This window comes from Bradyrhizobium sp. i1.15.2, assembly GCF_040548425.1.
Classification (GTDB): domain Bacteria; phylum Pseudomonadota; class Alphaproteobacteria; order Rhizobiales; family Xanthobacteraceae; genus Bradyrhizobium; species Bradyrhizobium canariense.
On record NZ_JBEPRQ010000043.1, the window covers coordinates 1 to 40,645 of the forward strand.

Here is a 40,645-nt window from a genome sequence, read left to right on the forward strand (position 1 = left end):
TTCGCGCAGCGTAGCGTGGGTATATGGGAACGACGAGCCACACATGCCGGTGTCGGGGGGGGGGGGGGGGGGGGCCCCCCCCCCCCCCCCCCCCCCGCGCGCGGGGGGGGGGGGGGGGGCCCCCCCCCCCCCCCCCGCGGCACACTTTCCGGACAAGACCCATGAATGCGCCGGTGACACGGCGGGATGCCATCCTCGGCATCGCCGCCGCGGCCACATCATTCGCCGTCCCTTCGATCCTGCGCGCGCAATCGGCGGGCCGCGTCGTCGTGGTCGGCGGCGGCTTTGGCGGCGCAGCGTGCGCCCGCGCGCTGAAGCGCGCGCAGGCAAACTTGCAAGTCATCCTGATCGAACCCAATGCGGTCTTCACCTCCTGCCCCTTCAGCAACGAGGTGATTGCCGGCCTTCGCGACATCGAATCTCAGCAATTTGGCTATGACAAGGTCGCCGCCGAGGGCGTCACGATGATCGGCCAAGCCGTAACCACAATCGAGCCGCAACTGCGCAGCGTCGTGACGGCCGATGGCGTTGCGCTGCCCTATGATCGTCTCGTCCTCTCCCCCGGCGTCGACTTCCATTTCGAAGCCCTGCCCGGCTACGACGACGCGGCATCAGAAAAAATGCCGCACGCCTGGAAGGCCGGTGCGCAGATGCTGCTGCTGCGTCGGCAGCTGGAGGCCATGCCGGACGGCGGCACTCTCGCCATTGCGATCCCCGCCAATCCCTCGCGCTGTCCGCCGGCGCCCTATGAGCGCGCCAGCCTGATTGCGCATTACCTGAAAGCGAAGAAGCCGCGCTCAAAAGTCTTGATCCTCGATGCCAAGGACAACTTCTCCCAGCAGCGACTGTTCGAGAGCGCGTGGAAGGAACTTTACGGCGACATGATCGAACGCATCGGGCTGTCGCAAGGCGGCCGCGTGACTTCGGTCGATCCCGCGACAAGGACCATCGTCACCGAATTCGGCAATTACACGCCTGAGGTCGCCAACGTGATCCCGCCGCAGCGAGCGGGACGCATCGCCGAGATCGCGGGCGCTGCGGATGCCACCGGCTGGTGCCCGATCGATCCCGTGACCTTCGAATCGAAACTTGTCCAGAACATCCACGTCATCGGCGATGCCTGCCTCGGCGGGGGCATTCCCAAGTCGGCATCCGCGGCAAGCGCACAGGGCAAGGCCTGCGCTGCCGCGATCGTGAACCTCCTTGCCGGCCGCGCACCAGACACGCCGCGACTGATAGGCGTCTGCTACAACATCGTCGCACCCGGCTACGGCTTTTCACTCGCGGGCAAGTACCAGCCCAGGGGCGACATCTTCGCCGAGGTCGAGGGCGGAGCGACCAGCCCCGTCGATGCGCCGCGCGAATTGCGCGCCCGCGAGGCGGCTGAAGCCGAGCGCTGGTTTCAGACCATTACGGCGGACACCTTTGGCTAGAGCATTGGTCCATATCGCAGCGCTGATCGCCGCAAGTGTTGCCGGCGCTGCTAACGCGGACGAGCTTGTGCCCTACAACGTCGTCGGCGACGGCATCGCGGAATCGCTCACCGGCGCGCCCGGCGATGCCGCGCGCGGGCGCGCGCTCGTGCTCGCGCGCACGACGACCTGCATCCTGTGCCATTCCGGTCCCTTCCCCGAAACCCGGTTCCAGGGCGATCTCGCGCCAGACCTCTCGGGTGCGGGGAACCGCTGGACGGTGAGCCAGTTGCGGCTTCGACTGGTCGATGCGGCGCGCTTCAACCCGGAGACCATCATGCCGTCCTATTATCGCACCGACCACCTCGTGCGGGTCGGACGAAATTTCGCCGGCAAACCGATCTTGTCCGCCGCCGAGATCGAGGACATCGTGGCTTTTCTTGCAACGCTTCGGGACTAGGACTGTTCATGCCGACCACGCGACGACAATTCCTGACTCTTGCCGGAAGCGTGACGTTCGCCGGGACGATCCCGATCCTCACGCTGCGGCCGCTCGAGGCGACACCGGCGATGCTCACCGCCGCGATCCGCAACGTCGTCGGCGAAGCACCTGTCCGCACCGGCAAGGTGAAGCTCGACATTCCGCCGCTGGTCGAGAACGGCAACACGGTGCCGCTGACCGTGAGCGTCGCGAGCCCAATGACGGCGGACGACTACGTCAAGAGCATTCACGTCTTCAACGAGAAGAACCCGCAGCCGAACATCGGCAACTTCCATCTCGGCCCCTCCTCCGGCCGCGCCCAAATCTCGACCCGGATTCGGCTCGCCGACACCCAGAAGGTGGTGGCGATCGCGCGCCTTTCCGACGACACGTTCTGGCAGGTCACGACCGAAATCGTCGTGACGCTGGCCGCCTGCACCGAGGAGATGAATTGATGGCTGCGCTCATCAACGTTCCCACGAAAGCCAGACGCGGCGAAATCATCGAGATCCGCACGTTGACCTCGCACATCATGGAGACCGGCTTCCGCCACACCGCGGATGGGGCGCTGGTACCGCGCGACATCATCACGAGCTTTACGTGCCGCTATAACGGCACCGAGATTTTTCGCGCCGATCTCTTTCCGGCGATTGCGGCCAATCCCTATCTGTCGTTCTTCACGGTCGCGAAGGAGAGCGGCAAGTTCGAGTTCGAGTGGATCGGCGATAACGGTTATTCGTCCAGCGCATCGGCGTCGATCACGGTCGAATGAGTTTTTGGCGCACGATATCGGCCGCGGCGCTCCTCGCCACCGGCCCTGCCCTGCTCGCCGGCGAGATTCCGCCGGACGCGCGCCGCTCCGGCTATTCGTTCATGGGGCCCGACACCCGCGCGATGCAGGATGACGACACCTCAAATCCCGGGATGCTGTTCGTGCTCGATGGTGAGGCGTTGTGGACGAAGAGGACCGGCAGCGCCGACAAAGCCTGCGCGGATTGCCATGGCGATGCACGTGGCAGCATGAAAGGCGTCGCGGCGCGCTATCCGGCCTTCGACAAGGCGCTGGCGCGCCCCGTCACGCTCGACCAGCGCATCAATCTCTGCCGCAGCAATCATCAGCAGGCACCGGCGCTGCCCTACGAGAGCCGCGACCTGCTGGCGCTGTCCGCCTTCGTCGCGCATCAATCGCGCGGGGTCGCGATCACGGCCGGCGACGATCCGCAACTGAAGCCATTCGTCGACCAGGGCCGCGACCTCTTCATGCAGCGCGAGGGCCAGCTCAACCTTGCCTGCACCAATTGCCACGACGACAATTTCGACAAGCGACTTGCCGGCGCGCCGATCACGCAGGGACAGCCGACCGGCTATCCGCTTTATCGCCTGGAATGGCAGACGCTGGGATCGCTGGAGCGCCGGCTACGCAGCTGCATGACAGGTGTCCGCGCCCAGGCCTATGATTTCGGCGCGCCCGAGCTGGTCGCGCTCGAACTCTATCTGATGTCGCGAGCGCATGGCTTGCCGATGGAAACGCCGGCCGTGCGGCCCTGAATTCCACAGATTAGGGCTAGGCAGACGCGGAACGGCCGCTAGTATCCGCCCAAATTGAGTCTCAGGGAGGGACCTAAAGTGGTCAACCACAAAATCTCGCGTCGTACGCTCTTGACCGGCACGGCCGCAGCTGGAGCGCTCGGCCTGACGGGAATGCCGGCGCGCGCCGAGGTGAACTGGAAGAAATACGCAGGGACCAAGCTTGAGGTGATCCTCGCCAAGGGGCCCCGCGGCGACAACCTGCAAAAATACGTCAAGGAGTTCACCGAGCTCACCGGCATCCAGGTCGAAGCGGAGCAGATTCCCGAGCAGCAGCAGCGCCAGAAGGTGGTGATCGAGTTCACCTCGGGCCGTCCGAGCTTCGACGTCGTCCATCTCAGCTACCACGTGCAGAAGCGGCAGTTCGAGAAGGCCGGCTGGCTCGCCGACTTGACCCCCTTCATGAAGGACCCGGCGCTGACCGCCCCCGATCTCGTCGAGAGCGACTTCTCGGCCGCGGGCCTGCAATACGCCAGGAACGACAAGGGCCAGATGCTGTCGCTGCCGTGGTCGGTCGATTATTTCATCCTCTATTACAACAAGGAGCTGTTCGAGAAGAAGGGCGTCGCCGTTCCCAAGACCCTCGATGAGATGGCTGCGGCGGCCGAGAAGCTCACCGATACCAAGGAAGGCATCTACGGCTTTGTCGGGCGCGGCTTGCGCAACGCCAACATGGCGATGTGGAGCAACTTCTTCCTCAACTATGGCGGAGAATTCCTCGACGCCAAGGGCAACATCCTGACCGACGGTCCGGAAGCCATTGCCGCGACCAAGCTGTATCAGACGCTCCTGACCAAATCGGCACCTCCAGGCGTCGCCGGCTTTAACTGGATGGAGTCGATGGCCTCGTTCACGCAAGGCCGATCCGCGATGTGGATCGACGGCGTCGGCTGGGCGCCGCCGCTGGAAGATCCGGCTGCCTCGCGCGTTGTCGGCAAAGTCGGCTACACCGTCGTGCCCGCCGGCCCCAAGGGACAATATTCCTCGACCTATGGCGACGGCATCGGCGTTGCCGCTGCGAGCAAGAACAAGGAAGCCGCCTATCTGCTCTGCCAATGGGTGGTCTCGAAAACGCAAGGAGCGCGGCTGCTGCAGGCCGGCGGCGGCGTCCCGTTCCGCAACTCGATCCTTGGCGATGCCGAGGTCCAGAAGGGCGTCAAGACCAAGGAGTGGCTGCAATCGGTGATCGATTCCGGCAAGATCAGCAAGCTGGGCCTGCCCGTCGTGATCCCGGTCGCCGAATTCCGCGACATCGTCGGCGCGGCCGTCACTGCGACCTTGTCCGGCGCCGATCCTGCCGCCGAGCTGAAGAAGGCCAACGATCAGTACCGGCCGATCCTGGAGCGTAGCGAGAAGGCGTGAGTGCGTCGACACAATCGACTCCGGGCGCGGCACAGTCTGATGTCGCGCCGGAGAAAGAGTTGCGGCCGCCGTCGTACTGGCCGTTCGTGGTGCCGGCGCTGGTCGTCGTGATCGCGATCATCATCTTCCCGTGGGTCTTCACGATCTGGATGAGCCTGAACGAGTGGAAGGTCGGCTCCTCGACCACCTTCGTCGGGTTGTCCAATTATCTGCGGCTGACGAGCGATCCCCGCTTCATCGAGGCCGTCGGACATACACTGGTCTACACCATATTGTCCGTGCTGCTGCCGCTCGTGCTCGGCACGTTTGCGGCCGTGGTGTTTCACCAGAAATTTCCCGGCCGCGGCTTTCTGCGCGGCGTCTTCATCATGCCGATGATGGCGACGCCGGTGGCGATCGCGCTGGTCTGGACCATGATGTTCCACCCGCAACTCGGCGTGCTGAACTATCTGCTGTCACTGGTCGGAATCCCTGCGCAGCTCTGGGTATTCCATCCCGCGACCGTCATTCCTTCGCTGGTACTGGTCGAGACCTGGCAATGGACGCCGCTGGTCATGCTGATCGTGCTCGGCGGCCTCGCCGCGATCCCGACCGAGCCTTATGAAAGCGCACAGATCGACGGCGCCAGCATCTGGCAGGTGTTCCGCTTCATCACCCTGCCGCTGATCATGCCGTTCCTGTTCATCGCCGGCATGATCCGCATGATCGACGCCGTGAAGAGCTTCGACATCATTTTCGCAATCACCCAGGGCGGACCGGGATCGGCGTCGGAGACGATCAACATCTATCTCTACAGCGTCGCCTTCTCCTACTACGACCTCGGCTACGGCTCGGCGATTGCTGTCGTGTTCTTCCTGCTGATCGTCCTGCTTGCGGCGGTGATGCTCTACGCGCGCCAGCGCATGCTGTGGACCGAGATCGCGAGCGGCACATGACTCCAAGGCAAATCGTCGGCAAGATCGGCCTGTGGTTCTCGGTGTTCGTCATCGTGTCGCCGGCGATCCTGTTCTTTCTCTGGATGCTGTCGCTGTCGCTCAAATTCGAGATCGACAACGCCGCCTACCCGCCGGTGTTCTTCCCCGAGCATGTCGCCTGGAAGAACTATGCCGACGTGCTCGCCTCCAACCGCTTCCTGACCTATTTCATCAACAGCCTGATCGTGACCGGCAGCGCGACGTTGCTTGCGCTGCTCGTCGGCGTTCCCGCCGGCTACGGCATCGCGCGGATGGCCGCGCACAAATCTGCGATCGTGATCCTGATCGCCCGTATCACGCCGGGATTGTCCTATCTGATCCCGCTGTTTCTCATGTTTCAATGGCTGGGATTGCTGGGCACGCTGGTGCCGCAGATCATCATCCACCTCGTGGTCACGGTGCCGATCGTGATCTGGATTATGATCGGCTATTTCGAGACGACGCCGATGGAGCTGGAAGAAGCAGCCCTCATCGACGGCGCCACGCGCTGGCAGGTCTTTCGGCACGTTGCCCTGCCAATCGCCAAGCCCGGCATCGCCGTTGCCTTCATCCTGGCTGTGATCTTCTCCTGGAACAACTTTGTGTTCGGCATCGTGCTGGCCGGACGCGAGACCCGCACCCTGCCGGTCGCCGTCTACAACATGATTTCGTTCGACCAGTTGAGCTGGGGGCCGCTCGCGGCCGCCGCGCTGATCGTCACCCTCCCGGTGCTGCTGCTGACGGTGTTCGCCCAGCGACAGATCGTCGCCGGGCTCACCGCTGGTGCCGTCAAGGGCGGGTAGCTACTCCGCCGGTGCCGCGTGCATGTCCGCGTGCGGCATGTAAGGCTCGCTCGCGCCGAGCCTGCTGGCCGCGAACAGACCGGCGGCCATCACTGCATAGGCGAACGCGACCGCGGGCGTGACGCCAAATCCGCCGCCGATGCCGACGGCTTCGCCGTGCATGAAGCCGAAGTAAGTCAGGACCGCACCAACCAGCGCGAATGCCGAGGCTTTCTCGAAGTCGCGCTCGATGATGAAGACGCCGATCGCACCCAGGATCAGGCCGCCGAGGATGGAGCCGCCGCCCATCACTTCGAGTCCGTGATAGAACACGCCCTGCTGCGGCAGCGCTGCAATCGCGGCCGCCTTGACCGCGTCGGCCTTGTCGGCGGCCATTCCGCCGACGGTCGCAGCCGCGTTCATGGTCGAGCCCAGCATGGTGTCGATCTGGAGCTTGGCCCAGGCGGCCAAATGCGGCGTCAGCGCCAGCACGATCGCGGGCGCGTGCTTGATCGGCGTGGTCTGGAACGCCTGCGCGCCAATGAGCATGCCGATATAGAGCAGGATCGGCGAGATCGCGACGACCGGGACCAGCGCCAGCAGCACCGAGATGATGCCGAACCAGGCCAGCACCACCACCATGATGCCGGTCGCGGCCGAATAGCCGATGCGGCCGCCCATCGCCTTCCAGCCGGGATGGCCGATATAGACGGCGTTGATAAAGGGGTTGCCCATCAGGCAGCCGATCAGGCTGACGATTCCGTCGGCGGTGAGCACGCGCGTGGTCGGATATTCGTCGCCGGCGGCTTCCGCGCTCTCGACATTGTCCATGGCCTCGACGAGATCATAGATGCCGAACGGAATGGCAGTGACCAGGATGACGCCAAGGAATTCGAATCCGGAGAAGACGTAGCCCACCGCCGGGATCGGCACCGAGAAGCCGAAATTCGCGAAGGCATCACTGACGCCCTTGACGCTGAGCCCGCCGAGACCAAGGCCGAACAGGTTCGAGCCCCAGGCGATAACCATGCCCACCGCGATCGCAACGAGACCGGCGGGAATGCCGCGCCAATATTTCACGCCGCCGAACCAGCTCACCAGGATGATGGCGAAGCAGACCAGGCCGATCTGTGGCGTCATGTACATTTCGAGCGCCGGTCGCATCGAGATGAAGGTGACGGAGACGCCGGCGAGCGTACCGAGCAGCGCCGCGCGCGGCGTGATCTTTCGAATGAACGGCGCGATGAAGCCGCCGATCATCAGGATGAAGCTCTGGAAGAACACCCAGACCAGGCCAGCCGACCAGCCTTTGAGCGGATCGCCGGTCTTGATCGTGATCGGCAGCATGATCACGAAGGTGACGATGAACATGTGCGGCACGCTGACGCCTGATGGTAGGGCACAGACGTCGTTGCGGCCGGTCTTCTGCGCCAGGCGATAAGCGAGGAACGCGTAGTAGAAGGTGGAAAGGCACATCATCAACCCGAGTGCGGGAAGGATGCGGCCGAACACGAGTGAGTCGGGCATCTTCAACACGAAGCGCAACAGGCCCGTGAGCACCAGCATGTTGACGAGGATGTTGGTGCCGAAGCCAAAAAACGCGTTCCAGTCGCCCGGTGTCCATAGTGCCGGCTTGAACTCGGAGGTGCCGGCCGTCCCTGTCGTGCCTGTGCTCATCGTGATGCCCCTACGCTGATGTGGAAATCTTCATCGCCTCCAGAACCGCGGCTGAGCTTGCGACCCAGCCGAAGATGCCGCCCTGGGCCTTGATCATCTTCAGGCCCATCTCGTGAAATTCGGGGAAGTAGGACGCGCAGCCGTCCGAGATGACGACGCAGCGATAGCCGCGGTCGTTGGCCTCGCGCACGGTGGTGTTGACACACACTTCGGTGGTGACGCCGCACACCAGCAGATTTTCGATGCCGTATTTCTCCAGCACGTCGGTGAGCTCGGTGGCGTAGAATGCGCCCTTGCCGGGCTTGTCGATCACGATCTCGCTGTCGAGCGGATAGAGCTCCGGGATGATGTCGTGGCCGGCCTCGCCGCGAATGAGAATGCGTCCCATGGGACCGGGGTCGCCGATGCGAAGGGATGGCGCGCCGCGCTCGACTTTCGCCGGCGGCGCGTCGGAGAGATCGGGCAGATGGCCCTCGCGCGTGTGGATCACCAGCATGCCGGTATCCCGCGCGGCCTTCAGCACGGCACCGATCGGCTTCACCGCACGCGCGAGCTGGCTGACGTCGTTGCCCAGCGTCTCGCCGAAACCGCCGGGCTCCATGAAGTCGCGCTGCATGTCGATGATGAGAAGCGCGGTGGCCGGCCAGTCGAGCTTGACCGGCTCCGGTTCGGCGCTGATGACACCCAGTGTCGGCTTGGTTGAGTTCAACATGACTCAAGGCCCCCGCGAGAACTCTCTCTGCAGGAGTTCTGCAAGCGCCATGCCATTGTGTACAATTGCGATTAAGCCGACGGCGCAGGAAAATTTACTGCGCTGTCAGAATGTTATTAGGAAAGCCGGGGTCTGCTTATTCGCTGTGCGGCGGCTTTGCGGCGTGCATTTGCCCAAAGGATGAGCGCTCTCCGTCGTTATTCCGGGGCGATGCGTAAGCGTCGAACCCGGAATCCATCGGGCGGCTAAACACGCGCTGAAATCGATCCGGGCTCGCGCGACGCGCGCCCCGGAACGACGAAGGTGGCGCTAGCGACCCGCTCCATACAGCCCCCGATGCTCCTCCCCATGGTGCGCGCAAGAGGCCTTCAGCGTCGTCATGTAGAGCGACCTTCAGGTCTTGAGGATCATGGGGTCGCCAGCGGCATGAGTTCGCGAAGACGTCGAGGGCTGTCGGCGCAGCAACGATATCGGCCGTACCGCGCAATACCTCTGCTTGGAGCATCTGGCGCGGGTGGCGCCATGGCCCGATCGGAGCCTCAGCTGTCTCCGTGATCTCAGTGTCGAGCGCGCTTGCAGTCACGATGTCCTCCGCAAGCAAGCCATGACCAGCAGGAGCGCCACGGATGCGGCCAGCGATATTGACTTCGCCTGTGCATGCCTTTGACTGTCACAATTCGCGTCGCGCAGCCGCTCCTCCCTCCCGCAGCGCAAACCCCAAGTCGAAGAAAAGCCAAACAAGAGACGAGGACTTCCGAATGACGCTGATGCAGGTCGAGCTGGACGACAAATACCGGCTCGAATCGAAGCGGATCTTCCTGTCTGGCACGCAGGCGCTGGTCCGCCTGCCCATGTTGCAGCGCGAACGCGACCGGCTTCAGGGCCTCAACACCGGCGGCTTCATCTCGGGCTATCGCGGTTCCCCGCTCGGCATGTACGACCACGCATTGTGGCGCGCGAAGTCACACCTCCAGCAGCACGACATCGCCTTCGTTCCCGGCTTGAACGAGGACCTCGCGGCGACCGCCGTCTGGGGCAGCCAGCAGGTCGGCCTGTTTCCCGGCGCGAAGGTCGATGGCGTGTTCGGCATCTGGTACGGCAAGGGGCCGGGCGTTGATCGCTCGGTCGACGCGCTCAAGCATGCGAATGCCGCCGGCACCTCGCTCAACGGCGGCGTGCTCGCGCTCGCCGGCGACGACCACGGCTGCCAGTCCTCGACACTGGCGCACCAGAGCGAGCAGGTCTTCGCAGCGGCGCTGATCCCTGTGATCAACCCAGCGACACTGCAGGACTATCTTGACCTCGGCCTCTACGGCTTTGCGCTGTCGCGCTTCTCCGGCTGCTGGGTCGGCTTCAAGGCGATCAGCGAGACCGTGGAGAGTTCGGCCTCGATTGACAGCGATCCCGAACGCATCCAGATCAAGCTCCCCAACGATTTCGAGATGCCGCCCGGCGGCCTCAACATCCGCTGGCCCGATCCGCCGCTGGACGCCGAGAGGCGCCTGTTCGGCCCGAAGATGGCGGCGGTGCAGGCCTTTGCGCGTGCCAACCAGCTCGATCGCATCGTGCTCGACTCCAGGCCGGCACGGCTCGGCATCGTCGCGACCGGCAAGGCTTATCTCGATCTGCGGCAGGCGCTGGCCGATCTGGGCATCACCGACAAGGATGCGCAGGATTTGGGCCTGCGCATCTACAAGGTCGCACTGACCTGGCCGCTCGAGGAAACCGGCGCCAAGCGCTTCGCCGAAGGGCTTCAGGACGTGCTGGTCGTCGAGGAGAAGCGCGGTTTCATCGAAGACCAGCTGATGCGCATCCTCTACAACATCGATGCGTCCCGGCGCCCGACCGTGACGGGAAAACGCGACGAGCGAGGCGCGCCGCTATTGCCGAGCGAGGGCGAACTGACGCCGACCGTCGTTGCAGCCGCACTGGTGGCGCGGCTGCGCAAGCTCGGCCACCACAGCCCGGTGCTTGAGCAGCGCCTCGCCCGGCTCGAGGCCTTCGACACTCCTGTTCCGGCCTCCCAGCAAATCAAACTGGCGCGCACGCCATTCTTCTGCTCGGGCTGCCCGCACAACACCTCGACGCGCGTGCCCGAGGGAAGCCGCGCCATGGCCGGCATCGGCTGCCACGGCATGGCCCTGAGCATGCCGACCCGCCGCACCGATCTGATCTCGCATATGGGCGCCGAGGGCGTGAACTGGATCGGACAAGCGCCCTTCACCACCGAGCAGCACATCTTCCAGAACCTCGGCGACGGCACCTACACCCATTCCGGACTGCTTGCCCTTCGCGCGGCATCGGCCGCCGGCATCAGCATCACCTACAAGATCCTCTACAACGACGCCGTCGCGATGACCGGCGGCCAGCCGGCCGAGGGCGGCTTCAACGTTGCCCAGATCGCTCAACAGGTCTGGGCCGAGGGCGTCAAGCGCCTCGCGATCGTCTCCGACGATCCCACCAAGTACCCTGACGGCAATTACTTCCCGCAAGGCGCGACCATCCATCATCGCCGCGAGCTTGACGCCGTTCAGCGCGAGCTGCGCGACATCAAGGGCCTTACGGTCATCGTCTACGACCAGACCTGCGCCGCGGAAAAGCGCCGCCGCCGCAAGCGCGGGCTGTATCCGGATCCCGCCAAGCGCGCCTTCATCAACGAGCTGGTCTGCGAAGGCTGCGGCGACTGCTCGCAAGCCTCGAACTGTGTCTCGGTGCAGCCGCTGGAGACCGAGTTCGGCCGCAAGCGCCAGATCGACCAGTCGAACTGCAACAAGGACTTTTCCTGCGTCGAGGGCTTTTGTCCGAGTTTTGTCACCGTGCATGGCGGCACGCTCAAGCGGATCAAGACATCGACAGTCGACTCAGGCCAGCTGTTTGTCGACCTGCCGCTGCCACCCGCGCGTGAGCTGGACGCCCCCTACAATATCCTTGTCACCGGCATCGGCGGCACCGGTGTCATCACCATCGGCGCGCTGCTCGGCATGGCCGCCCATGTTGACGGCCGCGGCTGCTCGGCGCTGGATTTCACCGGTCTGTCGCAGAAGAACGGCGCGGTGATGAGCCATGTGCGCATCGCCGCGAAGCCGGAAGACATCTCCGCGGTCCGGATCACCACCGGCGGCGCGGACGTCATCCTCGGCTGCGACATGATCGTCTCGGCAGGTCCCTCGGCGCTCAGCCGCGCCGAACGCGGAACCACGAAAGCGTATATCAATGCCGATCTCCAGCCGACCGCGAGCTTCGTGCAAAACCCCGATCTCGATTTCGAGATGGGCACGATGCAGACCGTGCTGCGCGACGCCGTCGGCGACAACAACCTCGACATCATCGACGCCACAGGTATTGCCTCCGCGCTGATGGGCGATTCGATCGCGACAAATCCCTTCATGCTCGGCTTCGCCTTCCAGAAAGGCGCGATCCCGCTGTCGCTGGAAGCGCTGCTCCGCGCCATCGAGATCAACGGCGCCGCGATCGAGATGAACAAGCTCGCCTTCGCCTGGGGACGTCTCGCCGCCCACGACATGTCGCGGGTGCGCAGCGTTCTGCAGTTCAGGAGCCGGGCCTCCACGCCGGCGAAGTCGCTCGACGACATCATCGCGACGCGCGCCGAGTTTTTGACCGGCTATCAGGGCAAGGCCTACGCGGACCGCTACCGCACCGCCGTTGCCAAGGTGCGCAAGGCGGAAGCTGCTGCCTCCCCAGCGTCCACCGAGCTGACCGACGCTGTCGCGAAAAGCCTGTTCAAGCTGATGTCCTACAAGGACGAGTACGAGGTCGCGCGGCTCTACACCGACGGCAGCTTCTCCAAGAAAGTCTCGGAGAAATTCGACGGGGACTTCAAGCTGAAGTTCTATCTGGCCCCGCCGATCTTCGCACAGCGCGACAAGACCACCGGACATCTCCAGAAGAAGGAATTCGGCGGCTGGATGATCCACGCCTTCCGCGTGCTGGCCAAACTGAAATTCCTCCGCGGCGGCGCGTTCGATCCATTCGGCCGCACCGAGGAGCGCCGGACCGAGCGGAAGCTGGTCGCGGATTATCTCGACATGATCGATCAGCGGATCGCCGGGCTGAAAGCGGAGCAGATCCCGCTATTGGCGAGGCTCGCGCGGCTGCCGGAGACGATCCGCGGCTTCGGGCATGTCAAGGAAGCCAACATCAAGCTGGCGGCGGCGGAGAAGTCGCGGCTGGAAGCGGAACTGGAGAACAGCCGCTTTGCGGCGGCTGCGGAGTAGTAGATGCGCGCTCCGCATTCTCTGCCGTCATCGCCCGCGAAGGCGGGCGATCCAGTACTCCGAGCCGGTTGTGATTAGTCGATGGGCTGCGGCGTACTGGATGCCCCGCCTTCGCGGGGCATGACAGCGGTGGTAAAGGCTAGACCAACGCTGTGGCCGCACTCGCCCCGGCCACACTCCCCTCCGCCAGATGCCTTCCCGCGATGTAGCCGAATGTCAGCGCCGGCCCGAGCGTGATGCCCGGCCCGGGGCAATTGCCGTTCATGATCGAGCCCATGTCGTTGCCGCAGGCGTAGAGGCCCGTAACCGGCGTGCCATCCTCGCGCAACACGCGCGCCTGGGCATCGACCTTCATGCCGATCGCCGTGCCGAGATCGGCTGGATAGATGCGCATCGCAAAGAACGGCGCGCAGAGGATGGGCGCGACGCAGGGGTTCGGCTTATGGCTGATATCGCCGAGGTATCGCTGATAGATGGTGCTGCCGCGACCGAATTCCGGATCTCGGCCGTCCTTCGCATCGGAATTGTAGTTTGCGATCGTCGCCGCGAGTGTCGACGGCTTGATGCCGATCCTCGCTGCGAGCTGCGCGATATCAGCGGCCTCGATTAACTCGCCGCCCGCCGCATAGCGCCTGATATTGCGCGTGAACGGCCTGATACGGCCTAGGCCGTAGCTCCACAGGAACGGACGGTCGCAGATCAGATAGAACGGCCGGTCCGGGTCGCCATTGCCATCGCGCAGCATGGCGAGCACGAACTCGTGGTACGACAGCGCCTCGTTGACGAAGCGCCGGCCGGCTGCATTGACCGCGATCACGCCGGGCTTGGCGCGGTCGGTCACAATGTGCGGGAAAACGCCTCGGCTCCCATCGGCGCGCCGGAACAGCGAGGCCGGCACCCAATAGGCCGGGCTCGTCGCATCCGTATTGAGCGCGGCGCCGGTTGCAGTCGCAAGGCGGAGCCCGTCGCCAGTAGCGGACGTGTGGGTCGCCGAGATGAATCCGGCCGCGGGTGGGAAGAAGTGTTTTCGCAAGGTCGCGTCGTGCGAAAAGCCGCCGGTCGCGAGCACCACACCGCGCCGCGCGGCGATCAGGCGATCGCGCGAGCCATGACGGATAATTACACCGCCGACGCGCTCGCCCTGCATAGACAGGCCTTCGACGTCCGCGCTAAAGAGGATCTCAACCTGCCGCGCCAGCAGCGAGGCATACAGCCGTGCGGCGAGCGCATTGCCGAGATGCAGCGTCGTGCCGCGCGAGCTCCGCAGCCGCTGCCACGCATACTCCGAAACCAGCCGCATCGCGCGAACAGTCGAGCGCAGCGATCTTCCGGCCCGGCGCAGATGCGGGATGTCGAGGCGGTTGACCATCATCCCGCCGAATCGCGTGAACTCCGGCAGCGGTGCGCGCAGCCGCGCGAAATGCGCGCCCAGCCGCGTGCCGTCGAAGACGACCGGCTCGAGCACGCGCCCGCCCGCGGTCGCGCCCAGCCGCTCCAGATAATAGTCCGGACAGGCTTTCACCGGCTGGAGGCGCACTTGCGTGTTGGCTTCGAGATAGGCGACCGCCTCCGGTCCGCGCGCGAGGAAGGCGGCGCGCAGGCCCGCATGGGCGAGCTCGGGCACTGTGCTCGACAAATATTGCACGGCGTCCGTGACGCTGTCGGCGAGCCCCGCCTCTTTCATCTTGGCATTGGCGGGAATCCAGACCATGCCATCGGACCACGCGGTGGTGCCGCCGACGAAGGCGGTCTTCTCGATCACCAACACGCGCAGGCCTTCGGCGGCGGCGACGGCCGCGGCCGTTATGCCACCGGCGCCGGCGCCGACGACAATGACATCGTAGGTCTCATGCGCCGGCATCATGCGGCGGGGTTCCCGAGAGCGAGCCATGACACCGTCATACCCCGCTTGGGCGCCCGCACGCTAGCGCGCCGGCTTGCGCTCGACCGGGTCGATCTCGATCGCCCGCAGGCGGCCGAGCCGCAGCACGTCCATAGCCAGCCGCCGGCCGATCCGGTCGCGGTCGAGCACACGGATCAGATCGTCCACGCCGTTGATCTCGACGCCGTCGAGGCCGATCACGACATCGCCGGACAACAGGCCCGCCTTCGCCGCCGGCCCGTCCGGCTCGATCTGCGCCAGCAGCGCGCCCATTTTGTTCTCGACGCCGGCCAGCACCGCGTGCCGCCGCGGGATCGGCGCGGTCTGGCCGGCCACGCCGATATAGGCGCGACGGACATAGCCGTGGCGGATGATCTCCGACAGCACGAACTGCGCGGTGTTGCTGGCGACCGCAAAGCAGATCCCTTGCGCGCCATTGATGATCGCGGTGTTGATGCCGATCACCTCGGCATTCGACGACACCAGCGGCCCGCCCGAATTTCCGGGATTGAGCGCAGCATCGGTCTGGATCACGTCCTCGATGGTGCGGCCACTGACCGAGCGGATCGAGCGCCCGAGCGCCGAGACCACGCCGGCAGTGACGGTCGATTCAAAGCCGAGCGGATTGCCGATCGCGATGACGAGCTGGCCGCGCCGCAAGGTCTTGGAGTTGCCGAGCGCCGCATAGGGCAAGTCCCGCACACCGTTGGCGCGAAGCAACGCAAGATCAGTGTCGGGATCGACGCCGAGCACCCGGGCGTCGCCGACATGGCCCTCAACGTCGCGTAGCCGGATCTCCTTCGACGAGCCGACCACGTGGCTATTGGTGAGAACGAGCCCGTCCGGCGAGATCACGATGCCCGAGCCGAGCCCGCCGCGCTCGCGGCCGTTCGGCACTTTTGGTCCCGTCTCGACGCGCACGACGGCTGGACCGACGCGCTCGGTCACGTCGATTACGGCATTGGAATAGGCGTCCAGCAGGGCCCGGTCATCGACCGGAGCGGCCGCTTCCGTTCGCGATGACGCGGCGCCATCGACGATATCTGAGGTGAAATCCAGCATGATAGGAGTCCTTGAGGCTCACACAGATGGTGGCCTGCTCCGTCAGGCGCAAGGGACCCGTCCGGGGCGCAAGGCTGGACTGCCCAGGTGGCTAGGGCACTCGCCGCAGCGTGCCTGCCCTTGCCTTGACCGGATCGAGCAGCGACCAGTCGCCGTCCGGGAGCACGTAGCCCTTGGGAAAAGGTGCGCGCAGTTCGAGACCGAGCGAGCGCAGCACCCGATCGTCGCGGTAGTAGCATTGCAGCACCACGCGGACGAGCGTGGCCGCAGCCGCACCGCCGGAACTGCGAAACTCCTGCGCCACCGCATCGCGCTTCGCCGCATCGAGCTCAGTCAACGGCTGGCCCGCGAGCCGCGCCAGATAGTCCAGCGCCGCCACCACCAATTTGGCGTCACGTCCGAGCGTCGCCAGCATGTCGGCCTGGATCGCGGGGTCGTCGGCGCCCGGCACCTTGTACTCATCGCTCGCGGGAACGATCATCGCGGCGATGGTGCGGAGGTCGTCGCGCTGGGCGCGTGTCAGTTGATTGTCTGCGGACATGACGGCCTCAGTCAAAGAGGTTGGCGAGGCGCTGCTTCATCTGGTCGGCGATGTAGAGCGCGAGGGCCTGAATGGTGGACGTTGGATTCACGCCGCCCGAGGTGACGAAGATGCTGCCGTCGACGATGAAGAGGTTCTTCACGTCGTGCGTGCGGCCCCATTCGTTGACGACGGAGCGTTCGGGATCGGTGCCCATGCGTGCCGTGCCGAGCAGGTGCCAGCCGCCCCAGGGGATCGGCGAGTTGACGCAGATGTCGGTCGCTCCCGCCGTTTCGAGAATCTCGCGGCCGCGCGCCAGCGCATGCTCCATCATCTTGCGGCTGTTCTCGCTGATCGTGTAATTGATCTTCGGCGCGGGAATGCCGTGGCCATCCTTCAAGACCGGATCGAGCGTGACTTGGTTGTGCTCCTCCGGCAGGTCCTCGCAAATCGCGGAAAAGCCGAGCCGGTGGCCGTTGAGCTTGCGGAAGATGCGGTGATGATCGGCGCCCCACGGCAAAATGCCCTTCTGCTCGCTGACGACAGCCTCGAACACCGGCCCGGCGCCGCGCACGAACTGGACGCCGTAGCCGCGCACGAAGCCGCGCGAGAGGTCCGTGTCATACCATTCCTTGCTCCACAGGCAGGTCGGCGGCGCGCGGTTGCTATCGGTCGGCTCCTTCACATAGCCGTAGATCTGCGCATAGGGATGGAACATCAGGTTCTTGCCGACGAGGCCCGACGAATTGGCAAGCCCGTTCGGAAAGCGGTTCGACGCCGAGTTCAGCAGCAGTCGCGGCGTGCCGACGCCGTTGCAGGCGATGATGACGACATGCGCCGGCTGGAACTGCTCGACGCCGTCCTTGTCGTAGTAGACCACGCCGGTGGCCATGCCGTTCTCGTCCGTGGTGATCTCGCGCACCCGGCAGTGCGTACGCAGCTCGACGCCAGCGCGGACCGCGTGCGGCCAATAGGTGATGTCCGTCGAGGATTTAGCGCCTTGCGCGCAGGCCGGCGTGCAATGGCCGAGATTGATGCAGCGCGCGCGGCCCTCGTAGTCCATGGTCGCGACCGTCGTGTCCGAGGGCCACCAGTGCCAGCCGAGCTTGTTCATGGCCTTGCCGATGATCGCACCGGACAATCCGAGCGGCTGTTGCGGCATCGGCGGATGCGTCAGCGGCGAGAGCGGGTCGCCCGACAGGCCGGACGTGCCCATCATCCGGTCGTTCTCTTCAAAGAACGGGGTCAGCGCGTCGTAGTCGATCGGCCAGTCGTCGGCGACGCCGTCGAGCGTCCTCACCTTGAAATCGGAGGGATGCAACCGCGGCCAGTGCGCGGTGTACATCACCGTCGAGCCACCGACCGCATTGTAGTTGACGACCTTGATCGGCGAATTGTCGTCGTTGATCGGATAGTCCTCGGGCCGACCGCGGACGTTGGGGCTGGACGACCACTCGCCGTAGAACTTGGCCTCCCAGTCCCGGCCCGTGCTGGGATATTCCGCCGGGTTCATCCAGCCGCCCTGCTCCAGGCAGAGAATGTGCATCTTGGTCTCGGCCAGTGACCACGCCACCGCCGCGCCTGAAGCGCCGGCGCCGATGATCAGGACGTCCACGGGGTCTTTCATCGCGAAATTTTCCTCCCTTCGCCGCTTCCCGGGCGATTCGGCCTCCGCTCTGCAAGGCCGGCGAACGATAGGATCAGAGCTACGGCCGAGTAAAGCCACGAGGCCGGAATGTCGCACTTCGCGGGGCGCAGACCATTGGTATCGCCACATCCGGATGCTAGGAACAAGGCGCACGAGCCATCGATAGCGAGACCTTATGTCCTTCCGAAACTCCTTTGCCAGCGCCCGCGCTTTTGCGTTCGTTTCCTTTCTCGCCCTGTCCGGATTTCTGGGCACCACCGGCCCCGCCTCCGCGCTGACCGCCGCAGCGACGGTCCGCGACGGCAACGCCATCCAGCTCGGCGACGTCACCTATCGTCTCGACGGCGTCGACGCGCCCGAGCTGGACCAGGTCTGCATCGACGATCACGCCGATCCCTGGACCTGCGGCATCGAGGCCCGAGATCAGCTCGCCAAGCTGATTGGCAAGCGATCGGTGCGTTGCGACGATGTCGGACCGGAAAAGAGTTTCGGCAAGCGGCACCGCGCGATCTGCACGGCCGAAGGCGACAAGACCAGCTTGAACGAGCAGCTGGTCAAGCTCGGCTATGCCATTGCCCGCGAGCCGGTCAAGGCGAACGTCAAGTCGGCCGCGGCCGACGCAAAATCGACCTCGGCCGGAATTTGGAAGGGCTGTTTTGTCGCACCGCAAGAATTCCGCACCGGCAAGAAGGATGGCGCGCTGCTGGGCGCCGCCTGCCGCGCGGACCGCGACAAGGAGATTCGCGCGGCGTTATTTCCCGAGGATCTGACGATGCCGCCGAGCTGTGGCATCAAGGGCAAGCTTGCGGTGCGCGCGCGCGTGACCGGCAATATCGGCATCTACCATTTACGGGGCTGCCCGAGCTACCCCGCGACCACCAAGCCGGATCGCTGGTTCTGCTCGGAAGACGACGCCCAGGCTGCGGGCTTCCGCAAGGCCTACAATTGCCGACGGCCGAAATGACGAAGCTCATCACGCAGCCGTGAGCGCAAGCCGGAGACAGTATTCATCCGGAATTGAACTCCATCGAGAGTTTCTGCATTTGTAAGCGTACGCGAGCGCTTTGCGCGAGCGTTTCCTTGGCGGCAATCCGGCTCTGGCCCGATTGCTTTGCTCGGGCGTTTCCTCCCTAGACTTGGGCCGCTTGTCACAACAAGCGGCTCTTCTTTTTTGCATAATGCGCTAGCGGCGCATTGGCATGATCTGATCCATGGCTGGCATGTTCGCATTCAGATGCGCCATGATCCAGACGGTGCCACCGACCACCAGGAACACGACCAGCAGCCCGAAGGCGAGCGCCAGCACGTTGTTGGTGTTATCGGGGCCGGTGGTGATGTGCAGGAAGAACACAAGGTGCACGCCCATTTGCGCGATCGCCAGCACGATCAGCGCGACGGGAATGGAAGGCTGCCAGACCAGATCCGTGCCGGCGATGAAGAACGAGGTCGCCGTCAGCAGCAGCGCAAGCACGAGACCGACCACATAGCCGAGAATCCTGGTGCCGACACTGTGTTGCTCTTCCTCGCCCGGCGCGAGGTCGTGTTCGGTCCGCATATGTGCCTGATCGCTCATACGCCACTCCCAAGCAAATAGACGACGGAGAAGACCCCGACCCAGACAATGTCGAGTGCATGCCAGAACAACGCAAAGCACATCATCCGGCGCAGCACGTCGGCACGAAAACCCTTTGCGAAGACCTGGGCCATCATGGTGAGGAGCCACGATATGCCGGCCGAGACGTGGAGGCCGTGGCAGCCGACCAGGGAGAAAAACGCAGTCAGGAACGCGCTGCGCGATGGGCCATAGCCTCGCGCGACGAGATCGGCGAACTCGCGAAACTCGATGACCAGAAAGATGAGGCCGAGCAAACACGTCACGGCCATCCCGAGATAGAACCAGAGCCGGTTGCGCACATCGGCCGCGATACTTGCCATGCCACAGGTGAAGCTCGACAGCAGCAGGCAGACCGTCTCGATCGCGACGTTTCGCTGCTCGAATATCTCCGAACCCTTCGGGCCGCCGGCGGTCTGGTCGGCCAGCACCGCATAGGCCGCGAAAAAGCAGGAGAACATCACGATGTCGGAGAGCAGGAAGACCCAGAAGCCATAGGCGGTCACGATGCGCTTCGGCGCCGGGCCGGGATGCTCGATGACGAGCCCGATGTGGTGGGGATCGGCGTGCGCACGGCCGGCGGTCGCGGTCATTGACATCAGACTGTCCCCGCCATGCTGACAAGACTGCGCCGCTCCTCGAGATTGACGCGGTCTATCGCTGCGACTTCCTCGGCCGGAATGACGTATTCGTCATGGTCGCGCCAGGCGAACACGACGAAGGTCGCGAACGCTCCGATACCGCCCAAAATCACCATCCACCAGATGTGCCAGATCAGCGCAAAGCCCATGACCGTGGCGAAGAACGCGCAGACGAACCCGGTCGGCGAGTTCCTGGGCATCTCGATGTCATGATACTCGGGCGCATCATGCTGGAGCGATTGCTGCTTGGCATGGGCCTTCAGATCCCAATAGGCATCCTCGCCGCGCACATCGGGATTGAAAGCGAAGTTGAAGACCGGCGGCGGCGACGACGTCGCCCATTCCAGCGAGCGGCCGTCCCAGGGATCGCCAGTGTGGTCGCGCAGGGCCTCGCGGTTGCGGATGCTGACCACGAGCTGCATGATCTGGCAGATCACGCCGATCGTCAGCACGGCCATGCCAACGGCTGCAACCAGCATCCAGGGCCGCCACGCCGCGACGTCATAGTGCTGCATGCGCCGCGTCATGCCCAGCATGCCGGCGACGTAGAGCGGGATGAAGGTGACATAGAAGCCGAGGAAAGTGAACCAGAACGCGAGCTTGCCCCAGCGGTCGTTGAGGCGAAAGCCGAACGCCTTCGGAAACCAGTATTCGAAGCCGGCGAAAGCGCCGAACAGCACGCCGCCGATGATGACGTTGTGGAAGTGCGCGACCAGGAACATGCTGTTGTGGAGGATGAAATCGGCCGGCGGCACCGCGACCAGCACGCCCGTCAATCCGCCGATAATGAAGGTGACCATGAAGCCTATCGACCACAGCATCGGCGTCTCAAAGCGGATGCGGCCGCCATACATCGTGAACAGCCAGTTGTAGATCTTCACCCCGGTCGGTATCGCGATGATCATGCTGGCGATGCCGAAGATGGCGTTGACGTCGGGGCCCGCGCCCATCGTGAAGAAGTGATGCAGCCAGACCATGAAGGAGATGACGCAGATCGCCATGGTCGCCAGCACCATCGAACGATAGCCGAACAGCGCCTTGCCGGAGAAGGTCGAAACCACCTCGGAGAAGATGCCGAAGGCCGGCAACACCAGGATATAGACCTCGGGATGTCCCCAGGCCCAGATCAGGTTCATGAACATCATGACATTGCCGCCGGCCTCGTTGGTGAAGAAGTGGAAGCCGAGATAGCGGTCGAGCAGCAGCATCGCGAGGGTGGCGGTCAAAATCGGGAAGGCCGCGACGATGAGAAGATTCGAGGCCAATGTGGTCCAGCAAAACATCGGCATGCGCAGATAGTTCATGCCTTTGGTGCGCAGCTTCAGCACCGTCGTCACGAGATTGATACCGGCCACCAGCGTGCCGACGCCGGATATCTGCAGCGACCACGCGTAATAGTCGACACCGACGCCCGGCGAGTAGGACAGTTCCGACAGCGGTGGAAACGCGAGCCAGCCGGTGCGGGCGAACTCGCCAATCACGAGCGAGAGATTGACCAGCAGCGCACCGGTCGCTGTCAGCCAGAAGCCGACCGAATTGAGCGTCGGGAAAGCGACATCCCGCACGCCAAGCTGGAGCGGCACGATGAGATTCATCAGCCCGATGACGAACGGCATCGCCACGAAGAAGATCATGATGGTGCCGTGCGCGGAGAATATCTGGTTGTAGTGCTCCGGTGGCAGATAGCCCTGCGACTGGTAGGCGACAGCCTGCTGGATCCGCATCATGATGGCGTCACTGCCGCCGCGCAGCAGCATCACCGAGGCCAGCAGGATATACATCACGCCGATCCGCTTGTGATCGACGCTGGTGATCCACTCGTGCCAGAGATAGGGCAGATGTCCCTTCACCACGACCCAGGCCAGCACGGCGAGAATCCCGACCAACACCACGGCGCCCGCGATCAGCGGTATAGGCTGGTCGAACGGGATCGCCGACCAGTCGAGTTTACCGAGCATCATGGCCTCCACTTTGCGCACGGCCTGCTTCAGATGCGAGCTCCGGGCCCGGTCCCGGCGGAATGTGCTGGGTCGCGATCAGGTCGAACAGCCGGGGATCGTCGAGCCTGTAGGTCGGCCTTCCCTTTTCGACGCCCTGCTGCATCAGCTTCTTGTAGCTGTCCTCATTGAGGACAGCATCGCTTTTCGCCGTGGTCGCCACCCAATCCGGAAAGGCGAGCGGCGAGATCACGTTGACGTCGAACATCATGTCCGGAAACCCGTCGCCGGAGAAATGCGCCGACAGGCCCTGCAGCTTGCCCTCGTTGTCGGCGCGCAGGTTCAGCTTCGTCACCATTCCGTTCATGGTGTAGATCATGCTGCCGAGCTGCGGGATGAAGAACGTGTTCATCACGCTTGACGACGTCAGCTGGAAATTCAGTTCGGCGCCCGCCGGCACCGTCAGGGTGTTGACGGTGGCGATGCGCTGGTCCGGATAGATGAACAACCATTTCCAGTCGAGCGAGACGGCCTGAATGCGGACCGGGCTGCCGGTGCCAGGCACGGGTGCTGCGGGATCGAGCTGATGCGAGCCGATCCAGGCGACGCCGCCGAGCAGGATCACGGTGAGCGCGGGGATCGCCCACACCACCATTTCCACCCGCCCGGAATAGACGAAGTCCGGCTGAAATTTTGCTTTCGGATTCGAGGCGCGAAACCAGAATGCAAAAGCCAGGATCGCGAAAATGGTCGGCACCACGATCGCGAGCATGATGAAGACGGAATCGACCAGGATGGTGCTGTTGGCCGCAGCCACAGGCCCTTGTGGATCGAGCAGATTCATCGGCAAGCCACTGGCGGTTGGGAAGCCCCGGGGCAGAGCCTAACGTGGGAACGGCTCCGGCAGCAAACGCGATCGTGTGAGGTCGGTTCCTAACGGGGCAGGTCGATCGTTCGCCCTTCTCGCGCGGCGGCATGCAATTCCATGCGATGTCAATGACATGAAAGCTGGAGCCCGGCCCTTCTCTCCGCTCGGGGCGATTGCTAGAGTGCACGAAAATATTCGGGATGAACGACATGCAGGGGCTCGAGGACGATCCCGGTCTCGCCGGCAAGGTGGCGCTGGTCACCGGCGGCGGCGCTGCGGGCGACGGCATTGGCAACGGCCGCGCGGCCGCAATTCTGCTGGCCCGCGCCGGCGCCAAAGTTCTGGTGGCCGATCGCGAGCTCAAGCTCGCTGAACGAACCGTCGAGATGATCGCAGCCGAAGGCGGCACGGCCGCGGCGCATGGCGGTGACGTCACCAGCGAGAGCGATTGCAGGACGCTGGTCGAAGCCACGCTTGACCATTGGGGCCGGCTCGATTTCCTCGACAACAATGTGGGCATCGGCAGCCGCGGCAGCGTGGTGGACGAAGCGCCCGAGCAGTATCGCCGCGTCATGCAGGTCAATGTCGAGAGCATGTTCCTGCTCTCCAAACACGCGATCCCTGCGATGATCAAGACCGCGCGGGGCGGCGCGATCGTCAACATCTCGTCGATCTCGGCGCTGCGGCCGCGCGGGCTCACGAGCTACACGACATCGAAGGCCGCCATCATCGGCCTCACCCGCGCGATGGCGGTCGATCACGGCCGCGACAACATCCGCGTCAACTGCATCTGCCCCGGGCCGATGTACACGCCGATGGTCTATGGCCGCGGCATGAGCGAACAGGCGCGCGCTCAGCGGGCCAAGGCGTCTTTGCTGAAAACGGAAGGCACCGGCTGGGACGTCGGCCACGCCGTCAAATTCCTGCTCAGCAATTTTGCGCGCTATATCACCGGACAGGTGCTGCTGGTGGACGGCGGGGTGACGCTGCAAGCGCCCGAACGCGAGTCACAAGAACACTAGCAAGGAAGGAAACACAGGGATGGCCCGCCTGCCCTATCTCGAGGCCGACCAGGTCGCGCCCGAATATCGCGACATGCTCAAGCGCAACACCAATTTGCACAAGCTGTTGGTCAACTCGCCGGAGATGGCGCGCGCCTTCAACGGCATCGGCGGATACATTCGCTTCAAGAGCAAGCTCGACCCGCGCCTGCGGGAGCTTGCGATCCTCCAGGTCGGCTGGATGGAGAAATCGGAATACGAGTTCACTCACCACGTGAAGATCGGCAAGGAGTTCGGCGTCACCGACGATGACATCGCCGGCCTGATGGCTGAGACCGACGGCAAACCCTCGACGCTCGAGCCACAGGCGAAGGCGATCCTGAAAGGTGCCCGCGAGATGGTACGCGAGCTCGCGATGTCGGACGCAACCTTTACCGAGATCAGGCAGCATCTCTCGGACGAGCACATGGTCGACCTCGTGCTGACCATCGCCTTCTATTGCGGCGTGGTGCGCGTGCTCGCCACCATGAAGATCGACAACGAGCCATATTACAAAGAGGTACTCCAGCAGTACCCGATCCCGGGAGTGAACTGACATGCGCGTGAAGGACAAGGTTGCGATTATCGTCGGCGCCGGCCAGAGGCCCGGCGAAGGCATGGGCAACGGCCGCGCCACCGCACTGACCTTCGCGCGCGAGGGCGCCAAGGTGCTGTGCGTCGATCATCATCTGGAATCGGCACAGGAAACCGCCGCCATGATCGCCGCGAAGCATGGCACCGCCGCGGCGTTCAAGGCCGACGTGACCAAGATCGCCGACATCGAGGCGATGGTCGCGGACGCGCAGGCGCGCTGGGGCCGGATCGACGTGCTGCACAACAACGTCGGCGTCAGCCTGTCCGGCGGCGACGCCGAGTTGCTTCAGATCACCGAGGAAGCCTTCGACCGTATCGTCGCGATCAATCTGAAGAGCTGCATTTGGGCGGCGAAAGAGGTGATCCCGATCATGCGCGCGCAAGGAAGCGGCGCGATTATCAACATCTCCTCGATGGCGGCGATCACCACCTATCCCTATGTCGCCTACAAGGCGACGAAGTCGGCGATGATCGCCTTCACCGAACAGCTCGCCTACCAGAACGCGGAACACGGCATCCGCGCCAACGTCATCCTGCCGGGCCTGATGAACACGCCGATGGCCGTCGACACCCGCGCCCGCGAATGGCACAAGACCCGCGCCGAAGTCGAAGCCGAGCGCGACAGCAAGGTGCCGCTGCGCAGGAAGATGGGCACGGGGTGGGACGTCGCGAATGCCGCGCTGTTCCTGGCCTCGGACGAGGCCAATTTCATCACGGGCGTGACATTGCCGGTGGATGGCGGGGCGAGTGTGAGACGGGGGTAGGCGCCGCAAGCGCAGTGCCTCTTCCTTCTCCCCTTGCGGGAGAAGGTGGCGCGAAGCGCCGGATGAGGGGTTCTCTCCGCACATGCACAAGGAGTTCGCGGATAGAACCCCTCACTCGTCTCGCCGCTATGCGGCGAGCCACCCTCTTCCCGCAAGGGGCGAGGGTACACCTCCACCGCGGCTCAGCGCACGCTTGTCACCCGCCAGATTGTCCCGTTGCCATCCTCCGACACCAGCAGCGATCCATCCTTCGCCACAGCAACACCGACCGGCCGCCCCCACACCTCGGTGTCGCTCACCACGAATCCCGTGACGAAATCCTCGTACTCGCCGGTCGGCTTGCCGTCCTTCATCCGGATGCGGATCACCTTGTAGCCGGTGCGCTTCGACCGGTTCCAGGAGCCGTGCTCCGCCGCGAAAGCATCGCCCTGGTATTCGGATGGAAACTGCGTGCCCTGATAAAAGGTCATGCCGAGCGAGGCCGAGTGCGGTTGCACCAGCACATCGGGTATCGTCACCTTGTCCTTGAGGTCCGGCCGCGCGCCGGCATGGCGCGGGTCTTCGTTGCCGCCGATATAGAACCACGGCCAGCCGTAGAACGCGCCTTCCTTCACGCTGGTCACATAGTCAGGCACGAGATCGTCGCCGAGCCCGTCGCGTTCGTTGGTCGAGCACCACGGCAGCCCGGTCTGTGGCTGGACCGCGAGTCCGACGCAGTTGCGGATACCAGTGGCGTAGATCTTCCGCTCCTTGCCATCAGGATTGAAGGCCAGCACGGCGGCGCGCTCGGTCTCGCTCGCCCACGCCGCACCAAGCGGATGGGTTTTCGACCACACATCCAATCCGCCCGGCGGCGTACCCATGCCCTCGGCGACGTTGCTGAGCGAGCCGACCGACACCAGCATGCGCTTGTTGTCAGGTGTGAAGACGATGTCGCGGGTGGAATGACCGCCGTCATGCGGCAGGCCCGCCACGATCGTCTCCGCCTTGCCGCGCGCCTTGAGATCGCCGGCCTGGTACGGAAAGCGGACCACGCTGTCGGTGTTGGCGACATAGACCCATTGCGGATTATCGCCGTTCGGAAAGAAGGCGATGCCGAAGGGCTGCCGCAGTCCGGCAGCGAACACCTCATTGGTCGCGGCCTTGCCGTTTTCGCCGGCGCGCATCACGCGGATGTTGCCCGCGCGCGTCTCGGCGACGAAGATATCGCCGTTCGGCGCCACGCGCACGATGCGCGGAGCCCGCAGGCCCTCGGCGAACAGCTCGATCTTGAAGCCGGTTGGCACCTGAAGCGCACCCTCCGGTGGGCGCGGCACCACGCGCGACGACCTCGCAACCGACCGCGTGGCGCCGGGCCTGACCAGATCCTGCGGCCGGATCAACCTGACCGTGCCGGGCTTGTCGGCCTGCCAATCGCCGTAGGCGTCCTTGCCCTGCAGCACCGGCTCAGCCTGTGCGCAGGTCACGACCGCGACCAGCCACCCGGCGGACATCGCTACGAACGAAATCCTGTTCCTCACGTCGTTTCCTCCCGGCCGTCACGTCTGGCGCATCAACGACGCGCAAACGTTCTGCGACAGGACAAATGCCTGCCGAATCCCACGTCAGCTCATGCCCGCACGATGTGCATCAGCCGCAGCCCATCGTACTGGAAAATGCGGCTGATCGGTGCGACACATTGTAAGGGCGGGCCGCCGGTTGCGGTCATCAAGGCTGCGGCATTGGGGTCGCATCTGTTGGGGTGATCATGTGGGGATCCATCATATCGGAATGGGCGAGCCTGCTGCTCCGCTGGCTGCACGTGGTCGCCGCGATCGCCTGGATCGGCAGTTCCTTCTATTTCATCGCCCTCGACCTCAGCCTTAGGCCCCGGCGCGATCTCCCCGACGGCGTGCAAGGCGAGGCCTGGCAAGTCCATGGCGGCGGCTTCTACCGGATCATGAAATATCTGGTCGCGCCTGCCCAGATGCCGGACGAGCTGACCTGGTTCAAATGGGAGGCCTACACCACCTGGCTGTCCGGCTTCGCGCTGATGGTGGTGGTGTATTATCTCGAGGCCGATTTGTTCCTGGTCGACAAGTCGATCCTCAACCTCACGCCATTCCAGGCCGGCCTGTTTAGCCTCTGCAGCCTCGCGCTGGCATGGCTGCTCTATGAAGGCGCCTGCCGCACCGGGCTCGCGCAACGCGAACTGCCCTTCGCCATCGGCGGCTATCTGTTCCTGGTCGCATTGACCTATGCTTTCACCCACGTGCTGAGCGGGCGCGGCGCATTCAACCAGATCGGGGCGATCATCGGCACCATCATGGTCGCCAACGTCTTCACGCTGATCATCCCGAACCAGAAGAAGATCGTAGCCGCCCTGCTCGCGGGACAGGCGCCCGATCCGAAGCTCGGCAAGTCAAGCAAGGAGCGCTCGGTTCACAACAACTATCTAACGCTGCCTGTCGTCGTGCTGATGATCAGCAACCACTATCCCCTGCTCTATGCCACGCGCTTCAACTGGATCATCGTCGCCATCATCCTGGCGCTCGGCCCCGTGATCCGGCACTTCTTCAACGAGGGGCATGCCGGGCGCAAATCGCCGTGGTGGGTGTGGGGCATCGCAGCGGCGGGCGTGATCGCGATCCTCTTCCTCTCCGCGGCCGGCCCGCGCGAGGTCAAGACAAGCGCGCTGTCGGCGCCGGTCACGGTGGCCAATGTCGAGGAGATCGTGACGTCACGGTGCAGCATGTGCCACGCCGCCGAGCCGGTCTGGGCCGGCATCGTGAGCCCCCCCAAGGGCATATTGCTCGACGCGCCCGAGCATATCCATCGCAACATCCGCCTGATCGGCCGCGTCGCCGCCTGGTCCAATGCGATGCCGCCGGGCAACATCACCGAAATGACCAGCGAGGAGCGCGCCATTCTCGCCGCCTATATCGAGCAGGCGCGCTGACGCCGTCGCGCGTCGATATCGCCTTTCGCGGAATGAAATTTCCGCATGTCCCGCCGATTTGAAAATGACTTGACCGCCTATCCAGCGTAGACAGGATTTGTGGCTGCCAACGGCGGTCCAGTCAGTTTGCATTCGGGGAAAGAACAGTGGCTCTCAAGAACGTCATCGGCATCGACCACGCCGTGGTCATGGTTCAGGACCTCGACAAAGCCGCCGAGAATTACCGGCAGCTCGGCTTCACCCTCTCGCCGCGCGGCACTCACAGCGCACATATGGGCACCGGCAACTACACCATCATGTTCGACCCGGATTATATGGAGCTGCTCGGCGTGCTCGCCGCGACCGAGCACAATGCACCCGCGCGTGCTTTCCTGGACCAGCGCGGCGAAGGCATCGAGCGCATCGCCTTCACTGCGGTCGATTCCGCTGCCGGCGCAGAGGAAATCCGCGCACGCGGCCTGGAGCCGATCGGCCCGACCGATTTCGAAAGGCCCGTGACGCTGCCCGATGGCACGATCTCGGCGGCGAAATTCCGCACCTTCATGTGGCCGACCGCGGAAGCGCCCGGCGGCGTGCGCATTTTCGCTTGCCAGCACAAGACGCGGGAGACGGTGTGGATTCCCGAGCTGATGAAGCACGCCAATGCGGCCAAGCGGATCAAGCAGACATTGATCGCGACGCCCGAACCCGCGAAGGAGGCCGCGCATCTGGGACGGCTGATCGACCGCGAGCCGAAGAATGAAACCGACGACGCTGTGACCGTGGCCTCCGGTGGCGATCGGGCCGATTTCGTTTACTTGACGCTGGAGCAGCTCGGCAAACGCTATCCCGGCGTGCCGCTCGCGGGTCTTTCCGAACGCGGAGGCGCTGCCCTGGTGCTCGTGAGCGGCGATCTCGCGGCCACCGAGAAGGCGCTTGGTTCGGCAGCGGTGCGCAGCGGGTCTGCGATCTGCGTGCCGCCGGCCAAGGCGAACGGCACTCTGCTCGCCTTTGTTGCCGGCTGATTTGAACTAATTCTTTAACAAGCGTTTTACCGGGCCGTCCTAGGCTCCTGGGCTACCCGCGCCTTCAGGGGCCAAGCGCATGTTCAAAGAGAAATCGCCGATCGCCTATGACGCGCCGGCCGAACTGAAGAAGTGGCCGTCGCTGAAAGGCGAGAGGCAGAAGGATCGAGGTCCGCCCTATCTCGTCTACGACGGCACGCTCGCCGACTGCGTCCGCGAGCTCATGGGCAAGCCGATCAAAGGCATCTCGCTTTACGACATCATGACGAGGCCGCAAGCAGCGTTCGACCAGACCGTGCTATCGCCCGGCGATGCCGCCGAGATCGCGATGCGCAAGGACTTTCCCAAAGACTAGTTCGAGGCGCGCCTGCCGACGGACTTCCGCCGCTGCTCGGACGAGGAGTCCGTCGGCGCATCCAGGAAGACCACCGGTGTGCCGCGCTTGACGTGCTCGCCCAGCGCGCGCACGTCCCAATTGGTCAACCTGACGCAGCCATGCGACGCCGACTTGCTGACCCTGTCGGGCTCCGCCGTTCCGTGGATGCCGTAACCCTGCGCGGACAAGCCGATCCAGTATGCTCCTACCGGATTGTTCGGGCCCGGCTGAACATCGAACGGCTTTTTCGATTTGACGCTTCTGAACTTGTAGTCGGGGTTGTAGTGATAGACCGGATTCTCGTGGGCGCTGGTGACCTTGAGCGTACCGCTCGGCGTCGGACGATCCGGACTTCCGATTGACGCGGGATAGAATGCGATGAGGGTGCCGCCCTCGTCGAATGCTTTCAGCGTGCCGTTCTTCTTGTCGATGTCGAGCCGCGCGATGTGCGGCAGCTCTCGCCGCGCCGGAACGTTTGCAACGACGATGGTCTCTCCGGCCTTGTCGAAGGCCTTGTCCGGGTTGAGCGCCCTGAGCAGATCGGCGCTCATGTGGAATTTCTCGGCAAGCCCTTCGAGCGGACTGGTGTAGCTCAGCGCCTTCAGCGGCTTCATGTCATCAAGCTTGCCGGGCAGCTCCTTCAGAAACGGCCCCTTCACATCCGCATCCGTGATCTTGTATTCGATCAGGATCGGGCCTTCGCTCGCGGCGTTCAACTTATCCCAAAGCTCCGGTGCGATCGTTTTGTCGGATGCAACGCCGTTCTGCTCGGCGAATGCCTTCAGCGCCTTCTGCGCGTTCTCCCCGAGCTTGCCGTCGATCTCCCCCGGCGAGAACCGCGCACGGTCGAGCAAAATCTCAAGCTTCACGATCGATGCGTTGAGCTTATCGGCAGCAATTTGCTTTGCGGGACGCGCAGCGTCGTTCACCGCTGCTGGATCAAGATTGCCTGCAAGCGCCGCAGAGATCACCGACAGCGAAATCACCGCGCCAAGCATCCATCGCATCATCTCGCTCGTCCCAATTCGCCATGCCCGCAAATTCGCGGAGACAAGAGTTTCCCGGCGGGAACACCGTAGTAACACCGGCGGAACCGGTGAGACCGCAGCTTTGCCGCAATCGCACGGTTAAGAACTCCTTATCGCCGGCGCACCGCTGGCCGTTCACCCACAGTTCGAGGTTGCTCCAGCAAATGCGATTTGTCGTCGCGGCTTGCGCCGCGTTCATGATTCTGATGTGCGACTTCGATCCGTCGGTGTCCCGCCAAACGTCAGCCTTCGATCACACCGTTCTTCAAAACACTCAGGCCTCGCCACTTGTTCCGGTGGTCGAACTGTTCCTCGCAAGCGTGCAGGCGCTTGAGCTCGCCAATGCGCGTGCGGCCTATGAGGAGATGCCCGAGCCGCCGGATACGGTCGAACCCGTCGCGCAGGCGCCGGTTTCGCCGACGGAGCGCTTCTGCCACGCGCTTCGCGGAGCGGCCGAAGCCAGCGGCATTCCGGTGCCGTTCTTCGCACGTTTGATCTGGCAGGAGAGCCGCTTCAAGTCGAACGAGGTCAGCCAGGCCGGCGCGCAAGGCGTCGCACAGTTCATGCCGCAAACGGCAGCGGAGGTCGGGCTGGATGATCCGTTCGATGCGATGAAGGCGCTGCCGGCGTCGGCCAAATTCCTGCGCAAGCTACGCGACGATTTCGGCAATCTCGGACTTGCCGCAGCCGCCTACAACGCAGGCCCCGGCCGGATCCAGAAATGGCTTGCCAAAGAGAGCGAGCTGCCGCGTGAGACACGCGACTATGTCCGCATCATCACCGGCACCAGGGCCGAGGACTGGACCGAGCGCGCGGAAGCCCTCGCGATCCGGATCGACCTGCCGCGCGAAGCTCCCTGCGAGGGCATCGGCAGCCTGTCCAAGACGAAAGACGTCGCCTGGGTTCCGGTGAACCTGACGCCCTCGGTCACGACCATCATTCGCAAGGCGGAGCAACTGGCGGCGCGATTGACGGCCAGCCGCGCACGCAAGCGGCTCGCGTCCCTGATCCGGAAGAGCACCCACGGTAAGGCACGCAACATGATCGCCGCGCGCGCGGCGGGAAAGAGCGCGAAGGCCCGCGCCATCCGTTTTGCGGCGCGCGAACGATCTTCGGGCTGATGCGAAATCCGGAAGCTGCTCGATGGAGCGGCTTCCGGTGGTCCGCGAACTAGTCGATCTCCTCGATGATGCGGCGTTCGCTGGGCTCGACGACATAGGTCCGCGTATCGCGGTGGATGTAGCGGTACTCGCGCAGGTCGGGCGCGTCCCGGTAGACGCTGCTCGGGAATTCCTCGACCTCGACACTCTCGGGAACGCGGTCACCAACATGGATTTCGGACCGCGCAGTGCTGCCGGTGGTCTGTCGTTCGCTCCGTCCCTCGGTGCGGGTCTTCGCATGCTTGCGGATCACTTCGCGATCGCGATCCGAAAACTTGCTGGCGCTGCGCTCGCGCGTGGTCGTCGTTGTCGCGGTGGATTGTCCCGAGTAAGGCAGCACCGTCACGATCTTGTATGTCGCCGGATCGACCACCACGATCTCATCCTTCACCAGCGCAAAGCTGTAGCCGCGATATTGCGGCACGATCTCGACCACGTCGGGCGGCAGCGTCGACAGCTGGACATCGCGCGGCACCACCGTGCCGACGTTGAGCGAGAAATTGACGCTGGTCAGCGGCCGCACGTTGAGATGGGAGATGGACGCGCTGATCTTGGTCTCCTGCTGCTTGTCGAGGTTGACGTTAGTGCGGGCGGCGGTCTGTGAATTGGCGCCGGTCCGCTCGCCCTGCGCCTGATTGCTGCTCGGCGCGTTTGGCGATTGCTGGGCCTGGTTGGTTCCAGATGCACCGGGCGCCTGCTGGGCCTGATTGGTATTGTTCGACGGAGGGTTGGAGCGATCCTGCGTCTGGTTCGCGTTCGCCGCCGACGGATTGGCGCTCTGCTGCGAGGCGGGCTGGTTGCCGGCCGCGTTCGAATTTGCCGTACCGCTGGGCGGCCGGGAGGACGTGTCCGCGCTATTGGTAGCGTTGGTCCCGGACGGGGAATTGGCAGACCCGGAAGACGGTGTGGTCGCCTGGGTATTCTGCGTCGACGCTGCCGGCGTTGATGATTGCTGCGGCTGCGACGTGGTCTGTTGCGTTTGTGCCGCGCCAGAGGGCGACGTGTTGGACGGAGCTGCGGAATTCGACTGGGATTGCGGCGTCTGCTCGGATTTGGTGTTCGTGCTTGGCGATTGCGCAAAGGCGGCGTTCGCCAGCACCAGCCCTAAGGCCGTCGTTGCCAACAGGCGGATCATGGTTCACTCCCTTGTTCGGTCAAAGCGTTGGCTATTAACCTGCGCTAAAATCGTCTGTTCCACTTTTTCCCGAGCGAATGCGCCGCCTGCACGGAACCTGCGATGCCATCGAAAAGTGCCGGGATCATTGCCTATCGGGAACGCGGGGAGCTCGAGGTCCTGCTCGTTCATCCCGGAGGACCATTCTGGCGCAACAAGGACCTCGGTGCCTGGTCGATCCCGAAGGGCGAGTATGCGGACGGAGAAGACGCAGATATCGCCGCGCGACGGGAGTTTGCCGAGGAGCTTGGACTTGAGCTGTCCACGCCGCTGACTTCGCTTGGTCAGGTCAAGCAGCGCGGCGGCAAGATCGTCACCGCGTTCGCAGCCGAGTTCGACATCGATTTGCGCAGCATTCGCAGCAACAGTTTCGAGATGGAATGGCCGCCGCGCAGCGGCAAACGTCAGACCTTCCCGGAGGTCGATCGTGCCGAATGGTTCACGCTCGCAGCAGCGCACGGGAAGATCAACACAGGACAGCGCCCGCTGCTCGAGCGGCTGGCTGAGGTGGTCGGCATCACGCCAAGCAGACGCCCTACTCCGCCTTGATGTTTGCCGCCGCCACGACTTCGGCAAGCTCCTTGGTCTCCTTCGCGATCTTGGCGGTGTACTCGGCCGGACTGAGCACGCTGACGACGCCCTGCGTCTCCAGCCGCTCACGTAACACGGGATCGTTGGCGGCGGCGGCGATCTCCCGGTGCAGCATCTCGAGCGTCGGCGCGGGCGTTGCCTTCGGCATGAAGAAGCCGACCCAGAACGAGATGTCGAAGCCGGGATAGCCGGCTTCCGCGACGGTCGGCACATCAGGCAGCGCCGGCAGCCGCTCGGCTGAGGACACCGCGAGCGCGCGCAGCTTACCGGCCTTCACCAGCGGCACGGCGGACAAGGGATCGAACACCGCCAGGACCTCCTGCGCGAGGATGCCGACCTCGGACGCCGCACCACCGCGATAAGGCACGTGGATCATCCTGACGCCGGCTTTCTGGCTGAGCAGCTCCATGGCGAGATGGGCGAGGTTGCCGTTGCCGCCCGAGCCGTAGGCAAGCGCGCCGGGCGCAGCCTTTGCCGCGGCGACGAGATCAGCGACGGTGTTGATGTTGGCCGTCTTGGGATTCTCCGGGTTGACCACGAGCACGAGCGGCGCCGACACGACGGTGGTGAGCGGCGCAAAATCCTTTTCCGGGTCGTAGCGGATATCCCTGAACAGCGTCTTGTTGAGCGTGATCGTGGATGAGTTGCAGGCCAGCATCGTGTAGCCGTCGCCTTCCGCATGCGCGACGCCTTCGGCCGCGATCATGCCGTTGGCGCCGGCGCGGTTCTCGACCACGAAGGCTTGTCCGAGCTTGTTACTCAGCCGATCGGCGACGATGCGCGCGACGACGTCGACCGGGCCGCCCGCGCTGAAGCCGACCATGATCTTGACCGGCCGCACCGGATATTTTTGCGCGAGGGCCTCCGTCGTCACGCACAATCCGGCGACGATCGCCAGCAGGCGAAGCGTTCGTTGCATTCGTTCTCTCCCCAGACAAATCGCAGCCGCTTTGCATGATGCGGCGGATTCGCGAATCATGATGAGCGGCCGTGCCGGATTTCGCAATCGCGTTTGCAGGCCGGCATTCCGTCGCGCGGCAGGTCGGAGCAGCTTCAAAACAAAAAACGCGAAAACAACCCCATGCACAGTAGCCGGCACCTGCAAGAACAAGGACTTGCACGGAGAAGGATTTGCACGAACGAGGATTGCGCGCTTCGCAATCTTCGTTTGACTCGTCGGGCAAAACACCGGCAGAATGCCATCATCGCAACATTCGCCTGCGTCCACGCCGCCCGACTACGGGGCGCCTCGCGGCAATTGTGCGTAAGCCCTTCATCAACATCCCGAAAATCCCACAGGCGCGCAGCGAGCGATCGATGTCGCGCGCAATGAGCCCGCTCGGGCAAAGGACACAGCACATGACGACATCTGCGAAACGCCACAGCACGCTGCCGGTTGCGGCAAACGATCGCAGCGGCCCCGCCGCGAGCCCGCGGATCAAGCTCTACAAGCGGGGGATTGCGATCCTTCATGCCGACCCGCAAGCCGGCGAACGGCTGCTGGCCGAGGCGCTCGGCGCCGCCGACCGCGACGCGCTGCATGGTCTGCTAAGCCAGTTGGTGAAGGCCAGCGTGATCGGGCGCAAGCCCGATGAAGCCAACCTCGCCTTCCTGATCTCACTGGTGAAGAATATCGCGCCGAAGGACTCGATCGAGGCCATGCTCGCGGTGCAGATGGTGTCCGTTCACGCCGCAGCGATGCGCTCCGCCTGCCGCCTCGCCCTCACCGATGACATCCCGCAGCAGGAGAGCCTCACACGCGCGCTGACCCGGCTGGCCCGCACCTTCGCAAGCCAGATCGAGGCACTGAGCCGCCACCGCAATAACGGCGATCGCGCGATCACGGTCCGGAATTTGTCGGTGCAGGACGGCGGCAGGGCGATCGTAGGCAACGTCACGCAACACGCCAGCATGATCGTCGCGGAGCCGAACGTTGACGTAGAGGACGGCGCCATCGCATGAGCAGCGATCACGTTCGCAACACCAGCCCGATGCAAGCGAGCCGCCGCTGCGGCGCAAGGGCTCGTAGTGGTACCCCCTGTTGCGCGCCGGCGGTGCGCGGCAAGAGTCGATGTCGCATGCATGGCGGCGCCGCAAGGACAGGCGCGCCGCCCGGCAACCGCAATGCGCGGAAGCATGGGATGTTCACGGGGGAAGCGGTCGCGGAGCGGAACAACGTTCGGACGCTGCTGGATCAGGCAGGCGAACTGCTTCGCGAACTAAGCCGCGCCAGTCCGTCGGCGGAATGACAGCGAACGGCTGTTGCGCGTAGCGTCGATCGCGACCGTGGATATCCGGAGGTCACGGCGACCATCGATCGTGCTCCTCGCGGTAGGCATGCTCGTTGAGACGGTCGGCGACCTCCTCCGCCACCGGCTCGCTTTCGGCGTCCGCAAGCGGTTCGCCCTTGTTGGTCTTGACGGTCGTCTTGCTGGTCTCAACCGGGAAGTCATCTGGATGGATCGCGGGCTTTTTCATGGCTCGTCCTTCGGTGGCGGTTCGTCAACCAATTCAAACATCGGCTCGAGATCGTCTCTCGCCTGCCTCAAGACGCTGGCCGCGCGCTGCACATCGGCGCCGCCGCTGTCGACGAGATTCGCGTGCCAAGTCCTTCCCACGCCGGTGATCTCAACCGGCGTGATCGCGATCTCCTTCACGAGCTCGCAGTCTGGATGCGCATGGACAATGGCAAGCACCCCGGCCGTGAGGTCTCGAACGGTGATCGCGGTTCTGGACATCGACGTATTTGCTCTCCGGTCAATCGCTGCAGCAAGCCTGGCTCTCGGCAGGATCCGCCCGGCTCAATCCGACGCCGTCCTTGCCGAATCCGCGCGACTGGTACGGGTTCCTTCGCCGGTATCCAGACGATAAAGCGCAGCAGCACCGCCAGCGAGGATGAGCACGATGATCAGGATCGCAATTGCGTTCGTTCGCCTCAAGGCTGCCTCCTTCAATCGTGGTGCTGCTCCTCAATCGAGCACGCTGGCGCCGGGTTCCGTGAAGCTTCCATGACTTGCGGCGCCCCTAATCGCCAGCCGCTTTGAAGTGCTCGCAGCATCGGAACTTCCCGCGGGTGCGCCACTTTGAATGGGCAACGGAAAGATCCAGCCATGAATGCAGAAACGGAACTGAAATTCCGGATTTCACCGCACAAACTGTCGTCGATTTTGCGGAGCGGCGCTGCGGGCCAGCGCCGCGACAAATCCGAGCAGACGCTGGTGTCGACCTACTACGATACGAACAGGCACAAGCTGAGGCGCCACGGCCTAACGCTACGCGTTCGCAAGATCGAGGACCGCTACGTGCAAACCGTCAAAGCAGGCAGCGCGGGCGGCATAAGGCGCGGAGAATGGGAGCACGAGGTCTCCGGCACAAATCCCGATCTTGCCAAGACCAGCCATACACCGCTCCGGCGCCTTGCTACGGGGAAACTTCCCCGCAAGCTGAAGCCGGTATTCCAGACCGACATCCGTCGGATGGCGCAGGCCCGCCGCGTACGAAAGAGCCAGATCGAACTCGCCGTCGACCGGGGCCGCATCAGCGCCGGGCGGCGGTCACGGCCCGTTGCCGAACTGGAGCTGGAACTCAAATCCGGACATGTCGCGGACCTGTTCCGCCTCGCGCGCCATCTCGAACGCCGAACGGGGGCCGAGCTTGATCTGCGCTCCAAGGCCGAGCGCGGTTACCAGCTCGTCGCGAACAGCGGCGGCGGCGCGCAACATGCCGAGGCGATCGAGCTCATTCCCGAGCAATCGCCGCACGAGGCATTCCGCGTGATCGCGCATTCGACGCTGCGTCACATCACGGCGAACGCCGATCCGGTGCGTGACCTCGATGCCGAGGGCGTTCATCAGATGCGCGTCGGGCTGCGGCGCCTGCGCGCGGCGATTTCGCTGTTCGGCGACATCCTGCCGCGAGCAAGCACGGCGCGGATCAAGGCCGAACTGAAATGGCTCACCGACGAACTGGCGCCTGCGCGTGAAATCGACGTGTTTCTGAAGGAGAGCATACAGCCGATCACCAGGCACGGCGTCCCGGCACGCGGCGCACGGGCGATCCGCGAGAGGTTCTCAAGGCAAAGGATGGCGGCTTTCAAGCGCGCCCGCGACGCGGTCGCGGCGGCGCGTTACCGCCGCCTGCTGATCGATACGATCGAGTGGATCGAAGCCGGACGGCCTCGCGTCGATGACGACCGCTCGATCGCCGCCTACGCCGCGGAGGTGCTGGATCGGCGCATCAGGAAGGCGCGAAAGCAAGGCAAGCGACTGAATAATCTCGATCCGGTGCAACGCCACAAGCTGCGGATCAAGATCAAGAAGATTCGCTATGCAACCGACTTCTTCAGCAGCCTTTACGGCGATCGCGGCCAGAGGGAGCTTGCAGCTCTTTCCGGCCGGCTGAAGCAGATTCAATCGGCCCTGGGATCGCTGAACGACTTCATGACACACCGCAAACTGGCGACCGAGGCTGCGCTGGCGGCGCCGCCTGCACACCGCCGCGCCCAGGCTTTCACATCGGGGGTCATCGTCGGCCAGGAACGCGAGGCCGCCGATGGCCTGATGAAGGACGCGGCAAAGGAGCTGCACCGGTTGCGCCGGCTGCGCGCCGTGCCCAGCGGCTGAGCTGAGGCTCCCATGGATTTCCTGATCCGCCGGGATCATCGCTGACAGACTGACCGCCGAGCAATCCCCATGTCCGATCTCGCACTCAACGATGCACGTCCGGCCGCGCAAGCCGCCGCCAAACCCGACCTCCACAAGAAACCCCATGTCAGCATGGTGGCGGTCTTCCTGCTCTTCCTCGTCAGCGGCATCGGCTATGCCGCCTACGGCATCTTCACCGATACGCAAAGCGTCGGCGAGCCACTCGCGATCAGTGCGCTGCTGCTGCTGGGCGTCGCCCTCATGATCGCACTCGGCTTCGAATTCGTGAACGGCTTCCATGACACCGCCAATGCAGTCGCGACCGTCATCTACACCCACAGCCTGCCGCCGCTGACCGCGGTGATCTGGTCGGGCGTGTTCAACTTTCTCGGCGTGCTCGTTTCCACCGGCGCGGTGGCCTACAGCGTGATCACGCTGTTGCCGGTCGACCTGATCCTCCAGGTCGGCAGCGCCGCCGGCTACGCCATGATCTTCGCCCTGCTGATCGCGGCAATCATCTGGAATCTCGCGACCTGGTCGATGGGCATCCCGAACAGCTCGTCGCACTGTCTGATCGGATCGATCATGGGCGTCGGGCTTACCAACGAGCTTCTCGCCCCCGCCGGGCAGGCCACGTCGGGGGTCGACTGGACCCAGGCCATGAGCGTGGGCAAGGCGCTGCTGTTCAGTCCGGTGGTCGGCTTCGCGTTGTCGGCCTTGCTGCTGCTGTTGCTGAAGGCTGTCGTTCCCGTGCCGAAGCTGTACCAGGAGCCGAAGGGCAAGACGCCGTGGTGGATCCGCGGCATCCTGATCCTGACCTGCACCGGCGTGTCCTTTGCGCATGGCGGCAATGACGGGCAGAAGGGCATGGGCCTCATCATGCTGATCCTGATCGGCGTGGCGCCGACCGCCTACGCTCTGAACCGGACCATGCCGGATTCGAGCACGCCGGCGTTCTTCGACATCACCAGCAAGGCGAAGTGGGTGTTCGCGGCGCATGCACAAGGCGCTCAGCAGGTCAGTCCGAACGATGCACGCGGCCTGATCGGGACCGCGCTCAAGACCCGGAACCTGAACCGGCCGGACGTGTTCGCAGCGCTCGCAAGCCTGTCCGACGAGGTCGCCAATGGCGTGAAGAGCTACGGATCGATCAGCCGGGTTCCGGCGGCGGCGACGGCCAATATGCGCAAAGACATGTACCTGGCGGCCGACGCCATCCGTCTGCTGCCCGAGGCGGGCGCCAAGCTCGAGCCGGGCGATGCCGCGATCCTGAAGAACTATCGCACCAGCCTGGAAGACGGCACGCGCTTCATTCCCACCTGGGTCAAGGTCTCGGTCGCGATCGCGCTTGGCCTCGGCACCATGGTCGGCTGGCGGCGGATCGTCGTGACGGTCGGTGAGCGCATCGGCAAGCAGCACCTGACCTACGCGCAAGGTGCTTCGGCCGAGCTGGTGGCCGCCGGCACCATCCTCGGCGCTGAGTTTTACGGCATGCCGGTGTCGACCACGCATATCTTGTCCAGCGGCGTCGCCGGCACCATGGCGGCCAACGGCTCGGGGCTGCAGACGGGCACGATCAGGAACATCGTGTTGGCATGGGTTCTGACATTGCCCGCGGCCATGCTGATCGCCGGCCTGCTGTATATGATGTTCCACGCCGTGATCTGACCGTTCGCCATCTGCAACGATGGTCTGTCGGCGCGCCACTTGCGCACGGGCCGCCCGATCGTGTAACGCCACCGAAAAGCTGATCGGGACGGGACGCTGATGGGGACCGCGCCACCAACGACGCGGGCGGTGCCCGCGCGCTGATCCTTGCGTTGCTCGCATTGGAGCGAGATCAAAATAGCTGTCTTCTCACCCGCCGGAAGTGTTTAGACCGGACAGATCACTGACAGGTGTTCGGAGACATAGCTGACACATCAAAATGGGCTGGTCTGGTCGATTCGGGAGGCCGTCCAT

General features: G+C 64.2%; 38 protein-coding genes. 22 read left to right on the plus strand and 16 right to left on the minus strand.

Going from position 1 to position 40,645, the window contains the following annotated elements:
• The first annotated feature begins 161 nt into the window (after positions 1–161).
• From ABIB80_RS37070 to ABIB80_RS37105, 8 genes are all read left to right on the plus strand, one after another.
• Positions 162–1,433 carry an FCSD flavin-binding domain-containing protein gene (locus ABIB80_RS37070; protein ID WP_354129406.1) on the plus strand — a complete coding sequence of 424 codons (1,272 nt, stop codon included), beginning with the start codon at positions 162–164 and terminating at the stop codon, positions 1,431–1,433.
• Complete coding sequence (soxX, locus tag ABIB80_RS37075; protein ID WP_007594053.1) at positions 1,426–1,872, plus strand: sulfur oxidation c-type cytochrome SoxX; 447 nt, start codon at positions 1,426–1,428, stop codon at positions 1,870–1,872. The genes ABIB80_RS37070 and soxX overlap by 8 nt, the downstream gene beginning before the upstream one ends.
• 8 nt (positions 1,873–1,880) lie before the next feature.
• Entirely contained in the window at positions 1,881–2,348 is a 468-nt protein-coding gene (locus ABIB80_RS37080; protein ID WP_354129407.1) for a SoxY-related AACIE arm protein, read from the plus strand.
• Positions 2,348–2,665 carry a thiosulfate oxidation carrier complex protein SoxZ gene (gene soxZ / locus ABIB80_RS37085; RefSeq protein WP_219682779.1) on the plus strand — a complete coding sequence of 106 codons (318 nt, stop codon included), beginning with the start codon at positions 2,348–2,350 and terminating at the stop codon, positions 2,663–2,665. Before ABIB80_RS37080 ends, soxZ begins: the two co-directional genes overlap by 1 nt.
• Positions 2,662–3,441, plus strand: coding sequence for a sulfur oxidation c-type cytochrome SoxA (gene soxA / locus ABIB80_RS37090; RefSeq protein ID WP_354129408.1), 780 nt, complete (start codon positions 2,662–2,664; stop codon positions 3,439–3,441). Before soxZ ends, soxA begins: the two co-directional genes overlap by 4 nt.
• Before the next feature lie 78 nt (positions 3,442–3,519).
• Entirely contained in the window at positions 3,520–4,842 is a 1,323-nt protein-coding gene (locus tag ABIB80_RS37095) for an ABC transporter substrate-binding protein (RefSeq protein WP_219682781.1), read from the plus strand.
• The gene (locus ABIB80_RS37100; RefSeq protein ID WP_354129409.1) at positions 4,839–5,777 is read left to right on the plus strand and encodes a carbohydrate ABC transporter permease; all 939 of its coding nucleotides are present in this window, start codon (positions 4,839–4,841) and stop codon (positions 5,775–5,777) included. The genes ABIB80_RS37095 and ABIB80_RS37100 overlap by 4 nt, the downstream gene beginning before the upstream one ends.
• The gene (locus ABIB80_RS37105; protein ID WP_219682782.1) at positions 5,774–6,598 is read left to right on the plus strand and encodes a carbohydrate ABC transporter permease; all 825 of its coding nucleotides are present in this window, start codon (positions 5,774–5,776) and stop codon (positions 6,596–6,598) included. Before ABIB80_RS37100 ends, ABIB80_RS37105 begins: the two co-directional genes overlap by 4 nt.
• Here the strand turns inward: ABIB80_RS37105 and ABIB80_RS37110 are convergent, their stop codons facing one another.
• Entirely contained in the window at positions 6,599–8,254 is a 1,656-nt protein-coding gene (locus tag ABIB80_RS37110) for a regulator (protein WP_219682783.1), read from the minus strand.
• Between the two features lie 10 nt (positions 8,255–8,264).
• A complete protein-coding gene (locus tag ABIB80_RS37115) occupies positions 8,265–8,966 on the minus strand; it encodes a cysteine hydrolase family protein (protein ID WP_007594065.1) in 702 nt (233 codons plus the stop codon).
• Positions 8,967–9,724: 758 nt separating this feature from the next.
• Here ABIB80_RS37115 and ABIB80_RS37120 point away from each other — a divergent pair.
• Positions 9,725–13,201 (plus strand): indolepyruvate ferredoxin oxidoreductase family protein, encoded by a 3,477-nt coding sequence (locus ABIB80_RS37120; RefSeq protein ID WP_354129410.1) that lies wholly within the window; start codon positions 9,725–9,727, stop codon positions 13,199–13,201.
• 139 nt (positions 13,202–13,340) lie between these two features.
• On the opposite strand, the gene ABIB80_RS37125 is transcribed toward ABIB80_RS37120, so the two are convergent.
• The 4 genes from ABIB80_RS37125 to ABIB80_RS37140 form a co-directional block, all read right to left on the minus strand.
• Positions 13,341–15,065 carry an FAD-dependent oxidoreductase gene (locus ABIB80_RS37125; RefSeq protein ID WP_354129411.1) on the minus strand — a complete coding sequence of 575 codons (1,725 nt, stop codon included), beginning with the start codon at positions 15,063–15,065 and terminating at the stop codon, positions 13,341–13,343.
• A gap of 60 nt (positions 15,066–15,125) precedes the next feature.
• Positions 15,126–16,145, minus strand: a complete 1,020-nt coding sequence (locus ABIB80_RS37130; RefSeq protein ID WP_354129412.1) for a S1C family serine protease — start codon at positions 16,143–16,145, stop codon at positions 15,126–15,128.
• A gap of 91 nt (positions 16,146–16,236) precedes the next feature.
• Positions 16,237–16,686, minus strand: coding sequence for a hypothetical protein (locus ABIB80_RS37135; protein ID WP_354129413.1), 450 nt, complete (start codon positions 16,684–16,686; stop codon positions 16,237–16,239).
• A 7-nt stretch (positions 16,687–16,693) separates the two neighbouring features.
• On the minus strand, positions 16,694–18,292 hold the full coding sequence (locus ABIB80_RS37140) for a GMC family oxidoreductase (RefSeq protein ID WP_354129414.1): 1,599 nt from the start codon (positions 18,290–18,292) through the stop codon (positions 16,694–16,696).
• A 196-nt stretch (positions 18,293–18,488) separates the two neighbouring features.
• Here ABIB80_RS37140 and ABIB80_RS37145 point away from each other — a divergent pair, with 196 nt between their 5' ends.
• The gene (locus tag ABIB80_RS37145) at positions 18,489–19,277 is read left to right on the plus strand and encodes a thermonuclease family protein (RefSeq protein ID WP_007594078.1); all 789 of its coding nucleotides are present in this window, start codon (positions 18,489–18,491) and stop codon (positions 19,275–19,277) included.
• A gap of 219 nt (positions 19,278–19,496) precedes the next feature.
• Here ABIB80_RS37145 and cyoD read toward each other — a convergent pair whose 3' ends face one another.
• From cyoD to ABIB80_RS37165, 4 genes are read right to left on the minus strand one after another with little or no spacing between them, the layout of a single operon-like run.
• A complete protein-coding gene (gene cyoD, locus ABIB80_RS37150) occupies positions 19,497–19,886 on the minus strand; it encodes a cytochrome o ubiquinol oxidase subunit IV (RefSeq protein ID WP_007594086.1) in 390 nt (129 codons plus the stop codon).
• On the minus strand, positions 19,883–20,524 hold the full coding sequence (locus ABIB80_RS37155; RefSeq protein WP_354129415.1) for a cytochrome (ubi)quinol oxidase subunit III: 642 nt from the start codon (positions 20,522–20,524) through the stop codon (positions 19,883–19,885). The genes cyoD and ABIB80_RS37155 overlap by 4 nt, the downstream gene beginning before the upstream one ends.
• Entirely contained in the window at positions 20,524–22,524 is a 2,001-nt protein-coding gene (gene cyoB / locus ABIB80_RS37160; protein WP_007594088.1) for a cytochrome o ubiquinol oxidase subunit I, read from the minus strand. Before cyoB ends, ABIB80_RS37155 begins: the two co-directional genes overlap by 1 nt.
• Entirely contained in the window at positions 22,514–23,347 is an 834-nt protein-coding gene (locus ABIB80_RS37165) for a cytochrome ubiquinol oxidase subunit II family protein (protein WP_354129416.1), read from the minus strand. The genes cyoB and ABIB80_RS37165 overlap by 11 nt, the downstream gene beginning before the upstream one ends.
• A 224-nt stretch (positions 23,348–23,571) precedes the next feature.
• Here ABIB80_RS37165 and ABIB80_RS37170 point away from each other — a divergent pair, with 224 nt between their 5' ends.
• From ABIB80_RS37170 to ABIB80_RS37180, 3 genes are read left to right on the plus strand one after another with little or no spacing between them, the layout of a single operon-like run.
• Entirely contained in the window at positions 23,572–24,393 is an 822-nt protein-coding gene (locus tag ABIB80_RS37170; protein WP_246649457.1) for an SDR family NAD(P)-dependent oxidoreductase, read from the plus strand.
• A gap of 19 nt (positions 24,394–24,412) precedes the next feature.
• On the plus strand, positions 24,413–24,967 hold the full coding sequence (locus ABIB80_RS37175; RefSeq protein WP_007594091.1) for a carboxymuconolactone decarboxylase family protein: 555 nt from the start codon (positions 24,413–24,415) through the stop codon (positions 24,965–24,967).
• A gap of 1 nt (position 24,968) precedes the next feature.
• Positions 24,969–25,769, plus strand: coding sequence for an SDR family NAD(P)-dependent oxidoreductase (locus ABIB80_RS37180; protein ID WP_354129417.1), 801 nt, complete (start codon positions 24,969–24,971; stop codon positions 25,767–25,769).
• Positions 25,770–25,951: 182 nt separating this feature from the next.
• Here the strand turns inward: ABIB80_RS37180 and ABIB80_RS37185 are convergent, their stop codons facing one another.
• Positions 25,952–27,289 carry a PQQ-dependent sugar dehydrogenase gene (locus ABIB80_RS37185; RefSeq protein ID WP_354129418.1) on the minus strand — a complete coding sequence of 446 codons (1,338 nt, stop codon included), beginning with the start codon at positions 27,287–27,289 and terminating at the stop codon, positions 25,952–25,954.
• A gap of 227 nt (positions 27,290–27,516) precedes the next feature.
• Here ABIB80_RS37185 and ABIB80_RS37190 point away from each other — a divergent pair, with 227 nt between their 5' ends.
• The 3 genes from ABIB80_RS37190 to ABIB80_RS37200 all read left to right on the plus strand — a co-directional run bounded on the left by ABIB80_RS37190 (position 27,517) and on the right by ABIB80_RS37200 (position 30,066).
• A complete protein-coding gene (locus tag ABIB80_RS37190) occupies positions 27,517–28,707 on the plus strand; it encodes a urate hydroxylase PuuD (protein WP_354129419.1) in 1,191 nt (396 codons plus the stop codon).
• Between the two features lie 146 nt (positions 28,708–28,853).
• On the plus strand, positions 28,854–29,711 hold the full coding sequence (locus tag ABIB80_RS37195) for a VOC family protein (RefSeq protein WP_354129420.1): 858 nt from the start codon (positions 28,854–28,856) through the stop codon (positions 29,709–29,711).
• Between the two features lie 79 nt (positions 29,712–29,790).
• Positions 29,791–30,066: a hypothetical protein gene (locus ABIB80_RS37200; protein WP_007594098.1), complete on the plus strand. Its 276-nt coding sequence runs from the start codon at positions 29,791–29,793 to the stop codon at positions 30,064–30,066.
• Here ABIB80_RS37200 and ABIB80_RS37205 read toward each other — a convergent pair.
• A complete protein-coding gene (locus ABIB80_RS37205; RefSeq protein ID WP_354129421.1) occupies positions 30,063–31,097 on the minus strand; it encodes a L,D-transpeptidase family protein in 1,035 nt (344 codons plus the stop codon). The two genes, ABIB80_RS37200 and ABIB80_RS37205, sit on opposite strands and share 4 nt — an antisense overlap.
• A 182-nt stretch (positions 31,098–31,279) precedes the next feature.
• Here ABIB80_RS37205 and ABIB80_RS37210 point away from each other — a divergent pair, with 182 nt between their 5' ends.
• Complete coding sequence (locus ABIB80_RS37210) at positions 31,280–32,236, plus strand: lytic transglycosylase domain-containing protein (protein ID WP_354129422.1); 957 nt, start codon at positions 31,280–31,282, stop codon at positions 32,234–32,236.
• Positions 32,237–32,285: 49 nt separating this feature from the next.
• Here the strand turns inward: ABIB80_RS37210 and ABIB80_RS37215 are convergent, their stop codons facing one another.
• Positions 32,286–33,410, minus strand: coding sequence for a DUF1236 domain-containing protein (locus ABIB80_RS37215; RefSeq protein ID WP_354129423.1), 1,125 nt, complete (start codon positions 33,408–33,410; stop codon positions 32,286–32,288).
• A gap of 102 nt (positions 33,411–33,512) precedes the next feature.
• Between ABIB80_RS37215 and ABIB80_RS37220 the strand changes: the two genes are divergently transcribed.
• Positions 33,513–33,998 carry an NUDIX hydrolase gene (locus tag ABIB80_RS37220; protein ID WP_354129424.1) on the plus strand — a complete coding sequence of 162 codons (486 nt, stop codon included), beginning with the start codon at positions 33,513–33,515 and terminating at the stop codon, positions 33,996–33,998.
• On the opposite strand, the gene ABIB80_RS37225 is transcribed toward ABIB80_RS37220, so the two are convergent.
• Positions 33,985–34,959 (minus strand): Bug family tripartite tricarboxylate transporter substrate binding protein, encoded by a 975-nt coding sequence (locus ABIB80_RS37225; protein ID WP_354129425.1) that lies wholly within the window; start codon positions 34,957–34,959, stop codon positions 33,985–33,987. The genes ABIB80_RS37220 and ABIB80_RS37225 overlap by 14 nt on opposite strands.
• A 440-nt stretch (positions 34,960–35,399) precedes the next feature.
• Here ABIB80_RS37225 and ABIB80_RS37230 point away from each other — a divergent pair, with 440 nt between their 5' ends.
• Positions 35,400–36,002: a hypothetical protein gene (locus ABIB80_RS37230; RefSeq protein WP_354129426.1), complete on the plus strand. Its 603-nt coding sequence runs from the start codon at positions 35,400–35,402 to the stop codon at positions 36,000–36,002.
• A gap of 29 nt (positions 36,003–36,031) precedes the next feature.
• Positions 36,032–36,289: an HGGxSTG domain-containing protein gene (locus tag ABIB80_RS37235; RefSeq protein WP_007594111.1), complete on the plus strand. Its 258-nt coding sequence runs from the start codon at positions 36,032–36,034 to the stop codon at positions 36,287–36,289.
• Positions 36,290–36,341: 52 nt separating this feature from the next.
• Here ABIB80_RS37235 and ABIB80_RS37240 read toward each other — a convergent pair whose 3' ends face one another.
• Together ABIB80_RS37240 and ABIB80_RS37245 are read right to left on the minus strand one after the other, a co-directional pair.
• Entirely contained in the window at positions 36,342–36,518 is a 177-nt protein-coding gene (locus ABIB80_RS37240; RefSeq protein WP_354129427.1) for a hypothetical protein, read from the minus strand.
• Positions 36,515–36,778, minus strand: a complete 264-nt coding sequence (locus ABIB80_RS37245) for a hypothetical protein (RefSeq protein WP_219685128.1) — start codon at positions 36,776–36,778, stop codon at positions 36,515–36,517. Before ABIB80_RS37245 ends, ABIB80_RS37240 begins: the two co-directional genes overlap by 4 nt.
• A gap of 372 nt (positions 36,779–37,150) precedes the next feature.
• On the opposite strand from ABIB80_RS37245, the gene ABIB80_RS37250 reads away from it, so the two are divergent.
• Together ABIB80_RS37250 and ABIB80_RS37255 are read left to right on the plus strand one after the other, a co-directional pair.
• Positions 37,151–38,662, plus strand: coding sequence for a CYTH and CHAD domain-containing protein (locus ABIB80_RS37250; RefSeq protein ID WP_354129428.1), 1,512 nt, complete (start codon positions 37,151–37,153; stop codon positions 38,660–38,662).
• 69 nt (positions 38,663–38,731) lie between these two features.
• Complete coding sequence (locus ABIB80_RS37255; protein ID WP_354129429.1) at positions 38,732–40,351, plus strand: inorganic phosphate transporter; 1,620 nt, start codon at positions 38,732–38,734, stop codon at positions 40,349–40,351.
• Positions 40,352–40,645: the final 294 nt, after the last annotated feature.

Coding starts and splice junctions, on each gene's coding strand:
- ABIB80_RS37190 (WP_354129419.1), top strand. CDS start 27,517: ATGTGGGGATCCATCATATCGGAATGGGCGAGCCTGCTGCTCCGCTGG.
- ABIB80_RS37170 (WP_246649457.1), top strand. CDS start 23,572: ATGAACGACATGCAGGGGCTCGAGGACGATCCCGGTCTCGCCGGCAAG.
- ABIB80_RS37240 (WP_354129427.1), bottom strand. CDS start 36,518: ATGAAAAAGCCCGCGATCCATCCAGATGACTTCCCGGTTGAGACCAGC.
- cyoB (WP_007594088.1), bottom strand. CDS start 22,524: ATGCTCGGTAAACTCGACTGGTCGGCGATCCCGTTCGACCAGCCTATA.
- ABIB80_RS37215 (WP_354129423.1), bottom strand. CDS start 33,410: ATGATCCGCCTGTTGGCAACGACGGCCTTAGGGCTGGTGCTGGCGAAC.
- ABIB80_RS37205 (WP_354129421.1), bottom strand. CDS start 31,097: ATGATGCGATGGATGCTTGGCGCGGTGATTTCGCTGTCGGTGATCTCT.
- ABIB80_RS37155 (WP_354129415.1), bottom strand. CDS start 20,524: ATGTCAATGACCGCGACCGCCGGCCGTGCGCACGCCGATCCCCACCAC.
- soxA (WP_354129408.1), top strand. CDS start 2,662: ATGAGTTTTTGGCGCACGATATCGGCCGCGGCGCTCCTCGCCACCGGC.
- ABIB80_RS37145 (WP_007594078.1), top strand. CDS start 18,489: ATGTCCTTCCGAAACTCCTTTGCCAGCGCCCGCGCTTTTGCGTTCGTT.
- ABIB80_RS37140 (WP_354129414.1), bottom strand. CDS start 18,292: ATGAAAGACCCCGTGGACGTCCTGATCATCGGCGCCGGCGCTTCAGGC.
- ABIB80_RS37105 (WP_219682782.1), top strand. CDS start 5,774: ATGACTCCAAGGCAAATCGTCGGCAAGATCGGCCTGTGGTTCTCGGTG.
- ABIB80_RS37180 (WP_354129417.1), top strand. CDS start 24,969: ATGCGCGTGAAGGACAAGGTTGCGATTATCGTCGGCGCCGGCCAGAGG.
- soxZ (WP_219682779.1), top strand. CDS start 2,348: ATGGCTGCGCTCATCAACGTTCCCACGAAAGCCAGACGCGGCGAAATC.
- ABIB80_RS37245 (WP_219685128.1), bottom strand. CDS start 36,778: ATGTCCAGAACCGCGATCACCGTTCGAGACCTCACGGCCGGGGTGCTT.
- ABIB80_RS37165 (WP_354129416.1), bottom strand. CDS start 23,347: ATGAATCTGCTCGATCCACAAGGGCCTGTGGCTGCGGCCAACAGCACC.
- ABIB80_RS37120 (WP_354129410.1), top strand. CDS start 9,725: ATGACGCTGATGCAGGTCGAGCTGGACGACAAATACCGGCTCGAATCG.
- ABIB80_RS37080 (WP_354129407.1), top strand. CDS start 1,881: ATGCCGACCACGCGACGACAATTCCTGACTCTTGCCGGAAGCGTGACG.
- ABIB80_RS37135 (WP_354129413.1), bottom strand. CDS start 16,686: ATGTCCGCAGACAATCAACTGACACGCGCCCAGCGCGACGACCTCCGC.
- cyoD (WP_007594086.1), bottom strand. CDS start 19,886: ATGAGCGATCAGGCACATATGCGGACCGAACACGACCTCGCGCCGGGC.
- ABIB80_RS37230 (WP_354129426.1), top strand. CDS start 35,400: ATGACGACATCTGCGAAACGCCACAGCACGCTGCCGGTTGCGGCAAAC.
- ABIB80_RS37225 (WP_354129425.1), bottom strand. CDS start 34,959: ATGCAACGAACGCTTCGCCTGCTGGCGATCGTCGCCGGATTGTGCGTG.
- ABIB80_RS37210 (WP_354129422.1), top strand. CDS start 31,280: ATGCGATTTGTCGTCGCGGCTTGCGCCGCGTTCATGATTCTGATGTGC.
- ABIB80_RS37125 (WP_354129411.1), bottom strand. CDS start 15,065: ATGATGCCGGCGCATGAGACCTACGATGTCATTGTCGTCGGCGCCGGC.
- ABIB80_RS37110 (WP_219682783.1), bottom strand. CDS start 8,254: ATGAGCACAGGCACGACAGGGACGGCCGGCACCTCCGAGTTCAAGCCG.
- ABIB80_RS37130 (WP_354129412.1), bottom strand. CDS start 16,145: ATGCTGGATTTCACCTCAGATATCGTCGATGGCGCCGCGTCATCGCGA.
- ABIB80_RS37250 (WP_354129428.1), top strand. CDS start 37,151: ATGAATGCAGAAACGGAACTGAAATTCCGGATTTCACCGCACAAACTG.
- ABIB80_RS37200 (WP_007594098.1), top strand. CDS start 29,791: ATGTTCAAAGAGAAATCGCCGATCGCCTATGACGCGCCGGCCGAACTG.
- ABIB80_RS37235 (WP_007594111.1), top strand. CDS start 36,032: ATGCAAGCGAGCCGCCGCTGCGGCGCAAGGGCTCGTAGTGGTACCCCC.
- ABIB80_RS37115 (WP_007594065.1), bottom strand. CDS start 8,966: ATGTTGAACTCAACCAAGCCGACACTGGGTGTCATCAGCGCCGAACCG.
- ABIB80_RS37255 (WP_354129429.1), top strand. CDS start 38,732: ATGTCCGATCTCGCACTCAACGATGCACGTCCGGCCGCGCAAGCCGCC.
- ABIB80_RS37175 (WP_007594091.1), top strand. CDS start 24,413: ATGGCCCGCCTGCCCTATCTCGAGGCCGACCAGGTCGCGCCCGAATAT.
- ABIB80_RS37070 (WP_354129406.1), top strand. CDS start 162: ATGAATGCGCCGGTGACACGGCGGGATGCCATCCTCGGCATCGCCGCC.
- ABIB80_RS37220 (WP_354129424.1), top strand. CDS start 33,513: ATGCCATCGAAAAGTGCCGGGATCATTGCCTATCGGGAACGCGGGGAG.